This window comes from Klebsiella sp. HMSC16A12 (assembly GCF_001808265.1).
In the GTDB taxonomy this organism is placed as follows: domain Bacteria; phylum Pseudomonadota; class Gammaproteobacteria; order Enterobacterales; family Enterobacteriaceae; genus Klebsiella; species Klebsiella pneumoniae.
In genome coordinates this window covers 1-55,262 of the sequence record NZ_KV792636.1, presented here as the reverse complement: position 1 = coordinate 55,262, position 55,262 = coordinate 1, and the positions used below count along the sequence as shown (strand labels likewise).

56 protein-coding genes and 4 pseudogenes (1 of these 60 running past the window's edge) are annotated in these 55,262 nt (G+C 56.2%); 37 read left to right on the top strand and 23 right to left on the bottom strand.

The features are described from left to right. On the bottom strand, positions 1-420 hold the 5' portion of the coding sequence (locus tag HMPREF3140_RS19840) for a type 1 glutamine amidotransferase (protein ID WP_070553076.1). It extends 306 nt beyond the left edge of the window; the window shows 420 of its 726 coding nt (coding positions 1-420); it begins with the start codon at positions 418-420; its stop codon lies off the left edge, out of view. A 92-nt stretch (positions 421-512) separates the two neighbouring features. Between HMPREF3140_RS19840 and HMPREF3140_RS19835 the strand changes: the two genes are divergently transcribed. Then, complete coding sequence (locus HMPREF3140_RS19835) at positions 513-1,313, top strand: AraC family transcriptional regulator (protein WP_009485809.1); 801 nt, start codon at positions 513-515, stop codon at positions 1,311-1,313. Between the two features lie 459 nt (positions 1,314-1,772). Here the strand turns inward: HMPREF3140_RS19835 and HMPREF3140_RS27685 are convergent. Beyond that, a pseudogene (locus HMPREF3140_RS27685) lies at positions 1,773-2,672 on the bottom strand (hypothetical protein). Between the two features lie 202 nt (positions 2,673-2,874). Beyond that, positions 2,875-3,231 carry an ASCH domain-containing protein gene (locus HMPREF3140_RS19825; RefSeq protein ID WP_074195477.1) on the bottom strand — a complete coding sequence of 119 codons (357 nt, stop codon included), beginning with the start codon at positions 3,229-3,231 and terminating at the stop codon, positions 2,875-2,877. A gap of 177 nt (positions 3,232-3,408) precedes the next feature. Between HMPREF3140_RS19825 and HMPREF3140_RS29340 the strand changes: the two are divergent. Further along, a pseudogene (locus HMPREF3140_RS29340) lies at positions 3,409-3,576 on the top strand (EamA-like transporter family protein); the annotation flags it as partial. 3 nt (positions 3,577-3,579) lie between these two features. On the opposite strand, the gene fabF reads toward HMPREF3140_RS29340, so the two are convergent. From fabF to HMPREF3140_RS28920, 5 genes are read right to left on the bottom strand one after another with little or no spacing between them, the layout of a single operon-like run. Next, entirely contained in the window at positions 3,580-4,854 is a 1,275-nt protein-coding gene (fabF, locus tag HMPREF3140_RS19810) for a beta-ketoacyl-ACP synthase II (RefSeq protein WP_070553074.1), read from the bottom strand. Between the two features lie 19 nt (positions 4,855-4,873). Then, complete coding sequence (locus tag HMPREF3140_RS19805; RefSeq protein ID WP_015958439.1) at positions 4,874-6,436, bottom strand: DHA2 family efflux MFS transporter permease subunit; 1,563 nt, start codon at positions 6,434-6,436, stop codon at positions 4,874-4,876. Next, positions 6,433-7,476: an HlyD family secretion protein gene (locus tag HMPREF3140_RS19800; RefSeq protein ID WP_023301909.1), complete on the bottom strand. Its 1,044-nt coding sequence runs from the start codon at positions 7,474-7,476 to the stop codon at positions 6,433-6,435. Before HMPREF3140_RS19800 ends, HMPREF3140_RS19805 begins: the two co-directional genes overlap by 4 nt. Continuing rightward, positions 7,460-8,017, bottom strand: a complete 558-nt coding sequence (locus tag HMPREF3140_RS19795; RefSeq protein ID WP_004176109.1) for a winged helix-turn-helix transcriptional regulator — start codon at positions 8,015-8,017, stop codon at positions 7,460-7,462. Before HMPREF3140_RS19795 ends, HMPREF3140_RS19800 begins: the two co-directional genes overlap by 17 nt. After that, entirely contained in the window at positions 8,014-8,136 is a 123-nt protein-coding gene (locus HMPREF3140_RS28920) for a hypothetical protein (protein WP_032409959.1), read from the bottom strand. Before HMPREF3140_RS28920 ends, HMPREF3140_RS19795 begins: the two co-directional genes overlap by 4 nt. Before the next feature lie 201 nt (positions 8,137-8,337). On the opposite strand from HMPREF3140_RS28920, the gene asd reads away from it, so the two are divergent. Next, entirely contained in the window at positions 8,338-9,456 is a 1,119-nt protein-coding gene (gene asd / locus HMPREF3140_RS19785; protein WP_004199947.1) for an aspartate-semialdehyde dehydrogenase, read from the top strand. 37 nt (positions 9,457-9,493) lie between these two features. On the opposite strand, the gene HMPREF3140_RS19780 is transcribed toward asd, so the two are convergent. From HMPREF3140_RS19780 to hpxW, 5 genes are all read right to left on the bottom strand, one after another. After that, positions 9,494-9,916 (bottom strand): GNAT family N-acetyltransferase, encoded by a 423-nt coding sequence (locus HMPREF3140_RS19780; RefSeq protein ID WP_032413015.1) that lies wholly within the window; start codon positions 9,914-9,916, stop codon positions 9,494-9,496. A gap of 85 nt (positions 9,917-10,001) precedes the next feature. Further along, positions 10,002-10,388: an oxalurate catabolism protein HpxZ gene (gene hpxZ, locus HMPREF3140_RS19775; RefSeq protein ID WP_002905421.1), complete on the bottom strand. Its 387-nt coding sequence runs from the start codon at positions 10,386-10,388 to the stop codon at positions 10,002-10,004. Further along, the gene (locus HMPREF3140_RS19770) at positions 10,385-11,782 is read right to left on the bottom strand and encodes an AtzE family amidohydrolase (RefSeq protein ID WP_032411519.1); all 1,398 of its coding nucleotides are present in this window, start codon (positions 11,780-11,782) and stop codon (positions 10,385-10,387) included. Before HMPREF3140_RS19770 ends, hpxZ begins: the two co-directional genes overlap by 4 nt. Beyond that, positions 11,779-11,964 carry an oxalurate catabolism protein HpxX gene (gene hpxX, locus HMPREF3140_RS19765; RefSeq protein ID WP_004176113.1) on the bottom strand — a complete coding sequence of 62 codons (186 nt, stop codon included), beginning with the start codon at positions 11,962-11,964 and terminating at the stop codon, positions 11,779-11,781. Before hpxX ends, HMPREF3140_RS19770 begins: the two co-directional genes overlap by 4 nt. A gap of 10 nt (positions 11,965-11,974) precedes the next feature. Then, positions 11,975-13,561: an oxamate amidohydrolase gene (hpxW, locus tag HMPREF3140_RS19760; RefSeq protein WP_023280102.1), complete on the bottom strand. Its 1,587-nt coding sequence runs from the start codon at positions 13,559-13,561 to the stop codon at positions 11,975-11,977. A gap of 179 nt (positions 13,562-13,740) precedes the next feature. Between hpxW and hpxU the strand changes: the two genes are divergently transcribed. The 7 genes from hpxU (at position 13,741) to hpxK (ending at position 20,142) form a co-directional block, all read left to right on the top strand. Beyond that, positions 13,741-14,580 carry a MurR/RpiR family transcriptional regulator HpxU gene (gene hpxU, locus HMPREF3140_RS19755; protein WP_004176115.1) on the top strand — a complete coding sequence of 280 codons (840 nt, stop codon included), beginning with the start codon at positions 13,741-13,743 and terminating at the stop codon, positions 14,578-14,580. Positions 14,581-14,794: 214 nt separating this feature from the next. Next, positions 14,795-15,580, top strand: a complete 786-nt coding sequence (locus HMPREF3140_RS19750; protein WP_004143665.1) for a transporter substrate-binding domain-containing protein — start codon at positions 14,795-14,797, stop codon at positions 15,578-15,580. Positions 15,581-15,589: 9 nt separating this feature from the next. Beyond that, positions 15,590-16,255: an amino acid ABC transporter permease gene (locus HMPREF3140_RS19745; protein ID WP_004176117.1), complete on the top strand. Its 666-nt coding sequence runs from the start codon at positions 15,590-15,592 to the stop codon at positions 16,253-16,255. Beyond that, positions 16,255-16,911: an amino acid ABC transporter permease gene (locus tag HMPREF3140_RS19740; RefSeq protein WP_070553073.1), complete on the top strand. Its 657-nt coding sequence runs from the start codon at positions 16,255-16,257 to the stop codon at positions 16,909-16,911. Before HMPREF3140_RS19745 ends, HMPREF3140_RS19740 begins: the two co-directional genes overlap by 1 nt. After that, positions 16,892-17,629 carry an amino acid ABC transporter ATP-binding protein gene (locus HMPREF3140_RS19735; protein WP_004143660.1) on the top strand — a complete coding sequence of 246 codons (738 nt, stop codon included), beginning with the start codon at positions 16,892-16,894 and terminating at the stop codon, positions 17,627-17,629. Before HMPREF3140_RS19740 ends, HMPREF3140_RS19735 begins: the two co-directional genes overlap by 20 nt. Positions 17,630-17,644: 15 nt before the next feature. Then, complete coding sequence (locus HMPREF3140_RS19730; protein WP_023280099.1) at positions 17,645-18,886, top strand: pyridoxal-phosphate-dependent aminotransferase family protein; 1,242 nt, start codon at positions 17,645-17,647, stop codon at positions 18,884-18,886. Next, positions 18,883-20,142: an allantoate amidohydrolase gene (gene hpxK / locus HMPREF3140_RS19725; RefSeq protein WP_023280098.1), complete on the top strand. Its 1,260-nt coding sequence runs from the start codon at positions 18,883-18,885 to the stop codon at positions 20,140-20,142. The genes HMPREF3140_RS19730 and hpxK overlap by 4 nt, the downstream gene beginning before the upstream one ends. A 32-nt stretch (positions 20,143-20,174) precedes the next feature. On the opposite strand, the gene HMPREF3140_RS19720 is transcribed toward hpxK, so the two are convergent. After that, positions 20,175-21,152: an NAD(P)H-dependent flavin oxidoreductase gene (locus HMPREF3140_RS19720; protein ID WP_021440157.1), complete on the bottom strand. Its 978-nt coding sequence runs from the start codon at positions 21,150-21,152 to the stop codon at positions 20,175-20,177. 174 nt (positions 21,153-21,326) lie between these two features. Here HMPREF3140_RS19720 and HMPREF3140_RS19715 point away from each other — a divergent pair, with 174 nt between their 5' ends. Both HMPREF3140_RS19715 and HMPREF3140_RS19710 read left to right on the top strand, forming a co-directional pair. Then, positions 21,327-22,217 carry a LysR family transcriptional regulator gene (locus tag HMPREF3140_RS19715; protein WP_074195479.1) on the top strand — a complete coding sequence of 297 codons (891 nt, stop codon included), beginning with the start codon at positions 21,327-21,329 and terminating at the stop codon, positions 22,215-22,217. A gap of 64 nt (positions 22,218-22,281) precedes the next feature. Further along, positions 22,282-22,815 (top strand): hypothetical protein, encoded by a 534-nt coding sequence (locus HMPREF3140_RS19710; RefSeq protein WP_004179939.1) that lies wholly within the window; start codon positions 22,282-22,284, stop codon positions 22,813-22,815. Between the two features lie 232 nt (positions 22,816-23,047). Here HMPREF3140_RS19710 and HMPREF3140_RS19705 read toward each other — a convergent pair whose 3' ends face one another. Continuing rightward, positions 23,048-24,148 (bottom strand): NADH:flavin oxidoreductase/NADH oxidase, encoded by a 1,101-nt coding sequence (locus tag HMPREF3140_RS19705; protein WP_032411507.1) that lies wholly within the window; start codon positions 24,146-24,148, stop codon positions 23,048-23,050. A gap of 107 nt (positions 24,149-24,255) precedes the next feature. After that, a complete protein-coding gene (locus HMPREF3140_RS19700) occupies positions 24,256-25,863 on the bottom strand; it encodes an FAD-NAD(P)-binding protein (protein WP_023301911.1) in 1,608 nt (535 codons plus the stop codon). 275 nt (positions 25,864-26,138) lie between these two features. Here HMPREF3140_RS19700 and HMPREF3140_RS19695 point away from each other — a divergent pair, with 275 nt between their 5' ends. Continuing rightward, positions 26,139-27,371: an MFS transporter gene (locus HMPREF3140_RS19695; RefSeq protein ID WP_004148411.1), complete on the top strand. Its 1,233-nt coding sequence runs from the start codon at positions 26,139-26,141 to the stop codon at positions 27,369-27,371. 40 nt (positions 27,372-27,411) lie between these two features. On the opposite strand, the gene HMPREF3140_RS19690 is transcribed toward HMPREF3140_RS19695, so the two are convergent. Continuing rightward, positions 27,412-28,326 (bottom strand): DMT family transporter, encoded by a 915-nt coding sequence (locus HMPREF3140_RS19690; RefSeq protein WP_023301912.1) that lies wholly within the window; start codon positions 28,324-28,326, stop codon positions 27,412-27,414. 201 nt (positions 28,327-28,527) lie between these two features. On the opposite strand from HMPREF3140_RS19690, the gene HMPREF3140_RS19685 reads away from it, so the two are divergent. Beyond that, positions 28,528-29,628, top strand: coding sequence for an iron-containing redox enzyme family protein (locus HMPREF3140_RS19685; RefSeq protein ID WP_023301913.1), 1,101 nt, complete (start codon positions 28,528-28,530; stop codon positions 29,626-29,628). Here HMPREF3140_RS19685 and HMPREF3140_RS19680 read toward each other — a convergent pair. Continuing rightward, positions 29,604-30,182 (bottom strand): TetR/AcrR family transcriptional regulator, encoded by a 579-nt coding sequence (locus HMPREF3140_RS19680; RefSeq protein ID WP_023301914.1) that lies wholly within the window; start codon positions 30,180-30,182, stop codon positions 29,604-29,606. The two genes, HMPREF3140_RS19685 and HMPREF3140_RS19680, sit on opposite strands and share 25 nt — an antisense overlap. A 341-nt stretch (positions 30,183-30,523) precedes the next feature. On the opposite strand from HMPREF3140_RS19680, the gene HMPREF3140_RS19675 reads away from it, so the two are divergent. The 5 genes and pseudogenes from HMPREF3140_RS19675 (at position 30,524) to HMPREF3140_RS19655 (ending at position 32,655) form a co-directional block, all read left to right on the top strand. After that, positions 30,524-31,216: a hypothetical protein gene (locus tag HMPREF3140_RS19675; RefSeq protein WP_023301915.1), complete on the top strand. Its 693-nt coding sequence runs from the start codon at positions 30,524-30,526 to the stop codon at positions 31,214-31,216. A gap of 2 nt (positions 31,217-31,218) precedes the next feature. Continuing rightward, the gene (locus HMPREF3140_RS19670; protein ID WP_024622647.1) at positions 31,219-31,407 is read left to right on the top strand and encodes a hypothetical protein; all 189 of its coding nucleotides are present in this window, start codon (positions 31,219-31,221) and stop codon (positions 31,405-31,407) included. A gap of 42 nt (positions 31,408-31,449) precedes the next feature. Continuing rightward, positions 31,450-31,930 (top strand): annotated as a pseudogene (locus tag HMPREF3140_RS19665) (Hcp family type VI secretion system effector). Beyond that, a complete protein-coding gene (locus tag HMPREF3140_RS19660) occupies positions 31,918-32,046 on the top strand; it encodes a hypothetical protein (protein WP_004176131.1) in 129 nt (42 codons plus the stop codon). Before HMPREF3140_RS19665 ends, HMPREF3140_RS19660 begins: the two are co-directional and overlap by 13 nt. A gap of 30 nt (positions 32,047-32,076) precedes the next feature. After that, positions 32,077-32,655 carry a GNAT family N-acetyltransferase gene (locus tag HMPREF3140_RS19655; RefSeq protein WP_072145299.1) on the top strand — a complete coding sequence of 193 codons (579 nt, stop codon included), beginning with the start codon at positions 32,077-32,079 and terminating at the stop codon, positions 32,653-32,655. Positions 32,656-32,692: 37 nt separating this feature from the next. Here HMPREF3140_RS19655 and oxlT read toward each other — a convergent pair whose 3' ends face one another. Then, on the bottom strand, positions 32,693-33,991 hold the full coding sequence (gene oxlT, locus HMPREF3140_RS19650; RefSeq protein WP_023301918.1) for an oxalate/formate MFS antiporter: 1,299 nt from the start codon (positions 33,989-33,991) through the stop codon (positions 32,693-32,695). A 216-nt stretch (positions 33,992-34,207) separates the two neighbouring features. Here oxlT and HMPREF3140_RS19645 point away from each other — a divergent pair, with 216 nt between their 5' ends. After that, on the top strand, positions 34,208-34,426 hold the full coding sequence (locus HMPREF3140_RS19645; RefSeq protein WP_072145313.1) for a hypothetical protein: 219 nt from the start codon (positions 34,208-34,210) through the stop codon (positions 34,424-34,426). Positions 34,427-34,536: 110 nt separating this feature from the next. Here the strand turns inward: HMPREF3140_RS19645 and HMPREF3140_RS19640 are convergent, their stop codons facing one another. Continuing rightward, entirely contained in the window at positions 34,537-35,589 is a 1,053-nt protein-coding gene (locus tag HMPREF3140_RS19640; RefSeq protein ID WP_004151868.1) for a LacI family DNA-binding transcriptional regulator, read from the bottom strand. A 217-nt stretch (positions 35,590-35,806) separates the two neighbouring features. Here HMPREF3140_RS19640 and HMPREF3140_RS19635 point away from each other — a divergent pair, with 217 nt between their 5' ends. The 9 genes and pseudogenes from HMPREF3140_RS19635 to lysM all read left to right on the top strand — a co-directional run bounded on the left by HMPREF3140_RS19635 (position 35,807) and on the right by lysM (position 42,068). Continuing rightward, on the top strand, positions 35,807-36,244 hold the full coding sequence (locus HMPREF3140_RS19635) for a PTS sugar transporter subunit IIA (RefSeq protein ID WP_004143637.1): 438 nt from the start codon (positions 35,807-35,809) through the stop codon (positions 36,242-36,244). 11 nt (positions 36,245-36,255) lie between these two features. Beyond that, positions 36,256-36,522, top strand: coding sequence for a PTS sugar transporter subunit IIB (locus HMPREF3140_RS19630; protein ID WP_004176134.1), 267 nt, complete (start codon positions 36,256-36,258; stop codon positions 36,520-36,522). A 30-nt stretch (positions 36,523-36,552) separates the two neighbouring features. Further along, a complete protein-coding gene (locus HMPREF3140_RS19625) occupies positions 36,553-37,815 on the top strand; it encodes a PTS ascorbate transporter subunit IIC (protein ID WP_004176135.1) in 1,263 nt (420 codons plus the stop codon). A gap of 20 nt (positions 37,816-37,835) precedes the next feature. Next, positions 37,836-38,516: a D-allulose 6-phosphate 3-epimerase gene (gene alsE / locus HMPREF3140_RS19620; protein WP_004179925.1), complete on the top strand. Its 681-nt coding sequence runs from the start codon at positions 37,836-37,838 to the stop codon at positions 38,514-38,516. 116 nt (positions 38,517-38,632) lie between these two features. After that, the gene (locus HMPREF3140_RS19615; protein WP_002905131.1) at positions 38,633-39,103 is read left to right on the top strand and encodes a PTS sugar transporter subunit IIA; all 471 of its coding nucleotides are present in this window, start codon (positions 38,633-38,635) and stop codon (positions 39,101-39,103) included. A gap of 56 nt (positions 39,104-39,159) precedes the next feature. Beyond that, the gene (locus HMPREF3140_RS19610; protein ID WP_004176139.1) at positions 39,160-39,471 is read left to right on the top strand and encodes a PTS fructose transporter subunit IIB; all 312 of its coding nucleotides are present in this window, start codon (positions 39,160-39,162) and stop codon (positions 39,469-39,471) included. Between the two features lie 42 nt (positions 39,472-39,513). Continuing rightward, positions 39,514-40,620 (top strand): PTS fructose transporter subunit IIC, encoded by a 1,107-nt coding sequence (locus HMPREF3140_RS19605; protein WP_004224873.1) that lies wholly within the window; start codon positions 39,514-39,516, stop codon positions 40,618-40,620. Between the two features lie 205 nt (positions 40,621-40,825). Further along, positions 40,826-41,370: pseudogene (locus HMPREF3140_RS19600) on the top strand (LysE family translocator). Between the two features lie 248 nt (positions 41,371-41,618). Next, positions 41,619-42,068, top strand: a complete 450-nt coding sequence (gene lysM / locus HMPREF3140_RS19595) for a peptidoglycan-binding protein LysM (protein WP_004224855.1) — start codon at positions 41,619-41,621, stop codon at positions 42,066-42,068. A 136-nt stretch (positions 42,069-42,204) separates the two neighbouring features. Here lysM and pgtP read toward each other — a convergent pair whose 3' ends face one another. Then, positions 42,205-43,596, bottom strand: a complete 1,392-nt coding sequence (gene pgtP / locus HMPREF3140_RS19590; protein ID WP_004184088.1) for a phosphoglycerate transporter PgtP — start codon at positions 43,594-43,596, stop codon at positions 42,205-42,207. Positions 43,597-44,001: 405 nt separating this feature from the next. Between pgtP and pgtC the strand changes: the two genes are divergently transcribed. From pgtC to HMPREF3140_RS19570, 4 genes are all read left to right on the top strand, one after another. Then, on the top strand, positions 44,002-45,222 hold the full coding sequence (gene pgtC, locus HMPREF3140_RS19585) for a phosphoglycerate transport regulator PgtC (protein WP_070553072.1): 1,221 nt from the start codon (positions 44,002-44,004) through the stop codon (positions 45,220-45,222). An 11-nt stretch (positions 45,223-45,233) separates the two neighbouring features. Then, a complete protein-coding gene (gene pgtB, locus HMPREF3140_RS19580; protein ID WP_175437606.1) occupies positions 45,234-47,228 on the top strand; it encodes a two-component system sensor histidine kinase PgtB in 1,995 nt (664 codons plus the stop codon). Continuing rightward, entirely contained in the window at positions 47,218-48,468 is a 1,251-nt protein-coding gene (pgtA, locus tag HMPREF3140_RS19575; RefSeq protein ID WP_002904899.1) for a two-component system response regulator PgtA, read from the top strand. The genes pgtB and pgtA overlap by 11 nt, the downstream gene beginning before the upstream one ends. A gap of 127 nt (positions 48,469-48,595) precedes the next feature. Next, the gene (locus HMPREF3140_RS19570) at positions 48,596-49,114 is read left to right on the top strand and encodes a GrpB family protein (RefSeq protein ID WP_032411501.1); all 519 of its coding nucleotides are present in this window, start codon (positions 48,596-48,598) and stop codon (positions 49,112-49,114) included. Between the two features lie 181 nt (positions 49,115-49,295). On the opposite strand, the gene HMPREF3140_RS19565 is transcribed toward HMPREF3140_RS19570, so the two are convergent. After that, positions 49,296-50,204 (bottom strand): LysR family transcriptional regulator, encoded by a 909-nt coding sequence (locus tag HMPREF3140_RS19565; RefSeq protein WP_002904893.1) that lies wholly within the window; start codon positions 50,202-50,204, stop codon positions 49,296-49,298. Between the two features lie 216 nt (positions 50,205-50,420). Here HMPREF3140_RS19565 and HMPREF3140_RS19560 point away from each other — a divergent pair, with 216 nt between their 5' ends. From HMPREF3140_RS19560 to HMPREF3140_RS19550, 3 genes are all read left to right on the top strand, one after another. After that, positions 50,421-51,407, top strand: coding sequence for an aldo/keto reductase (locus tag HMPREF3140_RS19560; RefSeq protein ID WP_004199887.1), 987 nt, complete (start codon positions 50,421-50,423; stop codon positions 51,405-51,407). A gap of 45 nt (positions 51,408-51,452) precedes the next feature. Continuing rightward, a complete protein-coding gene (locus HMPREF3140_RS19555) occupies positions 51,453-52,634 on the top strand; it encodes an aldo/keto reductase (protein ID WP_032411499.1) in 1,182 nt (393 codons plus the stop codon). A gap of 65 nt (positions 52,635-52,699) precedes the next feature. After that, the gene (locus HMPREF3140_RS19550) at positions 52,700-53,644 is read left to right on the top strand and encodes an SMP-30/gluconolactonase/LRE family protein (protein WP_004176169.1); all 945 of its coding nucleotides are present in this window, start codon (positions 52,700-52,702) and stop codon (positions 53,642-53,644) included. A gap of 51 nt (positions 53,645-53,695) precedes the next feature. Here HMPREF3140_RS19550 and HMPREF3140_RS19545 read toward each other — a convergent pair whose 3' ends face one another. Next, positions 53,696-54,733, bottom strand: coding sequence for an aldo/keto reductase (locus tag HMPREF3140_RS19545; RefSeq protein WP_070553070.1), 1,038 nt, complete (start codon positions 54,731-54,733; stop codon positions 53,696-53,698). A gap of 256 nt (positions 54,734-54,989) precedes the next feature. Between HMPREF3140_RS19545 and HMPREF3140_RS28915 the strand changes: the two genes are divergently transcribed. Beyond that, positions 54,990-55,139, top strand: coding sequence for a hypothetical protein (locus HMPREF3140_RS28915; protein ID WP_032411497.1), 150 nt, complete (start codon positions 54,990-54,992; stop codon positions 55,137-55,139). Positions 55,140-55,262 lie beyond the last annotated feature (123 nt).

Sequence of the window (55,262 nt, the reverse complement as noted above, 5' to 3'; positions counted from 1 at the left end):
ACCCACTTCCAGTGTTTTCCCAAAGTGAGAGAACATCTCATCCTTCCTGCCGTCTTCGGTCAATGTGATCGGGAATTTACCAATCTCTTTTTCCTGGCTATGAGAGAACGGCGCGCCCAGCGCTTCACCAATGAGCTGTGAACCCAGGCAGATACCGATCACCGCCTTACCGGTTTTAACCGCGGAAGCAATCAGCGCCTGTTCCGCTTTAGCATTAAAGTGCGGGCACGCTTCAAGCGTGGTGTCCGGATCTTGCGGACCGCCCATAACGATAAGAAAATCGATGCCTACGGCGTCATCAGGTAGCCGATCGCCTGCATAGACGCGTGAGTAAGTTACATCATGACCCTGGTTTATTGCCCAGGTTTCATATGCGCCCGGGGCTTCAAAACTTTCATGTACGATAAAGTGTACACGCATGAGGTTAAGCTCCTGTAATATCTTTGATGATCAGGATGATAAGTCACGCACCCATTGCCTAAGGCTCTACTCCGGGTGGTTCCAGTTTCGATATGATAATGGCAGGGGCTAAATCTGAAATGCCAGGTAGTATAGATAAAGCGCCAAGACATGATGAGGCCACAGGCTGGTCTAGTACTGCGATAAGCTATCAACGTGGTGAGGTAGATCCTCCCCATCATCATGTTGAGGGGCAGCTACTCTTCGCCACCAGAGGGGTTATGCTGGTGCAAACAGAGAGTGACCGTTGGGTGATCCCTCCTCAGCGGGCATTATGGCTACCGCCTTTGCATATCCATAGTTATCATCTGCTTTCACAAACCGATCTCAGGGCGATCTATTTCAGCAGTAGCCTTATCGCAGAATGTACGAGCTTTACGAAGAGTCAGCAGGTGCATGTGATCACGGCTACGCCCTTAGTCAAAGAGCTTATCGCAGGGCTGTTCAGTGAGGACTACGCCAGACCGAGTCAACGGAAGATAGCGTTGTTGCTTCTGGAAATTCTCAGCGAGGCTCCACCTTTAACGATGGCGCTTCCCATGCCGAATGATGAGCGATTATTTAGCGCGGCCAGATCGCTACTGGTCAATCAGCGCTGGGAAGCATCGCTGAGCGAGCTGGCTTTTATGTCGGCCATGTCGGAACGGACCTTTTCCCGATTGTTTATGAAGGATACAGGCTTTAGTTTTAGAACATGGAAGCAGAGAGCCAGAATTTGCGCTTCGTTGGATCTTCTCGCGAACGGTGTTCCAATCAAACAGGTCGCTTACCAGCTTGGTTTCTCATGCCCGGCGGCCTTTACCGCTGCTTTTCGCTGCATTTTGGGGGCAACGCCACGCGATTATGTGCCTTAAACCGGGAAACCCTCAAAGCGGTCTTTGAGACTGTCATGGGCATATTACCAGACGCAGAAACCCTGCGAGGGCAGGGGTATCCCGCCTTTGCTGTTGAGAAAGGTTGTTTAATTTGCACCCGACACACTCTCATTGATTAAAGCACGGAGTGGAGATTACTGCGGTCCATAGTTCTGACAAACCGTGAAAGAGAAGGCCTGCATGAAGAAAAAAGGTGTCGCGATGTGTGATGAAATTACCTTATGACAGACCTTGCGGTGATTTACGGCACCGGGTGGATTCCGGACGCTGTGAGCCCCTCATTGCTACGAAGCCTGATTCTGCTGTACCTCAGGCCATATGATAGCCTGCGCAACAATCACATCCTGCCCATTAATGCGTCCAGGGGAGTACTCCCGGGCCCTGCACGTCCCTGTGTGCCAAAAGCGGAAGTAGGCTGATGATAAATTAGCGTTGATGTTAATCGTGGGTTCTGCAGATGGGTAGAAATTGATAACTTAGGATGCAAGTTCGTCCCGCTCTTTCTGCAGTTTTCATCGAGGGGATATTCTCCGGAATAATTGTGCCCATATACATGGATAGTTCCGAATCGGAATGAGTTAATAATCGGTACAGCAGGCGTTGCGCTCGGGCCGACAATGATCGACCACGAAAAGCAGGAAGTATTACTTTGTCAGTAATACGATATCCTCTCAGAAAAGCGAGGTTTCCTTTCTGGCATATTAGCAACCCGGCGCGAACATCGTTTTCATAGATAATATATACTTCTCTCTCAGAAATATGGTCACACAACTCTTCGTCATCAACTGCTACCAAATTGCTTGCAGACAGTTCGCGAACTGTCTGCCATGTATGCTTATAGGCATCACCCAGGGCCTGACAACACCAGTCAAAATCTTCGTATATCGCCACTTGCAAAGTAAGAGATTTATCATTGAATTCAGGGGGTTAAGAAAAAGAAGTGGCATATATATACTGGTCAGGAATACCCTGCGGGAAGGACTGGCCTGGCACAAGAATGCGGACATACTGAGCTCTGAGTTGTGACCATTCCTTACTAATGAGTTCTAATGCAGTATGATTTAGGTCAGAATCCATACCTACAATATCAATAAAAGGTTTGTTAATATTTCCGCCCTGATAACGGGGGCCAGTAAGAAATTGCTTTCCATCAATTTTGAGTTTTCGTTGTAAAAAATATTCCTGACATAATCCAGTTTCTTTCCAGGGAAATCGCGCCGAGAAACTTCTGTCTGTACACCTCGATTCCTGCTCTGACAACCATTGTTTTAACCATGAACGTAGAGTAACTTCAGGCACAGGTAGCCTGGCATATTGAGATAGCATGTAAGATAGCATAAAAAATATTTTGCCCTTGGATGTAAAAATGTCTTTTTAAACAAATCAGAATAGTTCTACTCTCATTTTATTACCAATTATAGCTGGCACATCAGCTCCTTGCTCAATGCGGACCTTTAGCTCGACAGCTTGTCCGCTCCGCGCCAGAAGCGAACAGTGTTATGAGTGGCCAGTGATAAAACGTCAGCCCGTTGACCTTGCCTTACAGCACCTCAACCACTTCAAATTCTTCTGCGATCAACTCCATATCTTCAGAAAAATGACCTTCAGAGCTGAAAAATCTCTGATGCTCTTTCTTCCAGTATTCAAGGCTTAAATCGCCTTCACCTTCTTTGCGGGCGAACGCTTCAGTGACATCACAAAAACGAACCAGCTGCATCGAAATCAGTCTGATCACGCAAACTGGAACATTCTGACCATCAAGAATAATGTTATAACTCCCGATTCTCGGGGCGGATTCTTCCTGCTGGTAAGAGGCATAAGATCCGCAAGAGGCCGTTTTGATCCCTTTTTTGATCAGGTCAGCAAGCTCGTTAGCCAGTTCCGGACTGTCACCCATTTGCCAGGCATCTGCGCCGGGATATTTCTTTTTTATTTCCTCAACCTCAACCATGAAAATTCCTTCGTTATCGTCAATGAAAAGAAAAGCTATCCCTTTTTTAACATGAGCGGTCCCAACATAATAGGCGATATCATTATTTAGATAGTGTGGTCCGTTCTTCGCTCAAAACTGACCTTGATCGATAACTTCGGCTGGCTGGACAATGCGTCGATTCCATTCTCGATGAGCCGAATCGGCGCCATTGTCTCCCTGGGTATTGCGCTGTACTTGATTTACTCCTGCAGCAGGGCAAAAGCCGCAACGGTGGAAATCCCCCGTCGGCCAGTACCGCGGGGGAGCTGACGATTATTGCCAGCGTTTCAGCAGCAGGCTGGCGTTAACGCCGCCAAAGCCAAAACCGTTCGACAGCGCGTAACGCATCTTCTGCGGGCGGGCCTGCAGCGCCACCAGATTGAGACCTGCCGCCTCTTCATCGGGGTGATGCAGGTTCAGCGTCGGCGGCACCACCTGGTCACGCAGCGCCTGAATGGTGAAGATGGCCTCGATCCCGCCGGCCGCGCCTAACAGATGGCCGGTGGCGGATTTCGTCGAGGTAATGGCGACCGGATGGGCGCCAAACAGCGTTTTAATCGCCGCCAGCTCGCCTTTATCACCGACCTGCTTCGAGGTGGCGTGGGCGTTGATATGGTCAATCTCTTCCGCGGACACTCCGGCCTGGCGAAGGGCGGTTTCCATGGCCCGACGCGCGCCGTTCCCGTCTTCCGGGCCCGCGGTCAGGTGATAAGCATCTGCGCTGGTGCCGTAGCCCACCAGCTCGGCCAGCGGCGTGGCGCCGCGCGCCAGCGCGTGCTCCAGCGACTCGATCACGATAAGCCCGGCGCCTTCTCCCATCACAAATCCATCGCGGTCGCGGTCAAAGGGGCGGGAAGCGCTTTCCGGCTGGTCGCTGTAGGCGCTGGACAGCGCCCTTGCCGCGGCAAACCCGGCCAGGCTAACGCGATGAATTGCCGCTTCCGCGCCGCCGCAGAGGGCAATATCCGCCTCGCCGCTGCGGATCATCCGCGCTGCATCGCCGATGGCCTGGGCACCCGCTGCGCAGGCGGTGACCGGCGCGCCGATGGGGCCCCGGAAGCCGTGGGCGATGGACACATGCCCGGCGGCCAGGTTGGCCAGAAAAGAGGGAATGGTGAATGGGGAGAGGCGACGCGGCCCGCGTTCATCGGTGGTATGTACCGCATTGGCGATCTCACTGAAGCCGCCGATCCCGGTGGCGATCACCGTGGCGGTACGTTCCTGTTCGGCCGCAGATGCTGGCGACCAGCCGGCCTGGGTCAGCGCTTCACGGGCGGCGACCAGCGCAAACTCAATAAAGCGATCCATCTTTTTGCGCTCTTTCGCGGGGATGGTCGCCAGCGGGTCGAAGCCGTGCAGCGGATCGCTGTCAATGGACGGCACCTGGCCGGCCACTTTGCAGGGAATATCCGCGACCAGCTGCTCGCTGAGCCTGGTGACCCCTGACTTTCCTGCCAGCAGCGACTGCCAGACGTGCTGTACGCCGCAGCCCAGCGGGCTGACAATCCCCATCCCGGTGACGACAATGCGTTTAACGGAAACGCCCATAGTTAACTCTCCTGTAGTATCAGTGTGCCGGCGGCTTTTTCATCAAGGGAACCAGCAGCGCGGCAAGTAAAAAACCCATCATGATGAGGTAGAACGCATCGGAAAAGGCCTGGGTTCGCGCCTCCCGTAGCGCCAGCGCGGAAAGATTTTTCAGCGCCGCCGTCTGCGCGGCATCCGGCGAGATCCCCTGGACGGTGAAGTTTGCCGCGCTGCGCTGAACAAAATCGCTCATTGCCAGGTTGGCGTTATTCAGATGGTCCGCCAGGCGGCTATAGTGCAGATTGGTTCTGTCGTTAAGCACCGTGCCGCACAGGGCGATGCCGATGGCGCCCCCGAGGTTGCGCATCAGATTAAACAGCCCGGAGGCCAGCTTCAGGCGCGCGGGCGGCAGGCTGCCCAGCGTCAGGGTCACCGTTGGCGCGACGGCAAACTGCTGCGCCAGTCCGCGAAAGGCCTGCGGGAGCAGCAACTGGTCCGCCCCCCAGTCGTGAGTGATCGGAACAAAGCTGTACATTGACACCGCAAAGCCGATCAGCCCGGCCATCAGCAGCCAGCGCAGATCGACGCGGTTGGCGAGCCACGAATAAAATGGAATAGACATGACCTGGAACAGACCGGTGGAAAATACCGCCAGGCCGATCTCCAGCGCACTGAAACCGCGCACACTCCCCAGATACAGCGGGGTTAAATAGATGGTGGCGAAGATGCCGACGCCGGCCATAAACGAGAAATAGCAGCCGAGGCTGAAGGTTCGATCCTGCAGGGCGCGGAGATCCATCACCGGCTGCGGATGGCGCAGGGTGCGGATAACAAAGGCCACGCCGCAGAGCAGGGCGACCCAGGCGGTGGTCGTCAGGGTCGCGTCATCAAACCAGCCCCAGCGCGGACCTTCTTCGAGGGTATATTCCAGGCAGCCGAGGGACAAGGCCAGCAGCAGAATACTGAGATAGTCGGCGCCGCGCAGCAGAGTGGGGTCGGCGCTGTCTACTTTTACCAGCAGCGGCACTGCCACCGCGATGTAAATCCCCGGAACAACGTTGATAAAGAACAGCCAGTGCCAGTTGTAGTTTTCGGTGATCCAGCCGCCCACCGTTGGACCCAGCGTAGGGGCGAGGGAGGCCAGGCCGCCGATCGTCGCCGCGGCGATGACCCGCTGTTTGCCCTGAAAAAAGGCGAAAGCGGTGGTGAACACCAGGGGGATCATCGACCCGCCCGCCAGTCCCTGCAGGGCGCGGAAGGCGATCATACTCTGGATGTTCCACGCCCAGCCGCACAGCAGGCTCATCAGCGTGAAGCCCGCCGCGGAAGCGGCAAACAGCCAGCGGGTCGACATGACCCGGGCCAGCCAGCCGGAAAGCGGGATAATAATGATCTCGGCGATCAGGTAGCTGGTTTGTACCCAGACGGTTTCATCGTCGCCCGCCGACAGGCCGCCGCCAATATCCCGCAGCGAGGCGGAGACGATCTGGATGTCGATAAGGGCAATAAACATCCCCACGCACATGCTGGCGAAGGCGAAGATCTTCTTCGCCGTCGGCATCGACAGACCCTGCGGGGCGGACAGCGCCTGAACGGTGCTCATCGAGGGCTCTTTTCGTTCACGGTGACGATCACCGACAGTCCCGGGCGCAGGACGTCAAGCTTTGCCCCGTCACCTTCCAGCGCAATGCGGACCGGCACCCGCTGCACGATTTTAGTGAAATTCCCGGTCGCGTTCTCCGCCGGCAGAATGCTGAAGCGTGAGCCGGTCGCCGGCGCCAGGCTGGCGACATGCCCCTTAAAGGTATGGTTCGGCAGCACATCGGCGACGATGGTCACCGGCTGGCCGGCACGCATATGCGCCAGCTGGTTTTCCTTGAAGTTAGCGTCAATCCACAGGCCGTGCGCGGGTACCAGGGAGAGCAGCTGCGTACCGCTGCTGACGAAGGAGCCGGACCACGCGCGGCGGTTGCCAATCACCCCATCGAACGGTGCGCGAATGTCGGTATAGCTGAGGTTCAGCCTGGCCATCTCGAGGTTAGCCTGGGCCTGCGCCAGGGCAGCCAGGATTTGCTGCTGGCGAGCATCCAGCACCGCCAGCTGACGTTCGGCCACGGTTTTATCCGCTTTGGCCTTCTCCTGCTCGGCGTGCGCCCGGCGATAATCGGCGGAGGCGTTATCGCGGATCTGTGCGGAAATCGCGCTCGACGCGGCCAGGGCGTTATAGCGTCGGTTGTCGTTAGCCAGTTTTTCGGTTGCCGCTGTGGCGGCCAGTAACGAGGCCGCAGAGCCGGCAATGGTCGCCTGCTGAAGCTGGCGGGTAGCCTGGATATCGGCCAGCGCGGCCTGCTGCGCCGCCACTTCTCCGGCGGCTTTCGCGAGGGCGGCGCGATAATCGCGGTCGTCAATGCGGATCAACAGGTCACCTTTTTTCACCGCCATATTGTCCTGCACCGCCAGCTGCTGGATATAGCCGGAGACTTTGCTGGAGATGGCGCTAATGTCGCCGCCGACATAGGCATCATCGGTGGTCTGCATAAAGCGCCCGGTATGCCACCAGTAAACGCCGTAGCTCGCTGCCGCCAGGGCGGCAGCGCCCAGGGCCGCCAGGACAAGAATATTTTTCTTACTGGTCGGATTCATTGCTGGCATCTCTGTAAGGTTCAGGCTGGAATTTTTGTCCGCTATCGCCTTCGCGTTTGCGCAGCAGATATTCATGACGATATTTCATCAGCGGCGAGGCGGCGGGGCCCGGCACCATGGCGTATTTACCCGGGATAATCTCTTCCCCAGTCGCTTTATCCACCATGACTGGCTCCACGTGGCGCTGGGTTGCCATTTCCACCAGCTGCATCTGACGCCCTTCGGGGGCGAAGTGGCGATTACCCCATTCCGCCAGCGCCAGCAGCACCATGCGGAAATCGCGGCCGCGCGGCGTGAGGTGGTATTCGTAGCGCGGCGGGGTGCTGCTGTAGCACACCTTCTCCAGCAGTCCGTCATCGACCAGTTCCTTCAGGCGGCGCGACAGAATATTGGGCGCGACGTTGCTGCTTTTCTGGAACTCGTCAAAGCGGGTAAAGCCCGCGAAGGCATCGCGCAGAATCATGATGCTCCAGCTGTCGCCGATGCGGCCCAGGCTGCGGGCGATGGGGCAGGGAGCGTGGCAAAGCGGTTCATTTTTCATGGGCTGTCCAGTAACCAGGTGGCTTTTGCCAGCAAATTGACATAGTAACTATCAAAATGCAAGTTACTCTTCATGGTACCCAGAGAAGAAGCTGCTCCCGTTTCGCTACGCCGTTTCACCTTTGAATGCCGAATATTGGACAGTCGCCGCCGCCTTATATCTTCTTGACCGTAATAAGAGATAAATATCGCTGATGGCAGATGAAACATTTTAATAATGATAAAAATCGATGTGCTGGGTAATGACCTTTATTGGGGGATACGATATAAGGTATGGCGACACTCAAATTAACATTCTCATAACTTATAAAGGTTAAATAAATGAAGCAGGTGGGTATTGTTGGTTGGCGAGGGATGGTGGGCTCAGTATTGTTGCAACGCATGATCGAAGAAAATGATTTCGACGATATTACAGCGCATTTTTTTAGTACCTCCAGTGCGGGTGCCCCGGGCCCGGTTATTAATGGTAGAAGCGACAGGCTGAAAGATGCGAATTCCCTTAGCGCACTCGCCGAAATGGATATCATCATCACCTGTCAGGGCGGGGATTATACCAAAGCCATCTATCCGGCGTTAATTAACCATGGCTGGCAAGGTTACTGGATTGATGCGGCTTCGGCGCTGCGGATGGATGAAAGAGCCTGCATTATTCTCGACCCCGTCAACCGCGAAAATATCGATCGTGCGGTAAAAGCGGGAATTAAACTGTTTGTCGGCGGCAACTGCTCCATTACGCTGAGCCTGATGGGGTTGGCCGGGCTGATAAAAGCGGATCTTATCGAATGGATGAGCGTGATGACCTATCAGTCTGCCTCCGGGGCGGGCGCCAAACAGGTGCGGGAATTAATCGCACAAAGCGCTTATATCAGTCAGCATTTATCCGCTGATGAACTGACATCATCAGGTTCCGTGCTGCCATTGGTAAATAAAGTGAGTGAGTTGATTAACAGCGCGGGCATGCCGGTGGAGACTTTTGGCGTCCCCCTCATGGGCAGCATCATTCCGTGGATCGACAGCGATCTGGGCGATGGAAACAGCCGCGAAGAATGGAAGGGCGAGGCGGAAACTAATAAAATTCTTGGCCTTGCGCCGGGTACCATCCCGGTCAATGGTTTATGCATTCGGGTCGGGGTGATCCGCTGTCACAGCGCGGCGATTACGCTGAAACTTAAACGTGAGGTCAGCGAAGCGGAATTTGCTGAGTTAGTCACCCATTCCCATCCGTGGGTAAACTATGTCCGCAATAATAAGCAAGAGAGTGTCAGTAAATTGACCCCGGCTGCTATTAGTGGTTCGCTGCAGGTAGGTATTGGCCGCTACAAGAAAATGTCGCTAAATAATGACCCAGTCTACTCGGTGTTAACGGTTGGCGATCAGCTATTGTGGGGGGCTGCGGAGCCCCTGCGCCGCATGTTAAATATCCTGCTGGGCAAAATATAGTTACGGTCATCCGGGGAAAGCCCTCGCGCGCAGGCGGTTAAGACAAATGTTTAACGAAGCGTTTGCGAACATCCTTGTAGCCGTTATTTTCATAAAATTGATGCGCTCTGATTCTTTTTTCACTACTTGAAAGCTCGATCTGAGCGCATTGTTTATCACGGGCGAGGCGCTCTGCGGCCTGGAGAAGCTGCTGGCCTATCCCTGATCCACGTGACGATTCCTCGATGACCAGCGCGGAAATTAATGCCCATAAACGGTTCTCATGTACCGGTAAAATAAAATTGATAACGATTACGCCACACACGGCGTTTTCTGTTTCCGCCACCAGCGCACTCATCATGCTCTGCGGGGCAGTGATGCGTTGCGCTAAGATCGCCGTCTCCGTCTGATAGCCCAACTGCAGAAATAGCGTTTGCAGCGAGGGGATATCTTTTGCTTCAGCAGCTCTGATGAACACCATGATCTTCGACTCCAAATAGCGTGTTACCGGACCGGAAGCGGGCCGGTGGATACCTTATTCTCCGGTCCGCTCCCGTATACGCCACTCAGTCCATCAGACTGACCTGGGCGGCGACAATCCGCCAGCCGTAGGGGAAGCGTACCCAGGTCTGCTGCTGGCGGCCCAGGCGGGCGCTGCCTTCGCGGGTGAACTCGGTACTGCACACCGCCATATCCGCGCCAAAGGTGGTAATGGTGGTATGGCGCAGATCGCGGGCCAGACCGGCGGCGGGGCGGGCGGCGCGAAAGGCGCGGATCGCCTCAATGCCATACAGATTTTCGCCGGCTCCCAGCCGTACGGTGCGCGGGTCGTGCCAGAACAGCGCATCAAGCGCCTCGATGTTATTGCTGACCAGCGCCTCTTCATACTGATAAAACGCCGCCGTCACCTCGGCGAGGATCGCCGGGCGGTCTACATTATCCAGATTGATCATGCTGCACTCTCCGCCACTCGGGCATCGGTAATGCCCATCGCTTCCAGCGCCCGCGCGGCGCGAAGACAGGCTTGTTCGTTAAACGGCGCGGCAATCAGCTGCAGGCCAATCGGCTTACCGCTGGCGGTACGCAGGGGCACGGTCACCACCGGCAGACCGAGGAAGGAGATCGGCTGGGTCAGCATGCCCATGCTGGCGCGCACCGGCAGCGGCTGGCCGTTAATCACTATCTCCTCGGCGCCAATCGGCGTGGCGCTGCATGGAGTGGCCGGGGCAATCAGCACGCCGGCCTGACTGAACAGGGATTTGATCGCCTGACGGGCATGACGGCGGAAGCGCTGAGCCTGCAGATACCACGCCGAGGGGATCATCGCCCCGGCCAGCAGCCGCTCGCGGGAGTGGGGTTCAAAGCGCTCGGGCGAGTGGCGAAGATCCGCCAGATACTGATTGCCGCCTTCGCTGGCGCTGATGATAAAGGCCGCCGAGCGGGCCAGGGCGGCATCCGCGAACTGCAGCTCGCTGTCGGCGCTCAGCGCGTGGGCGACCCGATCCACGGCCGCCCGGGCGTCGTCATCGCACCAGGTGGTGAAATAGCCGCCCAGCCGCGCGCAGCGCAGCCCCTCCAGTCCGCGTTCCAGCAGATTGCCGGTGCGCTCGCTGGCTTTATCAGCCTGAAAGTCATCGGCCGGGTCGCGCCCCTGCAGGGCGTCATACACCGCGGCGAGGTCGGCCACCCGGCGGGCAAAAGGACCAATATGATCCAGACTGGCTACAAACGGATGGCTGCCAGAGCGCGACAGGCGCCCGAAAGTGGGTTTCAGGCCAAAGATCCCGCACAGCGACGCGGGGACACGGATCGAGCCGTTGGTGTCGCTGCCGAGGCTGAAATGAACCAGCCCGGCCGCCACCGCCGCGGCCGAACCGCCGGAAGAACCGCCGGCGATCCGCGACAGATCGTGCGGGTTGCGCGTCGCGCCATAGTAGCTGTTTTCGGTGGTAAAGCCGTAGGCGTAGGCGTCCATATTGAGCATCCCGCTGAGCAGGGCGCCGGCGCTGTGCAGCTGGCGCACCGCCCAGCTGTCGCTGGTCGCTGGCGGCCGGTCGCTCAGCAGTTCGGCGCCGGCGAGGGTGGTATGCCCGGCGACATCAAACAGATTTTTCACTGCGTAAGGAATCCCTGCCAGCGGCGGCAAGGGGCGCTTTTCCCGGCGCAGGGCGTCGATGCTGTCGGCCTCCGCCAGCATGCGCTGGGCGGTGACCTCGGTCCAGGCGTTGATCTGCGGATTCACGCGGGCGATATCGTCCAGCGTCTGGCGGGCGATCTCCCGGGCGCTCAGTTCGCCATCGTGCAGCGCACGCTGGAGATCGGCAATGGTGAAGTGTTGAAGAGTCATGCTTTATACACCCCCGCAATCTCCTCGCGCGGCCCGAGGGGATAGTCCATCAGCGGCTGCGCCATGGCGGCGATGCGGGCAAACTGGCGCTCCAGCTCCTTACGGCGCGGCGCATCCAGCTCCATATCCAACAGGTGAGTCATCTGCGTCAGATACTCGCTCCAGTCTGGCTGTGTGGTCATAGTCTGCTCCTTAGTATCCGGCGGCGGCGCCGTTGCTGCGTGGATCGGTCGCCCCTTCAAGCAGACCGTTGGGATGGCGGACAATGGCCCCGGCGTGGCCCATCGCTTCGCTGAAATCGGCCAGCACTTCTACGTCGTGCCCCAGCTCGCGCAGGCGCGCGATACAGGCGGGGGCAAAGCGTCCCTCCAGCTTCAGTGAGTCGGAGGACTGGCCCCAGGTGCGGCCCAGCAGCCAGCGCGGACGGGAGATGCTCTCCTGCAACGGCACCCCCTGCAGGATATAGCGGGTAAACAGCGCCGCCTGCGTTTGCGGCTGACCGTCGCCGCCCATCGAGCCATAGACCATCACCCGGCCATCGTTCAGGCGCGCGGCGGCAGGGTTGAGGGTGTGGAATGGCTGTTTGCCAGGGGCCAGCGCCAGGAGATGCTGCGGATCGAGGCTGAAGGCCGCCCCGCGGTTTTGCCAGACGATCCCGGTGTCCGGGAGTACCACGCCGCTGCCGAACTCGTGATAGATACTCTGAATAAACGACACTGCCAGTCCGCTGTTATCCACGACGCCCATCCAGACGGTATCGCCCGGGCCTTTGCCGCCGCCCCAGGGGGAAGCGCTGGCGTCGTCGATGCTGTCGGCCAGCGGCTGCAGGGCTTCCGGGGTGAGCAACTGCTGTACATCCACATCCAGATGGCGTGGATCGGTGATATGCGCATCGCGCAGGGCAAATGCCCGCTTGGTGGCTTCGACGATACGGTGCACCGTTTGCGCGTCGTCGGCATCGGCCATCTTCAGACGGTCGGTGATGCCAAGGATCGCCAGCGACACCAGTCCCTGCGTCGGCGGCGCAAGATTCCACAGCGTGCCCTGCTGGTGCTGGAGCGTCAGCGGCCCTGGACGCCGGGCGCGGTGGGCCTGCAGGTCGCCGAGGGTGATCGGCATCCCCAGCGCGGCCATACCCTGCGCGAGACGCTCGGCCAGCGGCCCGCGATAAAAGCTGTCGAGACCGTCGCTGGCCAGCATGCGCAGGGTACCGGCGAGGGCGGGCTGGCGGAAGCGGCTGCCGGGCCGCGGGGCCTCGCCCGCTACCAGCCAGGTTTCGCTGAAGCCCGGCTGATGGCGCAGCTCTTCCAGTTTGCTGGCGGTGGCGTGGGCCTGCGAGGCAGTGACCGGAATGCCGTCTTCGGCATAGCCGATCGCATCGGCCAGCAGGCGGGCCACCGGCAGCGCGCGGCCGGTTAAGTCCCGTGAAATACGCAGCGCCTCGTCCCAGCCGCTGACGGTGCCGGCGACGGTCAGCGCGGCCTGCGGTCCCCGGTGGGGAATATGCCGCTGTCCGGCGTAGGCCTCGAGGGTCGCCAGCGATCCGGCGGCCCCGCTGGCGTCAATGGCGATTGGGTCTCCCTCAGGCGGCACGATCAGCCAGAAGCCATCGCCGCCGAGGCCATTCATATGGGGATAGACGACGGCGATGGCCGCCGCGGCAGCCACCATCGCTTCAATGGCGCTGCCGCCCTCGCGCAGGATCGCCAGCGCGCTCTGACTGGCGAGGTGGTGGGGGGCCACCGCCATGCCGTGGGTCGAAACGTTGCTACTGTGCATAAATTATCCTTTCTGAACGAATCACCCGCAGAACACTGCAAAAGCTGTTCCATCTCTGAACGTTTCGTTTCATTGATAAAAACGATGACCAGAATTTTCCTACTGGCACGCTATGTGTAAGGCATAGCAGATACAGTATGATGAGGAATGGATGATGAAACGAAAGTTACAGGGGCGCTATGCAACAACTCGATGAACGACTGAAAGGGCAATACGCCTCGCTGTCGCCGCAGGAGCAGCGGGTGGCGGATTTCATCTTTGACCACTTTGACGACCTGATAAGCTACAACAGCGCCGAGCTGGCGCAGCTGAGCGGCGTGTCGAAAGCCACCGTCAGCCGGCTGTTTAAGCGCCTCGGTTACGACAAATATAAGGATATGCGCGATGAACTGCGCACTCTGCGTCAGAGCGGGATGCCGCTCACCGACCAGCGCGACGCGGTGCAGGGTAACACGCTGCTGGCGCGCCATTATAAGCAGGAGATGGCAAACCTCACCCAGTGGGTCAACGCCCTCGACGCCCGCCAGTTCGCTGAGGCGCTGACGGCGATGGTGGCCGCCCGCCGCATTGTGGTGATTGGCATGCGCAACGCCTATCCGGCGGCGCTGCATCTGCGCCAGCAGCTGCTGCAGGCCCGCGGCCAGGTGCTGGTGCTGCCCCAGCCGGGTCAGAGTCTCAGCGAAGAGCTGGTCGATCTGACCGCCGATGATCTGGTGGTAATGATGGCGTTTCGCCGCCGGCCGCGAATAGTACGCCCGCTGCTGCAGCAGCTGCAGCGCGACGGGGTGCCGGTCCTGTTAATGTGCGAGCCGCAGGCCCACAGCCTGTTTCCGCTCTCCCGCTGGCAGCTCTGCGCGCCGCTGGACAGCGTCTCCGCCTACGATAGCTATGCCTCGGTCAACAGCCTGATTAATCTGCTGGCCAATGCCTTTCTCCATGAAACGCTCGACAGCGGTCGTCCGCGCATCCACGATATCGCCACGCTTTACCAGCAGCTGGACGAGCTGGAACAACGCTGATGGGGCGCCAGCGTGGTGCTGTGCATTATTATGGTGCAATAAAAACCACGTCATGGCGCCGCCGCTCTCTGAGGACTTTTCCGTTAGCGCTTGTCCTTTCTCACTTTTTGTTTTAATTCCTCGCCAACCCTCGCCTCGTCCGTATCTGGCACATTAGTTGCAAAAACAGATTCAAAGAATCTTTTGTTTCATGCTAACGTAACGGGTAAACATCATGAAGAAACTGTTGATCGCGCTGGCCGGGGCCGCTTGTCTCCTATCGTCTGTTTCTGCCGCGCAGGCTGACCAGCTCCAGGATATTGAAAAACGCGGCGTCATCCGCATTGCCGTACCCCAGGACTTTCCACCGTTCGGCTCGGTGGGCACCGACCTGCAGCCGCAGGGGTATGACATCGATATGGCGCGCTATCTGGCGAAATCGATGAAGCTCAAGCTGCAGCTGGTCCCGGTGACCAGCGCCAACCGCGTGCCGTATCTGCAGACCGATAAGGTGGACCTGGTGATCTCCAGCCTCGGCAAGAACGCCGAGCGCGAGAAGGTGATCGACTTCAGCCGCGCCTACGCCCCGTTCTTCCTCGGGGTGTTTGGCCCGAAAGGGGCGGAGCTGAAGGACGCGGCCGCGCTGAGCGGCAAAAGCATCGGCGTGACCCGTGGGGCGGTGGAAGATATGGTGCTGACCAGCGTGGCGCCGCAGGCGGCGCAGATTAAGCGCTACGAGGACAATAACACTACGCTGTCGGCTTACCTGTCCGGTCAGGTGCAGTATGTCGCCACCGGAAACCTGGTGGTGGCGGCTATCTCCCGGCAGAACGCCGACAAAGCGCCGGTCCCGAGCTTTATGCTGAAGGACTCGCCGTGCTTTATCGGTCTGAAAAAGAACGAACCGGCGCTGAAGGCGAAAGTGGATACCCTCATCGAGCAGGGCATTAAGGACGGCACCCTCAACGGTCTGTCTGAGAAGTGGCTGAAAGCGCCACTGCCTGCCAGCCTCGGCGCGTAAGGTCTGGGGATGACGGAGCAACTTCATTTCTCTGAGCTCTGGCCGCACTGGCCGGAGCTGCTGGCCGGCCTGTGGGTGACGGTGCAGTTGACGGTGCTGGCGACGATCGGCGGACTGGCGATCGGCATCCTTGGGGCGGCGATCCGCAGCGGTCGCCCGGGAATGCTCAGCCGGGTATGGGGCGGATATGTGGAAATCATCCGTAATACGCCGTTTGTGGTGCAGCTCTTTTTTATCGTCTTTGGTTTACCGAACCTCGGACTGAAGATGACCGCCGGTGAAGCGGCGCTGCTGGCGATGGTGGTTAACCTCGGCGCCTATAGTACCGAGATCGTCCGCGCCGGCATTCAGGTGACGCCGAAGGGCCAGTGGGAAGCTGGTCGCGTGCTCGGGCTCAGCCGGACGCAAACCTTCGTTCGCGTCGTACTGCCCCCGGCGCTGCAGCGGATTTATCCGGCGCTGGTCAGCCAGTGCATCATTGTGATGCTCGGCTCGTCAGTGGTGTCGCAGGTCTCCTATGAGGAGCTGACCTTCGCCGCCAACCTGATCCAGTCGCGGACATTTTTGAGCTTTGAGGTCTATCTGGTGACCACCGGGATCTACTTAGCGTTATCGATAGCGATGCGCCAGCTGCTGATGGCGGCGGGGCGTAAATGGCTGGGGGTACAGGCCTGATGACCACTTTTACTGACTGGGACATTATCCGCAACCTGCTACTGGCCGGTCGCTGGACGGTGCTGCTGTCGCTGGTCGCGTTCACCGGCGGGGCGCTGGTGACCTTACCGTTACTGCTGCTGCGTCTCACCGGCGGACGCCAGGTGAAACGGCTGCTCCGCGGGTATATTGAGCTGTTCCAGGGCACGCCGCTGCTGATGCAGCTGTTTCTGGCATTCTTTGGCGTGGCGCTGTTCGGCGTTGACGTCTCGGCTTGGACCGCCGCCTCGGTCGCCCTGACGCTCTACACCAGCGCCTTTCTGCTGGATATCTGGTTCGGCAGCATTCGCGCGCTGCCGAAAGGCCAGTGGGAAGCCTCGCGCTGTCTCGGGCTGAGCTTCGGCCAGACCCTGTACCGGGTGGTGGCGCCGCAAGCGCTGCGCATTGCTATCGCGCCGACCGTCGGGTTCGCCGTACAGGTGATCAAAGGCACGGCGCTGGCATCGATTATCGGCTTTGTGGAGCTGACCAAGGCAGGGACGATGCTGACCAACGTCACTTATCAGCCATTTAAAGTGTTTGCCCTTGTGGCGCTGGGCTATTTCATTCTGTGCTATCCGCTGTCCCGCTACAGCCGCTATCTGGAGAACAAATTCAATGCCTCTCATCACCATTAATCAGATGCAGAAGTACTACGGCGACAACCATGTGCTGAAGGGCGTCGATCTGGATATCGACATGGGGGAAGTGATCTCGATCATCGGCCGCAGCGGCTCGGGTAAAAGCACCCTGCTACGCTGTATCAATGGTCTGGAGGGCTACCAGGAGGGAAGCATCAAGCTCGGGGGCATGACCATCACCAACCGCGATTCCCAGGCCCGGGAGATCAGCCGCTCCATCGGCATGGTGTTCCAGAACTTTAATCTCTTTCCGCACATGACGGCGCTGGAGAACGTCATGCTGGCCCCGCGGCGGGTGCTGAAGAAGTCCCAGGCAGAATGCCGGGAGCTGGCGCAGCGGATGCTGGAGAAGGTCGGGCTCGGCGACCGTCTGGATTACTACCCGGCCAACCTCTCCGGCGGCCAACAGCAGCGCGTGGCCATTGCCCGGGCGCTGGCCATGTCGCCGAAAGTTTTACTCTGTGACGAAATCACCTCGGCACTCGACCCGGAACTGGTGGGTGAAGTGCTGAAGGTGCTGGAGCAACTGGCGGCGGAAGGTATGACGCTGATCCTCGTCACCCATGAAATGAATTTTGCCCGCGAAGTGGGCGACCGCGTGGTGTTTATGCATCAGGGACGCGTCTGGGAGCAGGGCGACAGCAAAACGCTGTTCGCCAGCCCGCAGACCAGCGAACTGAAACAGTTTATCTCCTCGGTGCGCGGTCTTAACTAACGTAAGGAATGGCAGATGGATATCACTCAGTTTTCGCAAATTAACCCGCCGCAGCGCCTGCTGATGGGGCCGGGGCCGATCAATGCCGACCCGCGCGTGCTGCGCGCCATGTCGAGCCAGCTGGTTGGCCAGTACGATCCGGCGATGACCCACTACATGAATGAAGTCATGGCGCTGTACCGCGGCGTGTTTCGCACCGAAAATCGCTGGACGATGCTGGTCGACGGCACCTCGCGCGCCGGGATCGAAGCGATTCTGCTGTCGGCGATCCGTCCCGGTGACAAGGTGCTGGTGCCGGTGTTCGGCCGGTTTGGTCATCTGCTGTGCGAGATCGCGCGTCGCTGCCGGGCAGAGGTGCACACCATCGAGGTGCCGTGGGGTGAGGTCTTTACGCCGGATCAGGTTGAGGATGCGATCAAGCGCGTGCGGCCGCGCCTGCTGCTCACCGTGCAGGGCGATACCTCCACCACCATGCTGCAGCCGCTGGCGGAGCTGGGGGAGATTTGCCGTCGTCACGCTGTGCTGTTCTATACCGACGCCACCGCGTCGCTCGGCGGTAACCCGCTGGAAACCGACGCCTGGCAGCTGGACGCGGTGTCCGCCGGGATGCAGAAGTGCCTGGGCGGTCCTTCCGGCACCTCGCCCATCACCCTCAGCCCGCGGATGGAAGAGGTCATCCGCCGCCGCCGCTGCATTGAGCAGGGGATCCGCACCGATGCCCATCACGATGGCGTCGACGAGATGATCTACTCCAACTATTTCGATCTCGGCATGGTGATGGATTACTGGGGGCCGGAGCGCCTTAACCACCATACCGAAGCGACCTCGGCGCTGTTCGCCGCACGGGAGTGCGCGCGCCTGATCCTCCAGGAGGGACTCGACAACGGCATCGCCCGCCACAAACTGCACGGCGATGCGCTGCTGAAGGGCATCCAGGCGATGGGGCTCGAGACCTTTGGCGATCTGCGGCACAAAATGAATAACGTGCTGGGGGTGGTGATCCCCAACGGGGTCAACGGCGATCAGGTACGCAAACTGATGCTGGAAGATTTCGGCATTGAAATTGGCACCTCGTTTGGTCCGCTGCACGGTAAAGTCTGGCGCATTGGCACCATGGGCTATAACGCGCGTAAAGACTGCGTGATGCAGACGCTCAGCGCGCTGGAAGCGGTCCTGAACTACCTCAGGTTCACCACCACTCAGGGCGCGGCGATGCAGGCGGCCTGGGATCACTACCGCACCGAGGCCACCCTATGAGTGACACCGTCCGCCAGCAGGCGGAGAGAGAGGCGGCCGCCAGCCGGGTGATGGCGCGTGCCGATCGGCTGGCCGCCCTCAGCGAAACCGCCGATGCCCTGACCCGGGTCTATCTGTCGCCCGAGCATCTGCAGGCCAACCAGCTGGTGGGGCAGTGGATGCAGGCTGCCGGCATGATGGTGTGGCAGGACAGCGTCGGCAACATCTGCGGACGTTATGAAGGACAACAGGAGGGGGCGCCGGCGGTGCTGCTGGGCTCTCATCTTGACACCGTGCGCAACGCCGGACGCTACGACGGCATGCTCGGCGTGCTGGCGGCGATTGAGGTGGTCCAGCGTCTGCACCAGCAGGGGCGACGGCTGGCGAAGGCAATCGAGATCGTCGGCTTTGGCGATGAAGAGGGCACCCGCTTTGGCATCACCCTGCTCGGCAGTCGCGGCGTCACCGGCACCTGGCCTGAAAGCTGGCTGTCACAGTGCGATACCGACGGGGTGAGCGTCGCCCAGGCGCTGGTGAATGCCGGACTCGATCCGGCGCGGATCGCCCACGCGGCCCGTCACCCGCGGGATATCGCCGCCTATCTGGAACTGCATATCGAGCAGGGGCCGTGCCTGGAGCAGGCGGGGCTGGCGCTCGGCGTGGTGGAGGCGATTAACGGCGCCAGACGGCTGAACTGCCGTTTTACCGGCGAAGCTGGCCATGCCGGCACGGTGCCGATGCTCCATCGCAAGGACGCCCTCGCCGCGGCGGCGGAATGGATGATGCAGGTGGAAAACCTGACCCGGCAGCGCGGCGGTAACCTGGTGGCGACGGTCGGCACCCTGCGCTGTGCGCCGGGCGCGGTAAACGTGATACCGGGCGAGGTGCAGTTGACGCTGGATATTCGCGGCCCGCAGGATGCGCCGCTGACGGCGCTGCTTGAGGAACTGCTGGGGCAGGCGCAGGCCATTGCCGGGCGCCGCCAGCTGAGTTTCGCCGCCGAGGAGTATTATCGCATCGCCGCCACCGCCTGCGACAGTCACCTGCAGGCGGTGCTGAGCGAGGCGGTGGTGGCGGTGCAGGGGCGTTCCCTGACGCTGCCGAGCGGCGCAGGGCATGATGCTATCGCCATCGCCGAGCGCTGGCCATCGGCGATGCTGTTTGTGCGTTGCCTGGGGGGCGTCAGCCATCACCCGGCGGAGTCGGTCACCGCCGCCGACGTCGGGCTGGCTATCGACGCTTTCTCCCGGGCGGTAGAGAAGGTGGCCGACGCCTGATCGCGCCGGTCACCGTGCCCCGGCTGGCGGCTTTACACCGCCAGCTGGTTGACCACCTCGGCGACGGAGGTGATGGCATGGATGTTGCCGATCCCCGCGCCCACCGAGATATATCCCTCATCGGTATTCCCCTCCAGCATGCCCAGCCGCATCCCGCGCAGACCACCCATCGCCTGGGCCAGCTCGGTCCTGGAGGCGCCGGCCCGGTCCATGGCCACCAGTGTGTCGCTCAGTTTGCCGGGCAGCGCGCGGTAGTAGTCCGGCAGAGTACGGAACAGGCGCAGATCCAGACCGTTGGCGGCCACAATTTTCGCTTTCACCGAGTCGGGAACCCGGCTTTCGATGGTGCTGATAAATACCGAACCGGCGAAGACGCCCTCCGCCCCCAGGGCATGAACGGCGCGCGCGCCCCGGGCGTCGGTGATCCCTCCGGCGGCCATCACCGGAACCCGCTGTACCGCGTCAACGATCAGCGGGACGATGGTGAAGGTCCCGAGGGCGGTACCCGGCAGCGTGCCGCCTTCGTCAAAGCCGGTGGCGACAATAATATCCGCTCCGGCCTGCTCCGCGCGGCGGCTGTTCTCCGGCGTCGGGTTGATGTCACGATAGATAATGGTGATCCCGGCGGCTTTCAGTTCGTCGAACAGCGCCGGTTTTAACGAACCGTCGCCGTAGCCGGTGTAGACCACCACCTTAACCCCTTCCTCTTTGATCACCGGGAGGATCGCCGGCGTCCAGATGTCATTTTCCGCCGTCGGGATCAGGTTGACGCCAAAGGGTTTCTCCGTCAGCTGTTTGGTTTTGCGGATCTCTTCGCGCATTTTCGCGGCGGTGGCCTCCGGGGTGGAGACGGCGGTTGCCGCCGTCAGTCCGGCGTTCGGGCCCAGCACGCCAAGCCCACCGGCGTTGCCGACGGCCGCCACCAGACGAGCATCGGTTAGCCAGGAGAGGGGCCCCTGGACCACCGGTTTTTCAATACCCAGAATGCGGGCGACGCGGTTAGGTTGCATGCTATTTTTCCTTGTATGTTAATAAGTTATAAATTTGTTCGCCCCAGCGATGCGGCAATGAGGGCAGTGTAGGCGTCTTTATTGTTTTAAAAAATGAGCAAAAACTTTCATCACTATTATTAAATTAGTAATAATGTGAACTGATGAAGAGGTGGGAGGCGGGCCATCATGCAAATGAATCTGTTTGAAAATATTAAAATTTTTATTGAAATCGTCGATGCCGGCAGCTTTGCCCAGGCGGCGGAAAATTTGCAGATCCACCGACCGGCGGTGACCAAAGCACTGCAGCAGCTGGAGCAGGAGAGCGGGGTCCGGCTGCTGCAGCGCACCACCCGGCGTCTGTATCTTACGCCGGAGGGGGAAGAGTTTTATCGTCGCAGCAAACCGTTGCTCTCCCAGGCCGACGATCTGCTGGGGTCGTTCGCGCCGGACCGGCCGATCCGCGGTCAGCTGCGCGTTGATATGCCGATCGCCTTTGCCCGGCTGCTGGTGATCCCGCACCTGCCGGATTTTTATCAGGCCCATCCGGAGGTGGAGATTGTCCTCAGCAGCTCCGACGTACGCCGGGATATGCTGCGCGATGGTCTGGATTGCCTGCTGCGGGTGGGGGATCTTGAGGATGGCGACTATGTGGCGCGTTCACTGGGGGAGGTGGCGTTAACCACCTGCGCCAGTCCGGGCTATCTGGCGCGCTATGGGGCGCCCGCGACGCTGGAGGACCTGCAGTCGCATCTGGCGGTGAACTGGGTGAACAGCAGCAGCCGGCAGATTATGCCCTGGCGATTCCAGACCCCGGAGGGCATCAGGCAGATCGCCATTCCCGGTAAACTGGTGCTGGACAACTCTGAAGTCTTTACTGCTGCCGGGCTGGCGGGGCTGGGGATGCTGCAGGGGATGCGTTTCTTTTTGCAACCTTATATCGACAGCGGGCAACTGGTGGAAGTTTTGCCGGACTTTCCGGCGCCGCGTCGACCGTTGTCGCTGCTCTATCCGCACCGGCATCTCTCGCATAAGGTTCGGGTCTTTGCCGACTGGCTGCAGGGGCTGGTAGCGACCCTGGACTGACAATCGGCGCTGTCGCCTTGACTCTATCGGCTGAGCGTTTATATATAAAATGTGAATGCTATTAATGCAACGAATCACAAAGCTGGATAACGACTTAACCTGTAAGGGAATGCTGATGAAACTCTGGAATAAAACACTACTCGCTTCCGCCCTGTGCCTGACCCTGTTTGGCTGCGACGATGCGTCGAAAGTTGATAACAAACTGGATAAGGCTAAAGATAATGCGGAGCAGATGAAGGATGCCGCGGCGGATAAAGCGCAGGCAATTAAACAGGATGCGGATAAGCAAATCGATACGCTGAAAAGCCAGGCTGACGCCGAGGCCGATCGCCTGAAGGATCAGGCCAGCGCCATCAAGGCCGAGGCGGACAAGAAGGCGGACGCCATCGCCCAGCAGGCGAAAGCCCAGGCCGATGCGGTGAAGCAGAACGCAAAGCAGGAAAGTGACCGCATAGTCAAAGAGGCGGGTCAGATCAAAGACAACGCCATCGGTGACGCCAATCAGCTCTCGGCTGAAGCGGCGAGCAAAACCAAAGCCATCCAGGACAGTATCGCGAAGGATAAACAGAACGCCGCGCCGCCTGCCGCACAGCAGTAACTCGCGGTGTTTGTCTGACCCGCCGCCCGGAAATATAGGGAGCGGAGCCTGATAGATTGCCCGGCGGGCTGCGCTTGCGCGGGCCTACGCAGGGGGCGGGTTGGCTGCGCAATGACCGTGTATCACCCTTTTGTAGGCCGGGCAAGGCGTCGCCGCCGCCCGGCACATGGACCGCAATAACATCCTGCTCAGGGGTATCTTACGATACCCCTTTTTTATGCCCGCCGTGGGTTCAACGGTTTGGCAGCAGGGTGCCTTTCAGGCCGTGCGGCTCCGAGCGCAAATACTGCGACGGCACACGGACCTGGGCGCCAAGGCTGGCCGCTGCGTGCCACGGCCAGTGCGGATCGTAGAGTACCGCGCGGGCGAGGGCGATCAGGTCGGCATCGCCATTCTCCAGCGCCGCTTCCGCCTGCTGCGGGTCGGTGATCAGCCCCACGCCAATCACCGGGATGGCTACCTGCTGGCGAATATCGCGGGCGAAAGGCAACTGGTATCCCGGCCCAACGGTGATCGCCTGCTGCGGCGACAAACCGCCGCTGGAGACGTGAATATAGTCACTGCCCAGCGTTTCCAGCTGCTGGCTAAACTTAATGGACTGCTCGCAGTCCCAGCCGCCTTCGACCCAGTCGGTAGCCGACAGCCTGACGCCCACCGCCATGGTGTTGCCCACTGCCTCGCGGATCGCCTTAAAGACTTCCAGCGGATAGCGCATTCGGTTCTCCAGCGAACCGCCGTACTCGTCGCGGCGCTGGTTGCTGAGCGGCGAGAGAAACTGGTGCAGCAGATAGCCGTGGGCGGCGTGCAGTTCAATCAGCTCAAAGCCCAGCCGCTGGGCGCGCAGCGCGCTGGCGACGAAGGCCGCTTTGATGCGCGCCAGATCGGCATGGCTCAGTTCAGTGGGAGCGCGATCGCCATCGTGAAACGCCACGGCGGAAGGGGCGACGGTCTGCCAGCCACCATCGTTGAGCGCCAGCTGATGGCCTCCCTGCCACGGGGCGGCGCAGGATGCCTTGCGTCCGGCATGACCCAGCTGGATCCCCAGACGGATCGGCGACCAGGCCCGAATATCTTCGACTACGCCGCGCAGGGCGTTTTCGGTTTCATCATCCCACAGCCCCAGATCCCCCGGGGAGATACGCCCCGCAGGCTCTACCGCCGTGGCTTCCAGAATTAACAGGCCGGCGCCGGAGAAAGCCAGTTGGCCAAGATGGATCCGGTGCCAGGAGGTCGCCTTACCCTCGTCGGCGGAGTACTGACACATCGGGGCGATAACGATACGGTTATCAAGGGTGAGTTGACCAATTCGCGTCGCGCTAAAAAGATGACTCATGAATACCTCGTAAATGTTAAACGTGGTCGTGCAGGGGACGGACAGTTGCTGTTTATAGCACGCCTGTTCACCCCCCCAGTATTCGGATATTGCGCTTAAGCGCTCCGCTATTCGATATACCAGAGACGGCGCCGTCGGCCGGCGGCCTGCTGCGACACGGCGCGGGCCATTGCGCTGCCAATCTCGGCGCTGGCCGTCAGCCCCTGCACAAAGGGGCGATCGTGCATCAGCCAGGGAAGGGCGCCGAAGGCGACCCGACCGCGCACTGTCTCCGGCGCCTGCAGCGTGTAGTCATCACCAACGTCCGGAATGTCGTCGCCGCAGGCCAGCAGCTGCTGGCGCAGTGAAGGGAAGGGCAGATCCCGGGTTTTCAGCGCCTTTTGTCCGCGGGCATCGATAAAGACATCGAATTCGCAGCGCTGACGATGATGAACAATCAGCGTCCGGTCAGGCTCCCGCTGCAGCTCATAATCTTCGCCCAGCGTCAGGATCCGCAGAATGCCAGCCCGGTGCAGGGCCAGCAGCCGACGTATGGACTCCGGCGGAATGGCGGCGTAGTTATCGATAAATACCCGGGCGAGGCCCTGGCGGAAGCGACGGCTGTCCGCATCGTTGAACTGCGGCACCACGGTTTCAATCGCCTCATGCAGGCGCAGAATGGCATAGCGCCAGGGCACCGTGTGGTGTTCGCGCTTATTGCGCTCCACCTCCTGCAGATTGCGCTGCGCCCACTGAAAGGGGTCATGGGTGAGGCGGTCGGCAAACCAGGCGTCGGCGATACTGTCAGGCGTCAGCTGACGAAGCCCGATCGCCTCGCTCCAGTCGGGGGCAGCATATTCCAGCTCTTTAACGATCAGCTCAAAAATCCGATCTAACAGAGCGTCGCTACCCTCCGCAATGGCCGCTTCGAGGGCGGCGGGAGTGGCAATCTCCAGCGGCTCCCACGGGATCGGGCAGTAAAAATCGGCCTCCGGCAGCACGCCGTGGCGTGACATCAGGGTGATCTCCAGCGCTTCGCTGCCTGGATGAAGGGAAAAATGGGTCGTTTTGTCGTCCTCGGTATGGAAAACGCCGTGGCGGGCCACTACCGCCACGGCGGCATCAATCGCGCTTAATGAAGTCCCAAGGATCCCCACCCGGCAGGGGGCAATGCGGGCCTCCATCAGGCCGGTCCACGGGCTGGGGAAGTACTGTCGGCTGGCGCGCTCTTCTTCAGGCCACAGATGGCCGGTGGCAATCGCCACCAGGTCGACAATTACCGGGTCTGCTGCACTATCGGTGTGGATGGCGATCCCGGTGGGCTGAACCGCAATATCCGTGACTTCACAGGATTCACAAACGCTAATCACAAAGCCGACGTCCCGGGCCCGCTCAACGAGGTACAGAAAACGGTCGCGATAGTATTCGCCGAGGATAACCCGCGGCAGAAACTGGCGCTCATGCAGGGCGTGCCGTTCAAGCCCGCGCGCCGCCAGCCAGTCATCGCTTTTCTGCTGCAGCCATTGCAGGTAGGTCAGGTCGATGGGGGGGATCTCAATGCTGGCAATATTGGCCAGCATTTGCGCCGCGGTATTATCGTCACTGTAGGGCATACCCACCCCGGCCTGCGCCTCTTTTTCAAACAGGGTGATGGCCAGCGGCTCACCGCGCTTCACCAGTTCATAAAAGGTGTAAATCCCCGTCGGCCCCACGCCGACGATGGCAATTCTCTTCATGATTCTCTCCCTTCCTGTGGGCAGATGCGGCATTGATGACGCTTCGCTTAAGCGAACCTGGTTTTAATTCTGGTCGAAAATTGCCGAACCGGTGAGGGGAACACGCAATTTGAAACAAATTAGCATGCTAATAAACTTGCCGATTGTCGTAAAAGGGGTGTAATTAACAAAAGAGCAACTTTCTATACAAACAATTTACACAAGCGGTGACCCCAGCTCGCTCTGCTGGACGCCGCGCACACTCCCGGCAATGCCGTCGGGATAGGGATGACAAGATGCACGGCTGGACCTCACGACAGCGTAATGCGGCGATAGCCAGTTTTTTAAGCTGGACGCTCGATGCTTTCGACTTTTTCCTGTTAGTTTTTTTACTGAGCGATATCGCCCACTCGTTTCATGTCGACCTTGAGGAGGTCACCCTGGCGATTCTGCTGACTCTGGCCGTGCGGCCCGTCGGCGCGCTAATTTTCGGCAGGGCGGCGGAGAAGTTTGGTCGCAAACCAATCCTGATGCTCAACATTGTGTTCTTCTCGGCTTTTGAGCTGCTCTCCGCCGCCGCGCCGTCGTTGATGCTGTTTTTCCTGCTGCGGGTGCTGTACGGCGTGGCGATGGGCGGGATCTGGGGCGTGGCCTCTTCGCTGGCGATGGAGACGATCCCCGACCGCTCGCGCGGCCTGATGTCCGGCCTGTTCCAGGCGGGATACCCCTTCGGCTATTTGCTGGCGGCCGTCGCCTACGGGCTGCTGTTTGAACAACTCGGCTGGCGCGGGATGTTTGTCATTGGCGCCGCGCCGGTGCTGCTGCTGCCGTTTATCTATTTCTGCGTCGAGGAGTCTCCGGTTTGGCAGGCGGCCAGGCAGAATAAAGAGAGTACGGCCCTGCTGCCGGTACTGCGTAGCCACTGGAAGCTGTGCCTGTACCTGGTGGTGCTGATGGCGGCTTTCAACTTCTTCTCCCACGGGACGCAGGATCTTTACCCGGTCTTTTTGAAAGTTCAGCACGGCTTCGAGCCTAAAACGGTCAGCATCATCGCGGTCTGCTATAACATCGCCTCGATCATTGGTGGAGTGTTCTTCGGTTCGCTGTCGGAGAAGATTGGCCGACGCAAAGCGATTATGATCGCCGCCCTGCTGGCGCTGCCGGTCATTCCACTGTGGGCTTTCGCCAGCGGCTCGCTGGCGCTGGGGGCGGGGGCGTTCCTGATGCAGTTTATGGTCCAGGGGGCCTGGGGGGTGATCCCCACCTGGCTCAATGAACTGGTCCCGGCCAACACCCGGGCGGTGCTGCCCGGCTTCGTCTACCAGCTGGGTAATTTGCTGGCTTCGGTGAATGCCACTCTCCAGGCATCAATCGCCCAGCATCATGGGCATAACTACGGCCTGGCAATGGCCCTGGTGGCCGGGACGGTGGCGATTGTCATTACCGTCCTGACCTTTTTTGGTCGCGAAGGCCGGGTGATCCAATCCGCAGGAGCGGGACATCACCAGCCGCTCTCCACCAGCCGTTAACTTTTGTGACCGGGCGTGGCCAGGCGCCCGGTCGCATACATTAGTCACGCAGACGAATAGACGCCGCCTGGCGTTTCTCCAGCGAGCAAATGACAATCCCCACCATGATGAACAGCGCGCTAAACAGATGCCAGGCATGCGGCTGGGTATGCAGGAAGAGGATGCTCAACACCCCGCCGGAGAGGGGGATGATGTGGGTGTAAATTTCGCCCCGCGTGGCGCCAATGGTGGCGATACCTTTGTTCCAGAACAAATAGGCCAGCCACGATGGGAAAATTACCAGATACGCCAGGCCGCTGAGGAAAAACGGCTCGCGCCAGGCTGCCCAGTCCTGCGCCGGGTGGCGCATCAGCCAGAAGATGACGATTGGCAGCAGGATCAGGGCGCCGAGCAGCGAGCTGACGGCGACAAAGCCATTCGCCGGGATTCGGCGGTCCTTCAGACGTAACAGCGAACAGTAGAGCGCCCAGCTCAGCGCCGACCCCATCGCCCACAGGTCGCCGATGGCAAAGGTGTGCAGAGAGGCGGCGTGCAGCGGATTTCCCTGAAATAAGAGGATCATCACGCCGAGGGTGCTAAAAGCCACTCCGAGCCAGTTACGCCCTGATACCGGATCGCGGAAAAATAGTCGGTTAATCAACAGTACCATGCTCGGCGTGGCGGACATATAGATGGCGGCGTTGAGCGCGGAGGTGGTTTGCAGGCCAATATAGAGCGTGAGCGGGAAACTGACCTGGCCGCAGAGGGTTAGCACCACCACCGCTGGCGCGTTTGCCCGCAGCAGGCGGCGACTGCCGGCGATTTGCCGTCGGTAGAGCAGGCCCAGCAGCAGCGCCGTCAGCGCCCAGCGCGCTTCGGTCATCAGGATCGGATCCACGCCCTGCACCAGCACGTGCCCGACAACATAATTCCCGCCCCAGAACAGAGCCGCCAGCGTCAGTAACAGATAAGGCATGATGATTCCTTGTGTCGTTTGTCACTGTACTGAATGGTAATGTTATTGTTTTTATAATATCAATAATATTTTAGTGGTTTTTATTGTATTAATTTAAATTCTTTAATAAACAGTAAATTGACAACGCGTGTGAAATTTACGTTGCCGCATTATGGACGGTACTATACCGTATAGTAGCCATGTATTTCACAGGGATAAATCATGCGTAACACAGATAATGGGGTGATTGGAAGCGACCAGACCGCGGTGATGGCCAGGCTGGCGCTGGATGAGTTAATTGACCAGCTTCTGCACAGCAACGCGCTGTCGCTGAAGCTGACGGCCAACCCGCTGGTGGCCGACAGAGCCTGGCATCTCACTGAGAATACCTGCATCCGCGCCTTCTCCGCTGACGATCCACAGGCCAAAAAGCGTGCGCACAACGCGCTGTTCATTCTCTATCAGTCCTGGCTTGCCGACCCGCTCTCGCCAGCGGCTGCCAATCAGTTTCATCCGCTGCTTTCCGGGATCAGAAATTACATCGAGTCTGAGTGGCTGCGGGCGGAAAGCAAACGCTTCCACTACCAGAGACCAATGCTTAACGCCGGCAATATCGTCGACGAACTGCGCGCCTTATGCCAGCAGCACCCGGCGTCTCATCATCCGCTGTTCGATTTCCTTGCCAGCGAGGCCTCTGCGGCGCAAATCGACTATTTCTTCAAAAGCGACAGCGCCCTCAATCTGCTTTTCTTCGATCTGGTGGCGATGGGGCTGGTGGGCTCGCTGCCGGAAACCCGCGCTGAGATTGCGCAAAATCTGTGGGATGAGATAGGCCAGGGCAGCACCGAGATCACCCACGTTAATCTGTATAAGGATTTACTGAAGCGGCGAAATATCGCCTTACCGGACAATCATTTTGCCCATTTGTACGAGTGGCAGGGGCTGGCAGGGTATAACGCCTTTATGCTGGGCGGCGTAAACCGTCAGCATTACTACAAATCGCTGGGCGTGATGGCGATGACCGAGCTGCTCGACCCACCGCAGTATGAAAAACTGGTGGCGGGCTGTCGGCGGATTGGGCTTTCCGAGCGCGACGTGCATTACTATGCCGAACATATCACGGTCGACATCGGTCATGCGGATGGCTGGCTGAACAATGTGATTGTGCCGATTGGCAAAAAACATCCGGCGGCGATGGAGGAGGTCTTCTTTGGCGCCGCGCTGCGTCTGCAAACCTGCAACGATTACTATGATTGTCTGCTGGCGGCCCTGCAGTCGCTGGGCGGCAGCTTATCATCTCACAGCGTACCGCCTTCTGAGTAAATAAGCGCTTTGGCCGCGCTCCAGGCGGTCATCCCCGGCGGGATCTCCCGACATTCGGCGGACTCGGCCTGCTGGGCGGCGATAGCGCCATCGATGAGCATCACCATCATCATGGCGACCCGCTCGGCAGGCTCTGGTTTTAACACCTGCAGGAGGATATCGCGGAAGAACTGCCAGAGGAGCGACTTAAATCGGGAGCATTGCTCCCGGATCGCCGGCGATGACGCGCCATATTCAAACAGCGCGCGGGTAAACATGCAGCCGTGGAACGTTTCGCAGGTAAACCAGCGATGGTAGTAGTCGAACACGGCAAACAGCTTTTCCCGCGCGCTGGGTTTATCCGCGGTGATCTGCGCCAAATCCTGCATAAATTCGCTCTCTTTCTGCTTGAGGATAGCCAGAATGAGCGCCTCTTTATCGGCGTAATAGCGGTAGAAGGTCATTTTGGAGATGCCAGCATGTTCAGCAATCCGCTCGATGCTGGGCGACTGATATCCTTCGCGATTAAACAGCGTGCTGGCGTGGCGGAGAATGTCCGCTTGTTTTGGCTTCATGCGTTTTCCTGTCGAATGGTTCGCTGTCACGATTGCCGGTGACACGGCCGTCCTGCGACAGCGGTGCATTATGCCGGATCTTGCCGCCAGACGGGCAAAAAGTAAATCAGCCGCGGTTTATGCGGCGTCGGTTCCCTCAATAAAAACAAGATTGCGTAGACATACACAAGTCACCATACTTGTCTGCGATAAATCGCTTTGCATAAGTACGGAGGAGTCGCGTTAATAATCAGTATTCTGACCAGGAAATACCATCTTTCATAGTCAGCGATTGACTCAGGGCTTGCTCATGAAGAGCGATGACAACACCTGGAAAAATAAATAATTAACAAGGAATGGTTATGTACTACAAGAATGAAATTGTCCGTTATTTACAGGCTAACAATATTCTTGCGTTAAAACTCGAACATGCCGTAGCGGGTGCAGAAAAGGCCGTAGCAAACCAAATTGAAACCATAGGCGCAGGTGCAAAGCGTGCGCTTTATTATACGTCCTGTTTTACCGATGAGTACCAGGATGTGTGCCTGCAACAAAAAACCGAAGACATACGATTTAAAAACGGTGTGATTTATCTCCTTAAACATGGAAATATTGCATACGATATGCTCAAGCTATATTTTGAACAAATATTCAAAGACAAAGCTTCAGAGGAACTGGAGCGTATAAAGCGAATACTTATGGCTGTTAACATTCATATTGCCGCAAGCTCACTGACCAACGCTGGATTTGCTTTGGCAACAGCCTCATTTGTCGCTACAGGTATAAACCTCAATCTTGAACTTAGTGCATTGGCTGGACGCCGGGCAGGGGGAGTGGTAGGCGCTATCGGAATATATGGTATTGTGCAGAAAGCAGCAGAGAGTGCACATCGTCTTTGCGTTTCCGAACCTGCGTATTATTCGGTACTTTACGCACATGAGCTGGAAATGATGTACTTTCTGATAGAACCATTGTTTCTAAAATCTGAGGCGTTTACAGCACAACAGGCCTCGAATGAGGGTATTGCAGACATCATTACCAGGATGATCCGATAGCTATGATGAATCTTATTAAAAGATTGCTGCAAAGAATATTCAGATCGTTAATTTCATATTATGGCCCTGCTGTATTGACAATCCTCTTCGCCATGGCACAAGGGCTCTTTTTTCCAGAGACGCCTCTCTGGCTTGTTCCCCTGTTTTTCGTATTTGTAATTGTAATGTTTTATCGATTTGTAAAATTTTGACATTGAAAACTTAACTTTATATTAAATTTATAAGGAAATAATATGTCTATACCCGCACATTTATGGCTGGAAGATGAAAATGGCTCCCCCAATTCTCGGCAGTTGTTTGATGCCACTGCGCCTGGGTTCTATCGAGTTAAAATCCTTTTCTCATGGGGTAACTATTCCGGTAGATCCAAACTGGGGAAAACTAACCGGTACGCGGATCCATCAACCTGTAACGATCGTAAAAGAGTTCGATCAAACAACACCGCTCTTGTACAGAGCCGTCTGCGAAGGCCGAACGATGAAGAAGGCGACAATCAAGATGTACCGCATTCTGGAAACAGGTATCGAAGCCGAATATTTCAATATCATTCTGGAAAACGTCAAATTTACCACGGTTGCACCATTTCTTTCTCCGGGTGGGATGAGTAGTACCCATCTCGAAACACTCGAATTGCGTTATGAGGCGATCACCTGGAAGTATACCGAAGGGAATATTATCTATCGTGACTCATGGAATGACCGGTGTTGCGCCTGAACTCCCAGCTAACCGATTACGAGGAGATCTTCGCCTACGGCGATACGCCGGAAGATTTCGCCATGCTGACCCTGGCCACCACCAAAATCTATCGCTGGGATGAGGCTCCGCCATGAGCCTGGCAGCGCCAGGCTGCGCAGGTTAAGATGGCCCCGCCATTGCCCGTCTCATTGAGAAGAAGAGAAGAGATGATGTTACCCCTGACCACGCCCCGGCTGCTGCTGCGCCGGTTCAGAACGGAAGATCTGCCGACTTTCAGCCATTATCGCAATCTGCCGGAGGTGGCCCGCTTCCAGAGCTGGACCCACTACGGCATGACAGAGGCGACAGCCTTCTATGAACAACAGCGTTCGCAGGCCTTTGCTGAGGATGAGAGCTGGTTCCAGCTTGCCGTAGAGATCCAGGCCAACGGTGCGCTGGCGGGAGATGTGGGGATCCACTTCTTAGATCACGGCAGACAAGCCGAGCTGGGGATGACCTTTTCCCCTGCGTATCAGCATCAGGGGTATGCCCGGGAAGCCATACGGGCGGTGATGGCCTTACTCTTTGAACAGTTAGCCCATCACCGGCTGATAGCGGTGGTAGACACACGCAATACCGGCGCGATCAAACTCCTGGAAGGGCTGGGCTTTCGTCGCGAGGCGCATTACCGGCAGAATATCTTTTTTAAAGGCGAGTGGGGCGATGAGTACCTGTACGCGCTGCTGCGCAGCGAATATCAGTGAAGTGACGGGCGAACCGTCACTTCTGCCCGGCGGACGATTAGCTATGCTGGCGGATAAAGCGCGCGCGCCACGGTTTTAGCACCCACAGCGCGAGGGCGGCGGTGATAAAATCAAGGCCAATAGCGCAGCTGAAGACTACATGCCAGCCGTGGGTGTACTGATAGAGCAGTGCCGCCAGCGGGCCACCGAAGATTGACCCGATGCCCTGAGAAATATACAGCCAGCCATAGTTGGTGGCGGCATGCTCGCTGCCGAACGTATCGGTGAGTGTCGACGGGAAGAGAGAGAAGATCTCCCCCCAGCCAAAGAACACCACCCCGGAGAGCAGGACAAACAGCAGCGGATCTTCCCGGCACGCCAGCCAGAGCATCATCGCTACCCCCTCCAGCGCAAAGGCGATAAACATGGTTTGCTCGCGGCCGAAGCGGTCGGAAATAAACCCAAACAGCGGCCGGGTTAAGCCGTTGGTAAAGCGGTCTATCGTTAACGCCAGCGGCAGCGCCGCCATGCCAAACACCACCGCCTGGCTAATGCCGAAATCCTCGGCGAACACCGCCATCTGCGAAGTGACCATCAGCCCGGAAGTCGACATCATCGCCATCATGGCGAACATCAGCCAGAACAGCGGCTGGCGCAGCATTTCCCGGGAAGTAAACGATCTGCTGCTCTGCGCCACCGTCTGACTGACGGGCTGGGAGACAGCGGGCGGCGGCAGCTTCAGCCCCTGACTGGCGATGAAGCCGACGAGGGCGAAAAGGATCCCGAAAGTCGTCATCGTATGTTCAAGGCCGTTAGTGGTCAGCGACAGGGAGATGGGGAAGGTGGTTATGATGGCCCCCATCCCGTAGCCCGCCGCCACCGCGCCGGCGGCAAATCCCCGCTGCTGTGGGAACCATTTGACCATCAGGCCGACAACGCCGATGTAGACGATCCCGGTCCCGAGGCCGCCCATGCAGCCATAAACCAGCCAGAGCGTTGCCAGGCCATTCACCTGCGCGGAAAGCACCCAGCTCATTCCCGCCATCACTGTGCCAATAGCGATCAGCCGCCGTGGGCCAAATTTTTCCACTAACCGCCCCTGAAAAGGGGAAAAGAAGGTCTGCAGGATGATCAGCAGCGAGAAGGTGACCTGCAATTCTGGCAGACCGACGCCAAGTTTGGCGGCCAGGGGTTTTGTCAACAGCGTCCAGACATATTGCGGACTGGAGATGGCGGCCATACAGATCAGGCCCAGCACCAGCTGGCGCCACTTGCCATATTTCGGGGTAACCAACGGTTCGCTGAGTGTCGTCATGTTGTTCTCCGTTTTCAGTAAGCAGGCTTCCGTGAAACGCATCCACCCTGGATGCCTCACAGAAAGGGGAAGGTTGCGACCGCAGACTGGCGACCTGTTGTGGCCATATGGCATACGTTCTTGTCCACATTGCGGTATACAAGCGAAGAGCATTAAACGTGCCATATAAAATAATTTTTTATATTCAACTGGTTAATGTAATGAGGGCATGTCTGACGGGGGGCGGCATGGTGAATGTGCGGCACCAGGGCGGTGCAAATGAATTATCGCGGTGCGCTTTACCTGCTAACTGGCGTAGGAGACATCGTATATCCTGGAGTGGCGCTAGACGGACTTCAGTGCAAAGCCGCCCAGGCGGGTCGAGGCTACGAAATCACCGCCTGGGGCGGCTGGCAAGATAAACGGGAAATGAGGCTGGCGGTTTACCCGCTTAGTAGCGAAAAAACGCTACTGTCCCGACTATTTTTTGCTTTATGAGCTGGGCATTTATTGTATGGACTCTCGCAGAGAGACATTCTTCCTGGTAGAAACCCTGGCTACCACACACAGATACTAGATAGGGGAAGCCTTATCGCCCTATATTAAACTCATGCCGCGGTACTGGCCCGGACTTTGAGCACTGACGGAATTTCAATGAACTTTTCACCAGGCTTATCGTTAAGCAGTTCGAGAAGAGCTTTACCGGCTTTCACCCCAATGTCATGCCAGGGAAACTCAACGGTTGTCAGGGCAGGGGAACAGACTGTCGATAACACTCCTCCGCCTAAACTCGCAATGGCTACGGTATTGGGCACCTTAATGCCGGCACTGTGGCAGGCCATCATACATCCACAGGCCATTTCATCCGACGTGCAAATTAACGCATCCAGATCGCCCCAGGTAATCATCATATCCTTGAATATATTGACGCCTGTGGCGATGGTAGATGGCAAATGCGTGGTTACCACCCGGTGCGGGGAGCGGTTCAGAGCGAGCATCGCCGTATTCCATCCGCTCAGCAACTGGCGAAACATTGTGTTATTAGCCGGGGTACAGAGCAGTGCGATGTTTTTTAATGAGGCGTCGGCCAGATGAGTCACGATCTGTTTTACGGCCTTACCGTAATCCACGCCGATGCACATACCCACAGGGTGGGTATTTAGCGCGCCAATTTCCAGAATAGGAACATCCACGTTGGCCAGCAGCTGGGTGCAGCTCTCAATGGTATCGATATTGAACTGAATAATGGCCGCCGGGTTATAGGCGAGCATTTTTTCAAACGTCTTTTGTTCACTTTGACCGTCATGCCCGGATTCCATAAACATCATGGTATATCCGCGTTCGGTCAGCACTTTTTGCAGCGCTTCAGAGACCGGCAAAAAACCCGGCGAAGAGAAGGTGGGAACGACGGCGAGAATAAGATCGGAATGGACCGACGCCAGATTACGTGCCTGCAGATTAGGGACATAGCCGAGTTGACTGACGGCCGCATCGATGCGATCGCGAAGCTCAGGATTCACTTTTTCAGGCATTCTCAGCGCTCGCGAGACGGTCATGGCGCTCACACCGACAAACTCAGCCACCTCGGTCAGGGTTATCTTACCCGTTCCTTTACGTCGTTTTTCTTTCGGGCTACCGTCCGCGTCTAAACTCTTCACCAAAATCACCAACCGTTTGAAAAATAAAATATAACGAAAGTATATCTGCGAATCGCATTATAACTTACCACAGCGAGGGGGAAAGCACATTATAGCCAGTGTTAGCGGTAACGCACTTTTTAACATTTTTCTTTGTTAGCGCTAACTTTGGGAGGTGTATCACAGTTGCATTTTATTTAGCTGTTTATAGTGCAGCACATAGACCCCCTCGGGAGAGCATATGATCAGAGACTGGTTAACCCCGGATAAAATTAAAGTCATTAACTCAATAGATAGCTGGGAAAATGCCGTTCGACTTGCAGCAGAACCCTTGCTGATGCAAGGGTATATAGCCGGGTCGTATATTGAGGCGATTTTGCAAAGCCATAAAGAACTTGGGCCTTATTACGTATTAGCTCCCGGCTTGGCGATGCCTCATGCCCGTCCTGAACAGGGGGTATTAAGAAATGGATTATCGCTTCTTCATATTAAAGAAGGGGTGTCGTTCGGCTCGACAGAGAACGATCCGGTATACGTGGTAATCATACTATGCGCTCGTTCCGGAAATGAACATATCACGATGATTGGTGAACTGGCTGAAATCTTTAGCGATCAGCAAAAGTTACACCGATTGTTAAATGCCGATGATAGCAAGGCGATTCAGGCCGTTATTGACTGAAGGAAAACAGAATGAAAAAAGTACTTATCGTGTGCGGTAATGGTTTAGGCAGCAGCTTCATCGTTGAAATGAATGTCAAAAAGATCCTTGCCGAAATGAATAAAGAAGCTGAAGTCGCACATACCGATCTGACGTCGGCAAAAAGCGAAACTGCCGATCTTATTCTCAGCGCCAAAGACATTGCAGAACATCTTAGCAGTCACTCTGCAAAGGTCGTTGGATTAAGTAATTTACTTGATAACAATAAAATTAAAGAAATTTTAGCAGAAAACATTTAAGCAACGGCTATCTGATTCGTGGAGTTAAACATGCTTCATTTTCTTATTTATGATGTGCTAGGAACACCGGCGATACTGGTTGGTTTATTTTCACTGATCGGTCTGCTGTTGCAAAAAAAAGGAATTTCAGACGTTATTTCAGGCACGCTGAAAACCATCATGGGTTTTGTCATATTGACCGCCGGCGCCGGTATTATAGCCTATACGTTAACCATCTTTAGCCAGTTATTTGAACATTCTTTCCATATTCAGGGCGTGGTGCCCAACACTGATGCCATGGCCGCTCTGGCGCAGAAGAATTACGGCACGGAAACCGCCACCATTATGGTATTGGGCATGCTGATCAATATCGCCCTGGCGCGTCTAACGCCATTAAAGTACATCTTTCTGACCGGACATCATACGCTTTATATGGCTGCGATGCTGGCGGTTATCCTGTCTGTAGGGGGCTTGTCAGGGGGATGGGTGGTGGCCATCGGGGCGGTTATTCTCGGTGCGATGATGGTCATCTCCCCGGCTATCTTGCAGCCGTTTACCCGTAAAATAACCAACACCGACGATCTGGCGCTCGGGCATTTTGGATCTATTGGCTACCTGCTGTCCGCGCTGGTGGGCAAAATTATTGGTAAAGGTAGTCCCTCGATTGAAGAGATCAAAGTACCTAAGTCGCTCAATTTCCTTCGCGACTCATCGGTGGCCATCTCTCTCACCATGATGATTCTGTTTCTGGTGCTGGTGCTCGTTGCGGGCAAATCCTTTGTCGAGGAGACCCTGAGCGCTGGTCAGAACTTTATTATCTTCGCCATTATTCAGTCCCTCACGTTTGCTGCAGGAGTTTATATCATCCTCGCCGGGGTTCGGATGGTGATTGCCGAGATCGTCCCGGCGTTTAAAGGGATTGCGGACAAACTGGTTAAAGACGCGAAGCCGGCGCTGGACTGTCCGACGGTGTTTCCCTTCGCTCCGAATGCCGTCATCGTCGGCTTCCTCGCAAGCTTTGTCGCAGGACTGGTCAGTATGTTCCTCTGCCCGCTGTTCGGCTTGAGCGTCATCGTCCCGGGCCTGGTTCCCCACTTTTTCTGCGGGGCCACGGCGGGGGTTTACGGCAACATTACCGGCGGACGTCGCGGGGCGGTGGTAGGGGCTTTTGCTCACGGTCTGCTCATTTCGTTCCTGCCTGCCATTCTCTTGCCCATGATGGGGGATATGGGACTGGGCTCCACAACCTTTGGAGACGCAGACTTTGGCGTTGTCGGCATCGTGCTGGGTCATATCATCGCAATGTTTAACTAACTATTTATCGGAGGTGGTTTATGAGCGCTAAATTTTCACCGTCACTGATGTGCATGGATTTAACGCAGTTCAAAGAGCAGATCACGGCAATGAATAAAAAAGCGGATTTTTACCATGTTGATATAATGGATGGCAATTACGTCCGCAATATCACACTGTCTCCCTTTTTTATTGAGAATCTGAAAAAAATTACTACTGTGCCCATTGATGTTCATCTGATGGTGAATCATCCGGAAGATATCATTCCCATGTGTCTCGAGGCCGGCGCCGATATCATCAGCTTTCATCCCGAGACGGCGAATAACAAAATATTCCGCCTGCTGAATCAGATCAAGGATGCGGGCAAAAAGTGCGGGGTGGTGCTGAACCCGGCGACACCGGCAGAAAGCATTGCCGAATATGCGCATCTGCTGGATAAAGTGACGGTCATGTCGGTTGACCCTGGCTATGCCGGACAAAAGTTTATTCCTGAGTCGCTGAACAAGATTAGAAAGCTCATCAACATGCGCAAAAATAATGGCTATCACTATCTGACGGAAATTGATGGCTCTTGCAATGAGAAAACCTTCGGTCAGATTGCTGAATCCGGGGTAGATGTCTTTATCGTCGGCACATCGGGTCTGTTTTCGCTCCATGAGGATGTCAGCCAGGCGTGGGACAGAATGATCGAGATCTTCCAGCGGGAAACTGTCGCTGCATAACGGGTTATTTCTCTTCGAACCACAGTGTGTATTTGAATAAGCCTTAAAAGATCTGCATCACGCCAGCGATGCTGGTTTGTTATTTAACGACCACTCTATATGAATGCGGGTGAACCATGGATATTTCGACAGTGCTTAATGTTAAAAACATCAAGTTAAATATGACCGCCAGAACCAAAGAAGAGGTGATAGAAGAACTCACCGATTTACTTATCCAGGATGGCGCCGTCACCAATAAGGAAGATTTTATTCGTGATGTCTGGTTACGCGAGGAGCTAGGCTCTACCGGCTTTGAAAACCATATCGCTATTCCACATGGTAAATCTTCCGGTGTTTCCCGTACCGCATTAGCCATCGGACGCACGCAACATGCCATTCCCTGGGAGACCATGGATGGCAGCGACGTCCGCTGTGTTATTTTATTTGCGGTTTGCCTGGTGGATCAAAATGCCACCCATATTCGCCTGTTGGCACAAGTGTCTGGGTCACTGGCGGATGAAGACATTATTGCTAAATTACTTGTTGAATCTGATCCACATAAAATCATTGCGCTTTTCAATTCAGAAACTGAAAACGCCGATGCTTAATACCAACTTGCTAATATCGATTTGTAATTTATTAAATTAATTAACGGAGAAACATTATGAATATTGTCGGCGTTACCGCCTGCACGGTGGGGATTGCACATACCTATATTGCACAAAAGAAAATTGAAACTGCGGCTAAAAAAGCCGGACATAACGTTAAAATCGAGACGCAAGGAACCATCGGCATTGAGAACCCGTTAACCGCTGATGAGATTGCCGCAGCAGATATTGTCCTGCTTGCTGCCGATGTCAAAGTAACGGGCGAGGAGAGATTTGCCGGCAAAAAAGTCGTTAAAGTCGCGACGGAAACGGCAGTCAAATCCCCCAATAAGTTGATTGAAAAACTCAGTGAAATAGTCAATTCATAATTTTATTTCGGCCTGGCGACTCTACATTAAAGGGCGTGACTTATGTCTCTAAAACAAATATGGCAAGCAGCAAACCCTAAAGGACATCTGCTGACCGCTATCTCGTTTCTGATCCCCATTGTCTGTGGTTCTGGGTTTATTATCGCCATCGGTATGGGGCTTGGCGGAACGGTGCAGGACACGTTAACTCCGGGACAATTTGATGTATGGCAGGCGATGGCCACCCTGGGCGCCAAGGCGCTTGGGCTGTTGCCGGTGGTGATTGCCGTGGGAATATCTGGCTCGATTGCCGGCAAACCAGGCATCGCGCCAGGATTTGTCGTCGGGCTGGCGGCGAATACTATAAGCGCAGGCTTTATCGGTGGGATGATTGGTGGCTATATTGCGGGGTATATTGCGCTGGCGATCATTAAAAACGTCAAGGTGCCTGACTGGGCCCGCGGGTTGATGCCGACGCTGATCGTTCCCTTTTTTGCCTCCATTATCAGCTGCCTGATTATGGTCTATATCATCGGTACGCCTATCGGTATCTTTACGGAAGCGCTTACGTCTTTCCTGAGAAGCATGGGCACGTCTTCGAATTTGGTGTTAGGCGCAGTCATAGGCGCATTGTGTATCATTGACTTTGGCGGCCCGCTGAATAAGACATGCTTTGCTTTCGTGCTGACCCTGCAGGCGCAGGGGATAAATGAACCCATTACCGCACTTCAGTTAGTTAACACCGCTACGCCTATCGGATTTGGCCTGGCTTTCTTCATTGCTAAGCTTCTGCGTAAGAACATCTATAACCGTGAAGAAGTGGAAACCTTAAAATCGGCGGTTCCGATGGGGATTGTGAATATCGTTGAGGGTTCTATCCCGATCGTCATGAATGATATTGTGCGCGGTATCGCGGCGGCGGCTATCGGCGGCGCGTGCGGCGGGGCGGTCACCATGGTCTATGGTGCGGATGCGACGGTTCCTTTTGGTGGAGTATTGATGATCCCCACGATGTCACATCCGATGGCAGGCATCATGGCCCTGCTGGTGAATATCGTTGTTACCGCCACGGTCTATGCCGTCATCAAAAAAGATATCCCTCGCGACGTGATTGTTGATAATGATTACGAAGAAGAGGATATCGACCTGGATGATATTAAAGTGAGCTAACTTATCCCAGGGTTATTTTAAATCAACATTAAGCCCTTCCTGTAAGAACATCAGCCCATGACTAAGCATTACTTAGTCATGGGCTACTCTTTGCATCTGTCATCCCCGAAGAAAAATGGAGCAGGGTAAGCAGAAGATCAGGGGAAATAATCTTGTTGCAAAAATGTGAACCCTTCAGTAGCCTTGTCTCTTTCGGAGACAGGAAATGCTCGTCACTGATTCACTTCTTGCATACACCCTCGCTGCCACACTGCTTACTCTTACACCAGGTCTCGATACCGCGCTCATCCTGCGCACGGCGACCGCTGAAGGTGGACGCAAAGCCTTGCATGCCGCGTTAGGCATTGATCTCGGATGCTTTATTTGGGGCGCCGTGGTGGCCTTTGGCTTAGGGGCGCTGCTGGCGGTTTCTGAGTTGGCTTATACCTTGTTGAAATGGTGCGGAGCGGGCTACCTTTGCTGGCTGGGCATCCAGTTGCTTCTGCGCCCGCGCCAGCAATTTAACACCACTCCGGCAGAATCCACTACCACCAGTAACTGGTTTCTGCGTGGGATGCTGGGGAATGTGCTTAACCCCAAAATGGGCGTCTTCTACTTTTGATTGGTACGCTGTGGTCGTTAACGCTGATTACCGCCACTCGCTATGCCGCCGGCATCCTGAAAAAACCAGCCGTGGTGAAATGGATGGACCGGACAACCGGCTGCCTGTTTCTGTTATTCGCTGCGAAGCTGGCAATGAGTCGCCGGTAATCTCCGGTTTCGTCCTCCCGGGGGGCAATGCCCGCTTTCATCCGGTGTCGCCTTGCCGGAATACAGACTTTCCTGCCATACCATGGCAAATTTCCTGCACTTTGACGCTCATTGATTATACTTTGATGGCAGCTTGTGCTGCCTCAAGCAGTTGTCGCGATGGTGGATATCAAAACCAATATCCCGAACATTGGGTCAACGGGGCCGAGGAACATGTGTTCATGTAACAGTCGTGGAGGTATGGAAAGATGGGATTATTAAATTTTGTGAAAGAAGCGGGCGAGAAAATATGGGATGCCGTCTCCGGCGACAGTAAAGAAGATCGGGCTGAAAAGCTGAAAAAACATATCGATGGACTTAATCTGCCTGGCGCCGAAAAGGTCAATATTGATGTTGCGGAAGATGGCACCGCAACGGTCACTGGTGATGTCGCTTCGCAGGAGGATAAGGAAAAAATTCTGGTTGCGGTCGGGAATGTCACTGGCGTAGGCCAGGTCAGTGACGGCGTTAAGGTGACGCAAAGCGGGGCGGAAAGTCGTTTTTACACGGTCAAATCCGGTGACACTCTGAGCGCAATCTCAAAAGCGATGTATGGCTCGGCCAATGATTATCAACGTATTTTTGAAGCCAATAAACCGATGCTGACCCATCCCGACAAAATCTATCCGGGTCAGGTGCTGATTATCCCGGCGAAGTAGGCCACTCAGCAGCAACATCAGTGATGGCAGGAATACTTGCTTTATACCGCTGTCGGAAGCCGCCGCGGACATCTATTCCTCTCTCAACGGCAAAAGAGCCAGCAAGCTGGCTCTTTGTTCCCCCGGGTTCAGGCGCTTACTGTGCGTCAGCCAGTGCCAGTCGGGCCTCTTCCTGCTCGGTGATTTTACGCTGTTGCTCAAGTTCCAGCGCGCCGCGATGAGAGAGGTAGCAGAAGAGTATGCAGCAGACGATCCCGCCCATCAGCAGATAGAACCCGCCGTGCCAGCCCATTTTATCGACCATTACGCCGAACAGGCTGGTGCCTAACGATGCGCCAAAGATATAGCTCATAAATCCGCGCAGACCCACGGCTGAACCGACGGCAAAGCTGGGGACGATTTCCATGGTCTGGACCGAGGCCAGAAACTGCGGGACATAAATAAGGCAGCCCACAATCGCCGCGAATACCGTGACCATCAGTAGCGATTCGCTTTTCCAGTAGCCGATCAGACAGATGAAGATTAGCGTCATACAGATTATGGCTAACGGCATCCGGCGCCCTTTAAACAGCTTGTCGGAGAGCCAGCCGGCCAGCAGAGTAGACGGAATCGCCGCCCACTCAAAAAACAGGAATGCGACGCTCATTTGTTCTTTGGAAAAATGTTTCACCGTCAGCAGGTAAATTGGCAGCCAGCTGATCATGCCGAAACGCACCATATAGACAAACACATCCACAAAGGAGACATACCAGGCGTTTTTGTTACGCAGTACGTAGGTACAGAAGATCTGAAATGCGCTCATGTTCTCCGGCGCTTTCTGGCCGTGTTTGGTCTTCAGCACCACTTTCTCTTCCGGCATCATCTCTGCCAGCGAAGGCAGACCTTCCTCGCGCGGCGAACCCTTACCCAGCACCAGTACGCTAATGGCGAATACCACCGCCACGCAGGCCGGTACAATGTAGCTGGCGCTCTGCCAGTGCTCGGTGCCGAGAATGGCGAATGCGGCGCCGACGATCGGGGCGACAATTCCGCCGCCGACGTTATGGGAAATGTTCCAGAACGCCCCTACGCGGCCACGCTCACGGCGCGGGAACCAGTTCGCAATAGTAATAAAAGAGGGGCCGACCCCCATACCCTGAAACAGGCCGTTCAGGACAACCAGCGCAGCGAAGACCCAGAATGCGGTACTGAATCCTAATCCGACGTTGACGATGGCGCACAGCACCAGGCCACAGGCCATAAAGACTTTCGGGCTGGCTTTATCCGCGAGGCTGCTCATTACGCCTTTACTGATCCCGTAGGCGATGAGCATACAGCTGCTGAGCAAACCGATCTGCGTGGCGCTGAGGTCTAACTGTTCTTTCAGATAGGGCGTGGATAAGGTGAAGTTATTGCGCACGATATAGTACGCCAGGTATCCCAGAAATACGCTTAGCAGCGCCTGCATACGGTATCGACCATAGGTTGCCTGAATTTTCTCAGCAGGAACTTTATTCGCCGACGGGCCTTTTTTTAATAATGATAACATGTCGTCACCTGTATTTATATTGATATGAACATCAGGAGTAATTACCCCGAAGGGTGAAATAAGCGGCTAAAAAATTCAAATCGTCGAAATGAGTCAAAATTGACTCAAAATAATGCAGGGACGGGTTGTTTTTGACCCATGTGGCATGAGTGAGATTTTGCGCAATTAATTTTGCGCTGGTTTTATGTCCGGCTTGTGCGGACACTAACAAATTGCCTAATCATTATCTGGTAATCTTTCCCGATATTCCCGGACGCCCGTTTGACTATTTTTTCGCTCGCGGCGATTAATTCACCAGATGTCATAAACGGGTAAGTTTTGTCTCAACGCGGTTTTTACGATATTTCAATATTTATGAACGGGATCACAAACATATTTCTTCGTGGGGTCAGGATAGTGAGCAAAATGCTCGCGCTGCTGCTGCTGACCGCATGGCTGAGACCCTGTGCGGCGCAAAGCAATGAGCTGGTGATGGCGACGACATTTTCTCCCAGCGCCACCGTGTGGATTATCGATCGCTGGCAGAAAGAGGCGGGGTCGGTGATGATAAGGACGCTCAACCGCACCAGCGCCTCGCTGGAACAGTTGCTTGATACGGCAAATGCCGAAAATGTCGATCTGATCCTGACTTCGTCGCCGATGCTGCTGCAGCATCTTCAGGAGCATCAAAAACTGGCGCCGTTCAGCGGTGCGCCGGCAGTCAGCCAACATCTGGTGCCGGAATCCATTCGCTCCACCTCCGTGGCCGTGGCGATCTCCGGGTTCGGTTTGCTGATGAATCGCTCAGCGCTGATGACCCGGCATCTGCCTGTGCCAGCGGACTGGGATGACCTGACCGATCCCCGTTATCAGGGGGCGCTGCTGATGAGCAGTCCGTCGCGTTCGGATACCAACCATCTGATGGTGGAGTCGCTGCTGCAACAAAAAGGCTGGATTAAAGGATGGGAAACGCTGTTGACCACGGCGGGAAACCTCGTGACCATTTCATCCCGTAGCTTTGGGGTGGCAGATAAGATTAAAAGCGGCCTGGGCGTGGCTGGTCCGGTGATTGATAATTACGCCAATCTGCTGCTGAACGATCCGCACCTGGCTTTTACCTATTTCCCTCAGTCGGCGGTTTCGCCGACCTATGTCGCAGTGCTTAAAAACAGCCAGCACGCCAGCGAAGCGCGGCGGTTTGTTCGCTATCTGTTAAGTCCGGAGGGCCAGACGATCCTCGCCGACGCTAATACCGGGAAGTATCCGGTAACACCGCTGGCGCCAGGCAATCCACGGGCGGCGCAGCAGGCGATGCTGATGAATCAACCGCCATTAAACTATCGATTGATCCTCAAACGTCAGCGTTTGGTTCAGCGGATGTTTGATACGGCGATTAGCTTTCGTCTTGCTCAGCTCAAAGACGCCTGGCGAGCGCTGCATAGCGCGGAGGTCCGTCTTAAGCGTCCGCTACCCGAGATACGGGCGCTGCTCACCCGTGTCCCGGTGGATCCGGCCAGCAGCGAGGATGAAGCCTGGCTGGCTCAGTTCGACAACAAAAGTTTTGAGGAACAGCAGATGATGGAGTGGCAGCTCTGGTTTCTCAACAACCAGCGGCAGGCGATTACTAAACTGGAAGAACTGAAATGACGGACAGGTCCATGCTGCAACGCCTGCGGCAAATCAGTATCAGTAGCAGTCTGCGCGGGGCATTTCTGACGGGGGCGCTGCTTACGCTGATTGTCAGCAGCGTAAGCCTCTATTCCTGGCATGAACAAAGTTCGCAGATCCGCTATTCGCTGGATGAGTATTTTCCGCGCATCCATGCGGCTTTTCTGATTGAAGGGAATCTCAACCTGGTGGTCGATCAGCTCAATGAATTTCTGCTGGCGCCAAATACCACGGTACGACTGCAGCTGCGCAACCAGATTATCCAGCATCTGGACAAAATAGAACGGCTAAGTCAGGGGTTGTCGCCGGCAGAACGCCAGCAGTTGGGGGTGATATTGCAGGACAGCCGCGCGCTGCTGGCGGAACTGGATCGCGTGCTCTACAACATGTTTCTGGTTCGTGAAAAGGTGGGAGAGCTTGCGGCGCGGATCGACTGGCTGCACGATGATTTCACCACCGAGCTGAATTCGCTGGTGCAGGATTTTACCTGGCAACAGGGAACGCTGCTCGATCAGATTGAAGCCCGACAGGGGGATGCGAGGCAGTATCTGAAACGCGCCCGGGAAGTGCAGAATGAACAGCAGCAGGTCTATACCCTGGCTCGTATTGAAAATCAGATCGTTGACGACCTGCGCGACAGGCTCAATGAACTGAAATCCGGGAATGATGACGGCATGCTGGTGGAGACGCATATCCGCTATCTTGAAAACCTGAAAAAAACGGCGGATGAAAATATCCGTGCGCTGGATGACTGGCCGAGCACCATTACCCTGCGACAAACGATAGATGAGCTGCTGGAAATTGGCATGGTGAAAAATAATATGCCGGATACCATGCGCGACTATGTTAGCGCGCAAAAAGCGCTCGTGGAAGCCAGCCGGTCCAGAGAAGCGACGCTGGGGCGCTTCAGAACGCTGCTGGAAGCCCAGCTTGGCAGCAGTCACCAGCAGATGCAGATGTTTAATCAGCGTATGGCGCAGATTGTCCGGGTCAGCGGCGGGTTAATCCTGGTGGGGACGCTGCTGGCGCTGCTGCTGGCATGGGGGCTGAACCATTATTTTATTCGCTCGCGGCTGGTGAAACGCTTTACCGCGCTGAATCAGGCGGTGGTGCAGATTGGTCTGGGCCGGACCGAGGCGACCATTCCGGTTTACGGGCGCGACGAGCTGGGACGTATTGCCGGTTTGCTTCGTCATACCCTGGGTCAGCTTAATGCGCAAAAACAGCAGCTGGAACAGGAGATTGGCGAGCGAAAAGCGATTGAGGCCGATCTGCGCGCCACGCAGGACGAGCTGATCCAGACCGCTAAACTGGCGGTGGTGGGGCAGACGATGACCACCCTGGCGCATGAGATTAATCAGCCGCTGAACGCGCTGTCGATGTATCTTTTTACGGCGGGAAGGGCGATCGAACAGGGACAGGCGGAGCAGGCGCGGACGACGTTAAGCAAAGCAGAAGGGCTGATCAACCGCATTGACGCGATTATCCGCTCCCTGCGCCAGTTTACCCGCCGCGCAGAACTGGAAACGCCGCTGCATCCGGTCGATTTGCGTCAGACGTTTACCGTGGCGTGGGAACTGCTGGCGATGCGTCATAAGCCTCAGCAGGGGACGCTGGTGATACCGGATGACACTGTCTGGATCCTGGGGGACGAAGTGCGCGTCCATCAGGTGCTGGTGAACGTGCTGTCCAATGCCCTCGACGCCTGCCCGCACGCCGCGCAAATCACCGTGAGCTGGCAAATCCAGGGCGGAAGGCTGTGCGTGTTGATTGCCGATAACGGCCCTGGCTGGCCTGCGGCCCTACTCCCTTCGCTGTTAAAGCCGTTCACTACCAGTAAAACCGTGGGGCTCGGAATAGGGCTTTCGATATGTGTTTCGCTGATGACGCAAATGGAAGGGGCGTTGCGCCTGGCGTCGACGTTTACACGCAGTGCCTGCGTGGTGCTGGAATTCAATTTGACGGATGTAAAAGATGTTGAGTAATAACTGTTCGATTCTGCTGATTGACGATGATGCCGATGTGCTGGATGCCTATACGCAGCTGCTTGAGCAAGCGGGGTATCATGTCAGTGCCTGTAATAATCCGTTTGATGCGCGGGAGCAGGTGCCGAAGGACTGGCCCGGCATCGTTTTAAGCGATGTCTGCATGCCCGGCTGCTCCGGTATCGATTTAATGACGTTGTTTCATCAGGATGACGATCTGCTGCCGATTCTGCTTATCACCGGTCACGGCGATGTGCCGATGGCGGTGGAGGCGGTGAAAAAAGGGGCCTGGGATTTCCTGCAAAAGCCGATCGATCCGGGCAAGCTGCTCACGCTGGTGGACGCCGCGCTGCGTCAGAGGCAATCGGTTATCGCCCGTCGCCAGTATTGTCAGCAAAAATTACAGGTTGAGCTCATTGGCCGCAGCCAATGGACGGTTCGGTATCGCCAGCGCCTTCAGCAGCTGGCAGAAACGGATATTGCGGTATGGCTTTACGGCGAGCCGGGAACCGGCCGCATGACCGGCGCGCGTTACCTGCACCAGTTAGGACGGCACGCTGAAGGTCCGTTTATCGCCTGCGAGCTGACTCCGGCTAACGCCCATACGCTTAATGAACTGATCGCCCAGGCCCAGGGCGGGACGCTGGTCTTAAGTCACCCCGAGCATCTGACTCACGAGCAACAGCATCAGCTGGTACAGCTGCAGAGTCATGAGAAGCGGCCTTTTCGCCTGATTGGTATCGGTAGCGCTTCGCTGGTGGAGTTGGCCGCCAGCAGCCAGATAGTGGCGGAACTCTATTACTGCTTCGCGATGACGCAAATTGGCTGCCAGCCTCTGTCAAAGCGACCTGATGATATCGAGCCGCTGTTTCATCACTATTTGCAAAAAACCTGTCAACGGCTGAATCATCCCGTCCCGGAGGTGGATGCTGGTCTGTTGAAGGGGATGATGCGCCGGGTGTGGCCAAATAACGTTCGCGAACTGGCGAACGCCGCCGAGCTGTTTGCAGTAGGGGTATTACCACTCGCAGAAACGGTTAATCCGCTGATGCACATCGGCGAGCCGACGCCGCTGGATCAGCGGGTTGAGGACGTCGAACGGCAGATCATCACCGAAGCGCTGAATATCCACCAGGGACGTATTAATGAGGTGGCGGAGTATCTGCTGATACCGCGTAAAAAACTTTATCTCAGAATGAAGAAGTATGGTCTGAATAAAGAGCACTACAAAGGGGTTTAGGGCATCTTGTCAGACGATGGTTGAAAATTATGAGGACAGATACAGATTATAAATGCCTTCAAGTCAGCAGAGGCGATTTATGTTATTGTGACTGCTTAAATTTCCTTAAAAGGTGTGACTGTTGAACATGCGAATATTGACTGTAGTTGATTATGATGAGATGTGGCCGGCTTTATTTGAGAGCGAACGTACTCTGTTGCAGATGACGCTTGGTAAAGTGATATCCCGGATTCATCATATTGGTAGCACCTCGGTGCCTGGATTATCAGCTAAGCCAGTAATAGATATATTAATCGAAGTTGCTAATCTTGAAGAACTGGACAGCCTGAATCAGGCAATGGAGGGTGTAGGATATACTGTGCGTGGTGAAAACGGCATTTTAAATCGTAGGTACTTTACAAAAGGTGGAAATCAGCGTAGTCATCATATCCATGCGTTTGCCACCGGGGATGCTCAAATCATAAAACACCTGGCATTCCGTGATTACCTTATTAAACACAATGACGTAGCCATTCAGTACGCTTTAATGAAAAAAAGCGCGATGTTATTATGTGAAAATGACAGCCACCGATACAGCATTTATAAATCGGATTTCATTCAGAAACATCTTCGTATGGCACTTATTGATGCGGGTCACCTGGGCTAGCCTTCAAATAAACTACAACCCATGTTTTTTTTGTAATTTTTCACAGCGTTACCTCTTGTTTCTCCATTATTAGCAAACAGCACGCCTTGCAGACTCCCTGCGGCTTCCTGCAACTGAGCTTTCTGAATAAGCGACAGGGCGATAAAGCCGATAACGCATCGTTCAGTATGGAGGCACTATTTCACAACCCCAGCGGCCTGGCCTCCTGTATGAACTCAATCAGAAGGCGAAGCCCGGTCGGCAATTGCCGGCGGCTTGAATAATAGATATGAAAACCTTCCTCTAGTGGGGACCATTCCGTAAGCACCAGACGGAGCCGTCCATCCTTGACATAGGGTGCAACAAGAGGCTCCGGAAAATACATCAGGCCAGCCCCGCCCAATACGGCCACCAGACCCGTTTCGGCATGATTGACCGTCACTGAGCCTGGCACTGTCATTTGGTATGTTTCGCCGTCTCGCGCAAGTTCCCAGCGATAAACCCGATCGTCACCGAGACGATTGCTGATGCAGCGATGGTGTAATAAATCATCCGGATGTTCAGGCGTTCCGTAGCGTTCCAGGTAATCAGGGGAGGCCGCGATAACCCAGCGAATATCGGCAGATAAACGCCGGGCAACCATGTCCTCCGGGACGGTGCCACCATAGCGGATGCCGGCATCGAAGCCCGCATCAGTCACGTCAACCATACGGTTGCTGGCCACAATATCGATTTCAATATCGGGATAGCGATCCATAAAAGCGGGCATGACCGGCGCAAGCAAAAGATTTGCCGCTTCAACGGCTGCATTGATGCGGATACGTCCGGTAGGGGTATTGCGATACCGGTTAAGCGATTCAAGCGCGCCTTCTATGGTGTCGAAAGGCTGAAGAACAGACTGAACCAGTTCCTCGCCGGCTGCCGTAGGGGTGACGCTCTTGGTCGTGCGATTAAGCAGGCGAACCCCGAGCCGGGTTTCCAGCCCCTTCAGGGCATGACTCAGCGCTGATGCACTGACGCCTAGTTCAATTGCCGCACGGCTGAAGCTGCGATGACGTGCAATCGCCATGAAATAAATAAGATCGGCAACATCAGCTCTGCTTATTTGCATACAGAAAAGTTTTCCTTATGCGGCGTTAAAACCCGAATGCGTTGATGAAGAAATGATATACACCTTAGACCGATTAGGGCTAATCCGTTGCTGAATTTTTTTCACAAGTCCATTCATGCACGTCCACTCACTGTACACGTTGTGCTTCGTTATTCTTGAAAATCATGCGCTCTGGCTGGTAGGCCAGGGCGGAACACTCATCTAACGGAGCCGTTTATGAACTATACGCATCTTGGCCGCACCGGCCTGAAAGTCAGCCGCCTTTGTCTCGGAACCATGAATTTTGGTGACGTCACCGACGAGAAGACCAGCGCCCGCATTCTGGATGAGGCGCTTGAGGCGGGTATCAATTTCATTGATACAGCAGACGTGTATGGCACTGAACAATCTCCCGATATCCAGCAAGGCTCGGGGCTGTCCGAGGAAATTATTGGTCGCTGGCTTCAGCAGGGTGGCCGCCGTGAACGCATCGTTCTGGCGACAAAAGTCTATCAGCCTATGGGGCCAGGTCCGAACGATCGCCGGCTTTCTGCGTATCATATTCGCAAGGCCTGCGAGGACAGTTTGCGACGGCTTAAGACCGACCATATTGACGTCTATCAGATGCATCACATCGATCGTCATACGCCGTGGGAAGAGATCTGGCAGGCCATGGAACTGCTTGTTCAGCAGGGAAAGGTTCTTTATATCGGTAGCAGCAATTTCGCGGGCTGGGACATTGCGACTGCGCAGTCAGTCGCCACGGCCCGTCATTTCCTGGGCCTGGTCGCCGAGCAAAGTCTTTATAATCTGACAGCCCGCACCATTGAGCTGGAGGTCATTCCCGCATGCCGCCATTTTGGCCTGGGGTTGATCCCCTGGAGCCCGCTTGCCGGAGGGCTGCTTGGCGGCGTACTGAAAAAGATGGCAAGCGGGCGCCGTGCCAGGCCCGCGTTTGCCCGTCTAATCGAACAGTATCGTCCGCAGCTTGAAGCCTATGAAGGATTATGTAAGGACCTCGGCGAAACCCCTTCCGATGTGGCCCTGGCCTGGCTCCTGCAGAATCCTGTCGTTACCGCTCCACTGATTGGGCCTCGTACGGTCGAACAACTCCAGCAGGCGCTTCACGCAACGACAGTCACGCTATCAGACGACACCATGAGCTGTCTCGACGAAATCTGGCCCGGCCCCGGGGGAGAAGCGCCCCAGGCTTATGCCTGGTAATGACCAATTAATGAATCCTTTCTTCGTTATAGGGAGTTCCAGTTTATGAGCAAGATGATCCATGACCAGCCTTCTGCTGCCGCACCCGCTTCCCGGGACCGGCGCAATTTTCTGATCGCCGGCGCCGGTCTGGCTTTGGCCGCAACCACCCTTGGCAGGAGCGGCGCCGTGATGGCGAAACCGGCTGGTCAGGACACGCTGAACGCCCCTTCGGATGCTGCTCCCGTCCGGAAGGAAACCTTAACCACGCGTAAACTCGGCTCGCTGGAGGTTTCCAGCATGGGACTCGGGTGCCTGCCGATGGTGGGTTATTACGGCGGAGGTCCGCGCGATCGTAAAGCCATGGTTTCGCTTATCCGGGCAGCCTTCGAACAAGGTATCACGTTCTTTGATACTGCCGAGGTCTACGGCCCCCATCTCAGTGAAGAATTTGTCGGGGAAGCACTGGCCCCTGTTCGCGATCGTGTAGTGATTGCCACCAAGTTCGGTTTCGGCGTGGAAGAGGGGAAGCCAACTTCCCTAAACAGCCACCCTGACCATATCCGCCGTGCCGTAGAGGGCTCACTAAAGCGTCTGAAAACGGACCACATCGATCTTCTTTATCAGCATCGCCCCGACCCGAATGTGCCGATCGAGGATGTGGCGGAAACCGTGAAGGCGCTGATCCTGGAGGGGAAAGTGAAACACTGGGGACTGTCGGAAGCGAGTGCCAGGACAATTCGCCGCGCACATGCGGTACTCCCTGTGACTGCGGTGCAGAGTGAGTATGCCATGTGGTGGCGGGAACCAGAGACACGAATATTTCCAACGCTCGAAGAGCTGGGTATCGGTTTCGTACCTTACTGCCCGACTGCCCGCAGCTTCCTCGCCGGAGCAGTCAATCCAAGCCAGCGGTTCGACAGCACCGATCGGCGGCATAACCTGCCACGCTTCCAGCCCGATGCCCTGGCCAAAAACATGGTGCTGCTTGAATTCGCGCAGTCGTGGGCCCGTCGCAAAAACACCACTCCGGTTCAGTTCGCGCTGGCCTGGGTAATGGCCCAGCGGCCCTGGATTGTCCCTATCCCGGGTACGACGCAATATCCGCACCTGATAGAAAACAGCGGCGCACCGCAAGTCCGGTTGACGGACAGCGAGCTACGCGAAATCGATGCGGCGCTTGCCAAAATCCCATTGCAGGGCGGTCGCGCCGATCCGTTTACCGAAAGTCAGTTTGATAAAAGTTAATACCTGCTGTCACAGGGAGACTGCAGGTGAAGTCTCCCTCTGTATTATTGCCGGGGATAAACCACATGAATGGACTAAATCATAACGCGCTTACATGCAGTGCCGTCCCCATACCGCCCTGGGAGCGTCCTCTCCAGACCGTGGAGGCCCAGCCGTACTTCAACGTTTCACAGGCGTCGCTCGTGCTCGAAGGGATCGTGTTCGATCGGAACAATAACCTGCTGTTTGTTGATGTGGCGACGGGGCGCGTGTTTAAGCTAACCCCAGAGCGGCAGCTTTCCATTGTCCTTAAGGAGAATTCATTCGGTGCTTCCGGCCTGGCGGTACACAAAGATGGACGGATCTTTATCGCCTCGGTGGGCGATATGCAGCGAGGTTCTGTTCGGGCTATCGAACCCAACGGCACCCGTGAGCAGATGATTGTTGCTCCTGATGCCGGATTTCTTGTCAACGACCTGGTCTTTGATAATCAGGGCGGATTTTATTTCACTGACAGCCGGGGAAATTCAGCCGATCCACAGGGTGGGGTGTTCTACGTTAGTCCCAATGTCGGGTCAATTCATGCCATCCTGCCTGGACTCGCGGTCGGGAACGGCATAGCGATTGACCCCGTCGGCTCTCAGATATGGGCCACAGAACACGCTAAAAACAGGCTTCATCGCGTAAGACTGTCAGACGCCACCACGGTCGCCCCGTTTGGTTCAGTTGTTACCTATCAGTTCACCGGGCCGGCGCCAGACGGGGCCCGTGTCGACAGCGAAGGCAATGTATATGTGGCCATCTCAGGCCAGGGCCGCGTCATGGTCTTCAACCGCAACGGACTGCCTATTGGGCAAATTGTGCTGCCTGACCGCGACAAAGGCCGTAACCTTAAATCGACAAGCCTGGCGATCCGCCCCGGGCATCGCGAGTTGTTTATTGTCGCTAACAGCGGGACCGAACCTGGTGGAGCGATGATTTTTCGATCGGGCGCATTCGCGCCGGCACCGTTTCCCTTTTCACATCAGTGACCGGGAATGAGTGGTCTGGGAGACCCGGCAACGCCGGGCCAGGGCAGGGTGTTAATAGTTCTGGATCGCTGAAGGTGGCGTGAGGGAAGGCGGCGTATCCGGAAGCGGGGGAATGATCCCGTCAACGGGGTGTGGCAGATAGCGAGCTTCCAGTTCCGTGATTTCGGCATCGCTAAGTGAAAAGTCCAGCGCGCTGATAGCCGTGGAAAGATGTTCTGGTTTCGTTGCGCCAATGATCGGTGCTGTGATGACGGATTTTGATAACAGCCAGGCAATTGCAACATGAGCTCTTGGCACCGCGTGCTTTTCGGCAATGCTGGCAACAACATCAATCACGGGCTTATCCAGAAGGGCTGCGTTCTCATACATTTTTAACGCAAAGGCATCGTTTTGCGTTCGTCGGGACGTGACACTCCAGTCGCGCGTGAGCCTGCCGCGTGCCATCGGACTCCAGGGGATCACCCCAACGCCTTGGTCTTCACACAGGGGCAGCATCTCGCGCTCTTCTTCCCGGTAAAGCAGGTTGTATTGCGGTTGCATCGTGATAAATCGGGTCCAACCGTTACGCTCAGCGGTATGCTGCATTTTTGCAAAGCGCCAGGCTTCCATAGAAGATGCGCCGATATAACGCGCTTTTCCTGCTTTAACGACGTCATGCAGAGCCTCCATGGTCTCTTCAACAGGCGTGAAGTAGTCAAAGCGATGAATCTGAAAGAGATCCACATAATCCATGCCTAAGCGCATCAGGCTATCGTCAATAGACTGAAAAATGGCCTTGCGGGAAAGAAACCCGGTATTGGGTGAGTTGCGCCACGGAAAGAAGGTCTTTGTCGCTACAACGATCTCGTCGCGTCTGGCCATCTCTCTCAGCGCTTTTCCTGTAATTTCTTCTGAACTACCGCCCGAGTAGATATTCGCGGTATCAAAAAAATTAATGCCGGCTTCAAGCGCCTGACGAATGAGCGGTCGTGACGCCTTTTCATCCAGGGACCAGGGTTGAGGCAAACGTTCAGGTTCGCCATAACTCATACAACCGAGACAAAGACGGGAGACTTTCAACCCGCTACGACCCAGATTCACATACTTCATTCGGTGTTCCTTCTTTTATTGCCAGCAATTATGTATGTGACAGGGTATTGCACTGGTATGAAGGGAACCAGCATGCGCCATTGAATGGTGTTATGAGTTTTTTTCACAAGTAGACAACATTCTCATACGCCAGCCTAGGCCCAAAGTCGGTATAGCGTTCGCGGATAATATTGAGTGCGTACCGGGCAAGACCATCAGGCAGCTGGTTATTGCTGGGTTATCCACGACGGCGGTTAGGCATACTCAGTGGGCCTGATTGATTGTAACGCTAGAGAAGGCGTCGGCACTGGCGATCGGGAATACCCAGGCGCTGCGCGGCCATCTGAGTGGTCAGACGCTGGTCGACAACGTCATGAATGATTTAGAGTCGGTTAACTTCATCCAAAGTAAAAATGCCGGTGCATGATCCGTCATCAGAATCCTTTGATTGGGAAACTATCTTTGAAAGCAGTGATCGCTGTGGTGAGACTGTAGCGCGGACATGTCTATTTGGTCAGAGGGAAGTGCGGACAAATTCCTGGACCTTCAG

Bases quoted from the DNA above. Each gene is read 5' to 3' on its own strand.
- HMPREF3140_RS19825 (WP_074195477.1), bottom strand. From the start codon at position 3,231: ATGGGTGACAGTCCGGAACTGGCTAACGAGCTTGCTGACCTGATCAAA.
- HMPREF3140_RS19555 (WP_032411499.1), top strand. From the start codon at position 51,453: ATGAGCAAGATGATCCATGACCAGCCTTCTGCTGCCGCACCCGCTTCC.
- HMPREF3140_RS19695 (WP_004148411.1), top strand. From the start codon at position 26,139: ATGCACGGCTGGACCTCACGACAGCGTAATGCGGCGATAGCCAGTTTT.
- HMPREF3140_RS19730 (WP_023280099.1), top strand. From the start codon at position 17,645: ATGGATATCACTCAGTTTTCGCAAATTAACCCGCCGCAGCGCCTGCTG.
- HMPREF3140_RS19670 (WP_024622647.1), top strand. From the start codon at position 31,219: ATGATGAATCTTATTAAAAGATTGCTGCAAAGAATATTCAGATCGTTA.
- HMPREF3140_RS19780 (WP_032413015.1), bottom strand. From the start codon at position 9,916: ATGGTGTTCATCAGAGCTGCTGAAGCAAAAGATATCCCCTCGCTGCAA.
- fabF (WP_070553074.1), bottom strand. From the start codon at position 4,854: ATGGGCGTTTCCGTTAAACGCATTGTCGTCACCGGGATGGGGATTGTC.
- HMPREF3140_RS19750 (WP_004143665.1), top strand. From the start codon at position 14,795: ATGAAGAAACTGTTGATCGCGCTGGCCGGGGCCGCTTGTCTCCTATCG.
- HMPREF3140_RS19770 (WP_032411519.1), bottom strand. From the start codon at position 11,782: ATGACTCTTCAACACTTCACCATTGCCGATCTCCAGCGTGCGCTGCAC.
- HMPREF3140_RS19710 (WP_004179939.1), top strand. From the start codon at position 22,282: ATGCAACGAATCACAAAGCTGGATAACGACTTAACCTGTAAGGGAATG.
- HMPREF3140_RS19625 (WP_004176135.1), top strand. From the start codon at position 36,553: ATGCTTCATTTTCTTATTTATGATGTGCTAGGAACACCGGCGATACTG.
- HMPREF3140_RS19705 (WP_032411507.1), bottom strand. From the start codon at position 24,148: ATGAGTCATCTTTTTAGCGCGACGCGAATTGGTCAACTCACCCTTGAT.
- HMPREF3140_RS19835 (WP_009485809.1), top strand. From the start codon at position 513: ATGATAATGGCAGGGGCTAAATCTGAAATGCCAGGTAGTATAGATAAA.
- hpxK (WP_023280098.1), top strand. From the start codon at position 18,883: ATGAGTGACACCGTCCGCCAGCAGGCGGAGAGAGAGGCGGCCGCCAGC.
- HMPREF3140_RS19690 (WP_023301912.1), bottom strand. From the start codon at position 28,326: ATGCCTTATCTGTTACTGACGCTGGCGGCTCTGTTCTGGGGCGGGAAT.
- HMPREF3140_RS19715 (WP_074195479.1), top strand. From the start codon at position 21,327: ATGAATCTGTTTGAAAATATTAAAATTTTTATTGAAATCGTCGATGCC.
- hpxZ (WP_002905421.1), bottom strand. From the start codon at position 10,388: ATGATCAATCTGGATAATGTAGACCGCCCGGCGATCCTCGCCGAGGTG.
- HMPREF3140_RS19635 (WP_004143637.1), top strand. From the start codon at position 35,807: ATGATCAGAGACTGGTTAACCCCGGATAAAATTAAAGTCATTAACTCA.
- lysM (WP_004224855.1), top strand. From the start codon at position 41,619: ATGGGATTATTAAATTTTGTGAAAGAAGCGGGCGAGAAAATATGGGAT.
- pgtP (WP_004184088.1), bottom strand. From the start codon at position 43,596: ATGTTATCATTATTAAAAAAAGGCCCGTCGGCGAATAAAGTTCCTGCT.
- HMPREF3140_RS19560 (WP_004199887.1), top strand. From the start codon at position 50,421: ATGAACTATACGCATCTTGGCCGCACCGGCCTGAAAGTCAGCCGCCTT.
- HMPREF3140_RS19655 (WP_072145299.1), top strand. From the start codon at position 32,077: ATGGCCCCGCCATTGCCCGTCTCATTGAGAAGAAGAGAAGAGATGATG.
- HMPREF3140_RS19700 (WP_023301911.1), bottom strand. From the start codon at position 25,863: ATGAAGAGAATTGCCATCGTCGGCGTGGGGCCGACGGGGATTTACACC.
- hpxU (WP_004176115.1), top strand. From the start codon at position 13,741: ATGCAACAACTCGATGAACGACTGAAAGGGCAATACGCCTCGCTGTCG.
- hpxX (WP_004176113.1), bottom strand. From the start codon at position 11,964: ATGACCACACAGCCAGACTGGAGCGAGTATCTGACGCAGATGACTCAC.
- HMPREF3140_RS19610 (WP_004176139.1), top strand. From the start codon at position 39,160: ATGAATATTGTCGGCGTTACCGCCTGCACGGTGGGGATTGCACATACC.
- HMPREF3140_RS19805 (WP_015958439.1), bottom strand. From the start codon at position 6,436: ATGAGCACCGTTCAGGCGCTGTCCGCCCCGCAGGGTCTGTCGATGCCG.
- HMPREF3140_RS19795 (WP_004176109.1), bottom strand. From the start codon at position 8,017: ATGAAAAATGAACCGCTTTGCCACGCTCCCTGCCCCATCGCCCGCAGC.
- HMPREF3140_RS19740 (WP_070553073.1), top strand. From the start codon at position 16,255: ATGACCACTTTTACTGACTGGGACATTATCCGCAACCTGCTACTGGCC.
- pgtA (WP_002904899.1), top strand. From the start codon at position 47,218: ATGTTGAGTAATAACTGTTCGATTCTGCTGATTGACGATGATGCCGAT.
- HMPREF3140_RS19605 (WP_004224873.1), top strand. From the start codon at position 39,514: ATGTCTCTAAAACAAATATGGCAAGCAGCAAACCCTAAAGGACATCTG.
- oxlT (WP_023301918.1), bottom strand. From the start codon at position 33,991: ATGCGTTTCACGGAAGCCTGCTTACTGAAAACGGAGAACAACATGACG.
- HMPREF3140_RS19685 (WP_023301913.1), top strand. From the start codon at position 28,528: ATGCGTAACACAGATAATGGGGTGATTGGAAGCGACCAGACCGCGGTG.
- HMPREF3140_RS19570 (WP_032411501.1), top strand. From the start codon at position 48,596: ATGCGAATATTGACTGTAGTTGATTATGATGAGATGTGGCCGGCTTTA.
- HMPREF3140_RS19645 (WP_072145313.1), top strand. From the start codon at position 34,208: ATGAATTATCGCGGTGCGCTTTACCTGCTAACTGGCGTAGGAGACATC.
- HMPREF3140_RS19680 (WP_023301914.1), bottom strand. From the start codon at position 30,182: ATGAAGCCAAAACAAGCGGACATTCTCCGCCACGCCAGCACGCTGTTT.
- HMPREF3140_RS19565 (WP_002904893.1), bottom strand. From the start codon at position 50,204: ATGCAAATAAGCAGAGCTGATGTTGCCGATCTTATTTATTTCATGGCG.
- HMPREF3140_RS19550 (WP_004176169.1), top strand. From the start codon at position 52,700: ATGAATGGACTAAATCATAACGCGCTTACATGCAGTGCCGTCCCCATA.
- pgtC (WP_070553072.1), top strand. From the start codon at position 44,002: ATGCTCGCGCTGCTGCTGCTGACCGCATGGCTGAGACCCTGTGCGGCG.
- HMPREF3140_RS19630 (WP_004176134.1), top strand. From the start codon at position 36,256: ATGAAAAAAGTACTTATCGTGTGCGGTAATGGTTTAGGCAGCAGCTTC.
- hpxW (WP_023280102.1), bottom strand. From the start codon at position 13,561: ATGCACAGTAGCAACGTTTCGACCCACGGCATGGCGGTGGCCCCCCAC.
- HMPREF3140_RS19545 (WP_070553070.1), bottom strand. From the start codon at position 54,733: ATGAAGTATGTGAATCTGGGTCGTAGCGGGTTGAAAGTCTCCCGTCTT.
- HMPREF3140_RS19615 (WP_002905131.1), top strand. From the start codon at position 38,633: ATGGATATTTCGACAGTGCTTAATGTTAAAAACATCAAGTTAAATATG.
- HMPREF3140_RS19720 (WP_021440157.1), bottom strand. From the start codon at position 21,152: ATGCAACCTAACCGCGTCGCCCGCATTCTGGGTATTGAAAAACCGGTG.
- asd (WP_004199947.1), top strand. From the start codon at position 8,338: ATGAAGCAGGTGGGTATTGTTGGTTGGCGAGGGATGGTGGGCTCAGTA.
- HMPREF3140_RS19745 (WP_004176117.1), top strand. From the start codon at position 15,590: ATGACGGAGCAACTTCATTTCTCTGAGCTCTGGCCGCACTGGCCGGAG.
- HMPREF3140_RS19675 (WP_023301915.1), top strand. From the start codon at position 30,524: ATGTACTACAAGAATGAAATTGTCCGTTATTTACAGGCTAACAATATT.
- pgtB (WP_175437606.1), top strand. From the start codon at position 45,234: ATGCTGCAACGCCTGCGGCAAATCAGTATCAGTAGCAGTCTGCGCGGG.
- HMPREF3140_RS19735 (WP_004143660.1), top strand. From the start codon at position 16,892: ATGCCTCTCATCACCATTAATCAGATGCAGAAGTACTACGGCGACAAC.
- HMPREF3140_RS19800 (WP_023301909.1), bottom strand. From the start codon at position 7,476: ATGAATCCGACCAGTAAGAAAAATATTCTTGTCCTGGCGGCCCTGGGC.
- alsE (WP_004179925.1), top strand. From the start codon at position 37,836: ATGAGCGCTAAATTTTCACCGTCACTGATGTGCATGGATTTAACGCAG.